This window comes from Oceanimonas pelagia (assembly GCF_030849025.1).
GTDB lineage: Bacteria > Pseudomonadota > Gammaproteobacteria > Enterobacterales > Aeromonadaceae > Oceanimonas > Oceanimonas pelagia.
The window spans coordinates 58485-115963 of sequence record NZ_CP118224.1 but is presented as its reverse complement, the minus strand read 5'-3'; the positions used below and the strand labels follow the sequence as shown (position 1 = coordinate 115963).

Genomic DNA, 57479 nt, shown 5'->3' with positions numbered 1-57479 from the left:
AGCCCCCGGTGACTGGCGGGTAAGGCGCATCTGCCGCTCCACCTCGCCGTACATCTCGGGCCGGGTAAAGCGCTTGAGCTGGGCCAGCACCCGGGCCAGGTGCTGCTCCACCTCGTGATCCGGATCCAGCTCCAGGCCGTCTAGGTTGGGGGCCAGCCGGGTAATGGTATCGCCGATCTCCCGGTCAAAGGCGTCGGCCAGGCTGTGGGCGGGGTCGGTGGATACCAGCAGGCAGCGCTTGCCCCGGCGGGCCGCCAGCAGCGCCAGCGACGACGACACAGTCGTCTTGCCCACGCCGCCCTTGCCCCCCACCAGCAGCACGCGCTTGTCGGTCAGTAACATGTAATCTCTCCAGACAGTAAGGCCGGCATTGAAGCCGGCCCCGGTGTGCGAAATGTTGGGATTCGCTTCGCTCATCACCAACCTACGCAGCACATCAAAAGACAACTCAATCAGCAGCAGCGGAAGTGATCCAGCGGCGAGTGCTCCATGCCCATGCGCTTGTGCCAATCGTGAAACCGCTCCAGCAGCAGGGGCTGCAGCTCCAGGGTGTAATAGGAGGCCGGGTTCGGCACCCCCATCATTTCCGAGAACACCAGCAGCATAAAGAGGTCATCCTCTTCGCGCCGGGCCCGGGCAATGGCCGCCCGGTAGGGCGCGTTATACACCTCTTCCGCATAACGGCTGGCCCGGTTTATCCAGGCCAGCACCCGCTTGATCTTCACGACTGGTCTCCGGCCTGCTCGGCCTTGCCGCTGCGCAGTTTGGTCAGGGTGGCGCCGCATTCCAGCGCTACCAGAATGGCCGCGCCCAGCACCACCAGATCCAGCGCAAACAGGAACCAGTTGGCCTGATCGTAAAAGCCCTTGAGCTGGATCAGCAGCGCCAGCACCGTCATCACCAGCAGGAACAGCAGGGGGATCAGGGTCACCAGCATGGGCCGGCCCAGACGCGCCAGCATCACGGTGATCACCAGCAGGGTCAGACCCGCCAGCAGCTGGTTGGTGGTGCCGAACAGCGGCCAGATCAGCAGGCCGCCGGAGCCGTCACCGCCGGAGCCAAAGGCCAGCAACAGGCATGAACCCACCGCCAGCAGGGTGGCCGGAGCCGCCTTCTGCATCCAGTTGATTTTGTAGATAACGCCCCATTCCTGAAAGATGTAGCGCTGCAGCCGCAGGCCGGTATCCATGGTGGTGCCGGCAAACAGCACCGCCATCACGGTGAGAATGGTCTGGGACAACTCAATATCAAAGCCCAGACCGTTGCTCAGAATATTGGCGCCGCCCTGCACAAAGGCGGCCACACCGCCCTGACCAAAGCCGCTGTAAATGGCCTGCCAGTCGGCCAGGGTCGCAAAGCCGGCGGTGGCGGCAATAATGGCGGCCAGCGCCAGACAGCCTTCACCTATGGCACCGAAATAGCCCACAAAGCGCAGATCGGTTTCCTTGTCGAGCTGCTTGGAAGTGGTGCCGGATGACACCAGACCGTGAAAGCCGGAGATGGCGCCACAGGCAATGGTGACAAACAGCAAGGGCACCAGCGAGGGCGTGCCTTCCGGCACATTGTCGTTAAAGGCCGGCGCCACCACATCCGGGGCCGAGAGCAGCACGGCGCCGTAGAGCAGGCCCAGACCCACAAACAGCTGCAGGCCATTGATGTAGTCCCGGGGCTGCAGCAGCATCCACACCGGCAGCAGCGAGGCTATGGCGGCGTAGACAAACAGCAAAATGATCCACTGGGCCTTGTCGGTCAGCCCCATAAACAGCTCGGGCAGTGCCAGCGGCATGGAAGGGCCGGCCCAGATCAGGGCGTAAAGGGCGATCACCCCCACCACGGACACGGTGAGCAGGCCAATCATCTTGCGGTAAATCAGCTGGCCGATGATCAGTGCCACCACAATGGCGCCCCACACCGGCACCACCGAGGTCTGGAACTGGGTGAGCAGGCCGGCGATCACCACGGCGAACACCGCGTTCACCATCAGCAGCACCAGGAAGATGACAATCATGAAAATGCTGCGGGCGCGCTTGCCCACCACATCGCCGGTGAGGGCCCCCACCGATTTGGCCTTGTTACGGTTACTGGCCCAGATGGCCCCTGCATCGTGCACACCAGCAAAGAAGATGGTGCCGAACACCACCCACAAAAAGGCCGGCACCCAGCCCCAGATCACCGCGATGGCCGGCCCCACTATGGGGGCGGCCCCGGCTACCGAGGTAAAGTGGTGACCCCAGAGCACAAACTTGTTGGTGGGCACATAATCCACCCCGTCTTCAAATTCATGAGCCGGTGTGCGAAAACCGGGGTCCAGCCGGAATATTTTTTCGGCCACGAATTTTGAATACACAAAATAGCCGAGCGCCATGGCACCCAGCCCGATCAGCATCAGGAATATGGCATTCATTTACCTGCTCTCCCGTAAAGAGTTGTTTTTATCATTGTTGGCATTTCCGGTATCGTCAAACCGGGGCCTGAACGGCCCCAATAAAAAGGAAAAGCCATGAAGAATCAATACGGTAACAACAAATTCAAATGACACTCAAAAGAGCTGAAATCATGAAAAACCGAGCCGACGCAATCACTCAACAATATTAACCACAGTGTGACGCGCCAGCAGTTAATGCCACTATAAAAAGAGCAAAAACAAGAGCAATGCACACCGCCACTAAATCGGTATTACTCTTCCCGGAAAATGGTGATCTGGCTGAAACCCAGCTTGCGGAAGTATTCCTCCCGAAATTCCTTCATGGTTTTTTTATCGTTGCGGCTGATATTGGCCAGCTGATCTTCCATGCAGCGAAACTCCGCCAGGTTCAGGCCCTCGGCGGCGGCAATGGCATCATAAATGCTGTGGTGCTTGTCGTTGGCGTAACCTATCTCTTTTTGCTGCTTGCGGTAGTGGTAACGAATGCGAAAGGCCATGAGGTGCTCCGTAAAAGGCGCCATTGTCGCTGCAAACCGTGCTCAGGCTCAAGAGTGCGGCCAACATCACGCCAATTCGGCTCCGCAAGGCGCATAATGCCGGCCATCATGAGCCAGAATACGCCGCCTTCCCTTACCCGCCTGCGCCGCCTTGCCCTGCCGCTGCTGCTGTTGCTCGGCACCCTGCTGGTGGCCGGCGGGTTATTCTGGCACGCGCGGGAGCAGGGGCTGGCGCAGATCCGTCAGGATGCCGAGGCCAGCCTGGGTCGCTATATCATCAACCTGCGCCACCAGCTGGCCCGGCACCGGGATCTGCCCCGTCTGCTGGCGGCCCAGCAACAGCTGAAAGCCCTGCTTACCGATCCCCACAATGCACGCAAGACCGACGCCGCCAACCGCTACCTGGCCTGGGTCAACGCCACCATGGGAGCCACCGACAGCTACCTGATCAACAGCAACGGCCTCACCCTGGCCGCCAGCAACTGGGATCACCCCCGGCCCTTTATTGGTAACGACTACAGCTTCCGGCCCTATTTTCAGCAGGCCATGGAAGGCGGCCAGGGCCGTTACTTTGCCCTGGGCAACACCTCAAGAGTACGGGGATATTTCTTTTCCGCCCCGGTGCGCGAGGCCGATCAGATCATCGGCGTCACCGTGGTCAAGGTGGACCTGGAAGACATTGAAGACAGCTGGAACGATGCCCTGCAGGACATTCTGGTAATGGACGAAGACGGCGTCATCTTTATCTCCACCCGCCATGACTGGCGCTTTCGCCTGCTGCCGCAAACCGGCGCCCTGACACCGGCTCCGCAATTGCTGGCACGCATTGAAGCCAGCCGTCGCTACGAAAATGCCGAGGTCAGGCCGCTGCCGCTGCAACACAGGGCCATGACTGCCAGAGGCAACCAGTTGCTGACGCTGGATGGCCAGGATGCCGCCGGCCACTACCTGCTGGTGAGTGAGCTGCTGCCGGAAGCGGGCATGCGGGTGGCGGTGCTGGCCAACCTGAGCCCGCTCAAGTCACGCATTGCCCGCACCCTGATCACGGGGCTGGGGGCCTTCTGGGCCAGCGTCGCCCTGCTGCTGTTTCTGCGCGCCCGCCACCGCATGAAGCTGCGCCACGAACGCGAGCTGCAACAGGCTCATGCCACTCTGGAGCGGCGGGTAGAACAACGCACCCAGCAGCTGACCGACAGCAACCGGCGGCTCAAGCAGGAGGTGGAGCAACACCGGCAAACCCAGAATCAGCTGGTGCAGGCCGCCAAGCTGGCGGTACTGGGTCAGTTGTCGGCGGGCATCAACCACGAGCTGAACCAGCCGCTCACCGCCATTCGCCAGTTCGCCGACAACGCACGCAAGCTGCTGGAACGGGGCCGCATCGAGGCAGCAGCGGGCAACCTGGAAGAAATTGGCGGCCTGGCGCAGCGCATGGCCGCCATTTTGCAGCCCCTCAGGGAATTCGCCCGCCAGCGCGATGCCGGCGGTGCGCAAACCCGGCTTGAACAGCTTCGCCGCGGCGTCATGGTGCTGATGGGCGGCGAGCTGGAAAAACGCCAGGCCGTGCTGCACTGGCCAACAACGCACGATGCGCTCGCGGTAACCGGTGATCCGGGCCGGCTGGAGCAGGTGCTGGTCAACCTGATCGGCAACGCCCTGCAGGCCATGGCCGGCGAGCCCGAGCCACGCATCGACATTAACGTGTCCACCAGCGCCGGACGCGTCATCATAGCGGTGCGCGATCACGGCCCCGGACTGAGCGAGCAGGTGCTGGCACATATCTTTGAGCCCTTCTTCACCACCAAGTCCACCGGACTGGGGCTGGGGCTGTCCATCTCTCACCGCATCGCGGAAAGCCTGGACGGCGAGCTCACCGCCGCCAACCACCCGCAGGGCGGCGCCGTCTTTACTCTTGTGTTAAACCGAGCCGACAAGGAGCCTGCATGACCTCGCCCCACATTTTGCTGATCGACGATGACGCCGCCATTCGGCGCTCCGCCGGCCAGACCCTGGAGCTGGAAGATTATGACGTCTGTGCCCTCGACAGCGCCGACAAGGCGCTGTCGCTGATAACCGAAGACTTTGCCGGCATCGTCATTACCGACATCAATATGCCGGGCACTTCCGGGCTGGAACTGCTGGAGCGGATCGGCGCCATCGACGCCGACATTCCGGTGATCCTGATCACCGGCTTTGGCGATATTTCCATGGCGGTAAGCGCCATCCGCAACGGTGCCTACGACTTTATTGAAAAGCCCTTTTCGTCGGATCTGCTGCTTGATGTCGTGCACCGGGCCCTGGAGAAACGCGCCCTCACCCTGGACAACCGCCGCCTGCGCCAGGAGTTACAGGCCCAGAGCGCTCCCGGACCACGCATTATCGGACGCTCAGCCGCAGTGCAGGAGCTGCGCCGGCTGGTGCAGACGGTAGCGTCCAGCCCGGCGGACATTCTGCTGATGGGAGAAACCGGCTCGGGCAAGGATCTGCTGGCCCGCTACATTCACGAACACAGTCCGCGCCGTGACCAGAACTTTGTGGCCATCAACTGCGGCGGCATGCCCGAAAGCCTGATCGAGTCGGAGCTGTTCGGCCATGAGAAGGGCGCCTTCACCGACGCCCGGGAAAAGCGCATCGGCAAGTTCGAGCATGCCCACGGCGGCACCCTGTTTCTCGACGAAATCGAAAGCATGCCCATGAGCCTGCAAATCAAGCTGCTGCGGGTACTGGAAGAGCGGGCCATCGAGCGGCTGGGCTCCAACCGCCTGATCCCGCTGGACATTCGCATTGTGGCCGCCACCAAGGCGGATCTGCGCGCCCTGGCCGATGCCGGCGAGTTCCGGGAAGACCTCTATTACCGGCTCAACGTGGTGCGCATCGACATTCCGCCCCTGCGTGCCCGCCCGGAAGACATTCCCCTGCTGTTTCAGCATTTTGCCCTGCTGGCCTCGGCCCTGTATGAACGGGAAATCCCCCCCCTGTCGGCGGAGCGGCTGCATATGCTGATGAGCCACAACTGGCCGGGCAATGTGCGCGAGCTGCGCAACCTGGCGGAGCGCTACGTGCTGCTGGGCGAGGCCTGCTCCTTTGATCTGGACAACCACCTCCAGCACGACAGCCCGGTCTTTGGCCAGGGGCTGGCGGCCCGGGTCGATCAGTTCGAGAAAACCCTGATCCAGACCGAGCTGGCCCGCCACGGCGGCTCCATCAAGCACACCCTGGAAAGCCTGCAACTGCCGCGCAAAACCCTGTACGACAAAATGAAAAAACACGGCCTCGACAAGAACGACTACAAGGGCTGAACCCGCTTGCTTTTTACTCTGGCGGCCTTAATATAAGAAAAAACTAAATTAGAGGTTGCCATGAACATAAAGCGCTACAGAGTAAACACCAAAATGACCGATGGCTGGCAGGTGCGGGCCGAAGTGGGCAAGCATCGAATGGTGATCGACCAGCCGGCCGCCGGCGATACCGGCCCCAACCCGCTGGATACCTTTCTGTTTGCCCTGGCCGGCTGTGTGTCCACCATCGCCAAAATGACCGCCCGGGAGCAGGGAGTTGAACTGCGCGGCATTGAGGTGGAGGTGACCGGCGAGATCAATCCGGCAGGGCTGGCCGGCAAGCCCAGCGACGACCCGGTGGGCTTCAGGCACATCGACATTCAGGCCGACATAGATGCCGATCTCGACGAGGCCGGGAAACAGGCCTTTCTTGACCTGGTGTGCGCCCGCTGCCCGGTACACGACAACCTGCTGCGCGCCACCCCGCTCCGCCACCAAAGCCATTAATCCCCCAATGGGTGGAATTCCACCCATTGGGTTCGGCGCTGCCGCGAAAGCGGCGGAATTTAATCCGTCATGCCCTCATAGGGAGGGTGTCCCGGGCACGCTGTACCTGTCCCCTGCGTTGTCTGCCGACCCACACAGGTCCCGTCTCCGCCTTCGCGGTGAATAACGCTCCTTCGCGGAGACGACGAGGGTGAGCGGCCCGTACCGTGAATGGGTGAAAACCCGCTCATGGCCCCTTGCAGATGGGGGGATTTCCACCCATTTTCACACTCCCCTGTGGCCATGCACCGCCATTGTTCCTTCCCAGTTCCCCTTTTGGTGCGGGATCCGCCGGCATGCACCAAAGTTGGCCTGCCTCTTGCTAACAACATGTTAATAAAAACGGCAGCCTGTTGGCGGCCAGTGAACAATGAGGTAAAGGAATGTCACAACAGCAACAACAGTCCCTTGATGGACTCAGCCCGGAAGAGCAGAAAAAGCTCAAGGAGCTGATGGAAAAGGACGCCAAAACCGAGCGCAAACTCACCGGGCCCTGGGCCTGGCTGGTAGCGGCGCTGGCCGCCGCCATGGTGGCCCTCTACTTTTATGGTGCCGGCGTGGCCGCACTCAGCACCCAGTATCACCTCGGCATTTATGTGCTGATCACCTTTGTGCTGGTGTTTCTGCTCTACCCCGCCGGCGGCCGCACCGCCCATGCCGGCCTGTCGCTGGTGAGCGCCGCCCTGCTGGCCCTGCTGGCGGGCTGCTTTGTCATCTACGACTCGCCCACCGCCCTTTACCAGCAATTCACCCTGTTCAAGGAGACCTGGGAATACGACGGCCTGAGCGTGGCGCTGGAACAGGATGCCGACCGGCTGCCCTATGTGCTGGCCCTCATCCTGCCCTTTGCCGCCCTGATGCTCCCGCTGGATCAGTGGCTGAGCCGGCGCAACGGTAACAGCCCCACCGCCAGCGACGTGGTGCTGGCGCTGATGGTGGCGGGCACCGTGCTCTACTGGATCAGCCAGTTCGAGGCGCTCAACTACCGGGCCGGCGCCGAGAACGAGGTGGACATGCTGGTGAGCGTGGTCGGCCTGCTGCTGTCCCTGGAGATCTGCCGCCGGGTGCTGGGCTGGTCCATCACCCTGATCGGCGTGGGCATGATCGCCTTTGCCCTGTTCGGCCCTTACCTGCCGGAGCTGTTTGCCCACCGGGGCTTTCGTTTCGAACGCCTGGCCACCGCCCTGTTCCTGACCACCAACGGCGTGTTCGGGGTCATGGCCAACGTGCTGGCCACCTATGTGATTTTGTTTATCTTTTTTGGTGCCTTTTTGCAGAAGTCCGGCGCCGGCAAGTTCTTTATCGATCTGCCGCTGGCCATGGCCGGCCGCTCCACCGGCGGTCCGGCCAAGGTGGCGGTGATCTCTTCCGCCCTGTTCGGATCCGTGTCCGGCTCCGCCATCGCCAACACGGTGTCGTCCGGCGCCTTCACCATTCCCATGATGAAGCGGGCCGGCTTCAAGCCCCACGTGGCCGGCGCCATCGAGCCCGCCGCCTCCATCGGCGGCATGTTCCTGCCCCCCATCATGGGCGCCGGCGGCTTTCTGATGGCCGAGCTCACCGGTACCCCCTATTCCACCATCATGATCCTGTCCATCGGGCCGGCCATTCTGTACTTCCTGGCGGTGTACTGCATGGTGCACTTCGAAGCCAAAAAACACGGGCTGGTGGGTGTACAGGGGGAAGAGATCCCCCACTGGAAAACCGTGTTCAAGAGCGGCTGGTACTATGCGTTGCCGCTGGTGATCATTACCGTGCTGCTGCTCACCGGCCGCTCCGCCGGCAACTCGGCGTTCTGGGCCACGCTGTCGTGCATTGCGGTGAGCTGGGTCAACAAGGACACCCGCATGGGGCCGAAAGAGATCTGGGAGGCCATTCAGGTGGGCGCGCGCAATACCCTGATCGTGGGCGCCACCATCGGCGTGATCGGCGTCATTGTGGGCACCATCTCGCTCACCGGCATGGGCCTCAAGTTCTCGGATCTGATCATCTCCATGGCCGGCGACAGTCTGTTCATGGCCCTGGTGCTGGTGGCCATCGCCTCGCTGGTGCTGGGCATGGGGGTGCCGGTGACCGCCGCCTACCTGATCGTGGCCGTGCTGGCGGTGCCGGCACTGGGCGAGTTCGGCGTGTCGGCCATCGCCGCCCACATGATCGTGTACTGGCTGTCCCAGGACTCCAACATTACCCCGCCGGTGTGCGTGGCCGCCTATGCCGGCGCCGCCATTGCCGGCTCGGATCCGTGGAAAACCGGCTGGACCTCGTTCAAGTTCGCCAAGATGCTGTACGTGATGCCGCTGCTGTTCGCCTATGTGCCGGCCATGCTGCTGGACGGCACTTGGCTTGAAATCATCACCGCCTTTGTTTCCGCCACCCTCGGCACCCTGGCCTTTGGCGCCTTTGCCATGGGCTACCTGCGCCGCCAGACCCGCGTGCACGAGTGGTTGCTGCTGGGCGCCGGCACCCTGCTGCTGTACTGGCCCACCTTTGTGTCGGATATCGCCGGCCTGGCGCTGGTGGCCCTGGTGTGGTGGCTGCAGCGCGAAGGCAGCGCCCGCTCCGCCGTTAACCACTCCAACGCTCATTAAGGAGAGCCCATGTCACGGATTACCCACATACTCTATGCCACCGACTTCTCCGAGGGCGCCGCCGGGGCGGCGTCCCTGGCGCGGGAGCTGGCCGAGGCTCATGGCGCGCGGCTGCATCTGCTGCATGTGATCACCGAGCTCGACAACCGCCACCGCCGCGGCATTCCCGCCAGCGTGATGGACGCCTTTACCAGGGAGGTGAAAACCCAGGCCATGAGCGATCTGCACGCCTTCAAGGAGCGTCATTTTCAGGGCCTGGCGAACGAGCTGACCACCGAGCTGCGTCTGGGCCACGGCGCGGACGAAATTCTGGCCGGTGCCGACGCGTACGGCGCCGATCTGATTGTGCTCGGCACGCAAGGCCGGCGCGGCATGGAAAAGTGGCTGCTCGGCTCCACCGCCGAGCGGGTGCTGCGCCAGTCTCGCATTCCGGTACTGACCGTGCCCGAGCGTGACTGACACCGATTCACCGGAAGACCATAAACACAACGACAATGAGGAAATGATCATGACCAAGCACAGCAAGTCCTTTCGTGTTCTGACCACCCTGGCCGTGGCCACCGTCGCCAGCCTGGGCACCACCGCCCCTCAGGCCCAGACCGAACGACTGGCCTTTTCCGGCGGCCCCGACGGCGGCACCTTTCAGTATTTCTCCAACGGCATTTCCACCCGCCTGTCCCGTACCCTGGACGGCGTGGAAGTGTCCAACATGGCCTCTGCCGGCTCGGTGGAAAACCTGCGCCGGGTGAATTCCAGGGACGCCGACTTCGGCATCGTCTATTCCGGCGACATGTTCCTGGGCCTGAACGGCAAGCTGACCAACGACACCCGCAAATACCGCAACGCCAAGGCGGTATCCTACCTCTACGGTGCACCCGCCCACCTGATCGTGCTCGATGGCTCCGGCATTACCGAGGTCTCCCAGCTGGAAGGCAAGAGCGTGGCCGTGGGCCCGGCCGGCTCCGGGGCCGCCGCCTCGGCCCAGCGCTTTTTTGAAAGCGTGGGCCTGTGGGACAAGATCACCCCGCAATACATCGGCTACAACCAGGGCGCCTCGGCCCTGGGAGATCGCCAGATTGACGCCCTCTGGGTGTTTGCCGGCTTCCCCAACGCGTCCGTGATCCAGGCCGCCTCCAGCAACGACATTCGCCTGCTGCAGGTGCACGAGGCCGCAAGCGCAGGCACCCTGTTCCAGGATCACCCCTACTACGCCGAAGTCACCATTCCCGCCGGCACCTACCCGGGGGTGGACTACGACGTGGTCACGGTACAGGATTCCGCCCTGTGGGTAGCCGGACGGCACCTGTCCGCCGAGCAGGTGGCCGACAGCCTGAAGCAAATCTACTCCGAAGAAGGCCTGACCTTTATGCGCTCCGTGTCCCAGGCCGCCTCCGCCATGAGCATTGACTCCGGCACCCTGGGCATAGTGACCCCGCTGCACGACGGCGCCAAGGCGTTCTGGACCGAGCAGGGTAAAACCCTGACCGAGCAGCAACAGTAAGCTGCCGGCGCATCGTGTTAATAACAACGGGCCCATGAGGGCCCGTTTTGTTTTGTCCCGCCTTCTATACTGAACAACAGTCTTTCAACCGGAGCGCACCATGACCCACCCAAGCGCCGAACGGGATGCCCTTCTCGACACCGCCCTGCACCTGGGCCTGCACCGGGGCTGGCACAGTTTCAGCCTGCGCGAGCTGGCCGAGGTCCGGGAGCTGCCCCTGGCGACGCTGAACCGGCACTTTCGCTCCCGGGATGACCTGGCCGAGGCCCTGTTTGACCGGGCCGACGACGCCCTGCTCGGCCTGCCGCTGGACCCGCAAGAGCCCATGCGTGAGCGGTTGCTCACCGGCATCATGGTCTGGCTCGACTACCTGGCGCCCTATCGCCCGCTGGTGAAGGAAATGCTCGGCTACAAGCTGGAGCCCGGCCACCTTCACCTGCAGGCTCACGGCATTACCCGCATCAGCCGCACCGTACAGTGGCTGCTGGAAGCCGCCGACTGGCAGGCCACCGGCTGGCGCCGCAGTGCCGCCGAAGTCACCCTCACCGGCATTTATCTCACCGCCGTGGCCAGCTTTGTGGTGGACACCAGCGACAACCTGCACACCACCCGCACCCTGGTGCACGGCCTGCTCGGGCGCAGCGGCCGGCTGCTGCAATAAACCCTTTAAAGGCCTTTCCGGCCGGCGTAGCATAATCACAACATGCTGGTTTAACTGGGAAAGCCATATTTCGTGATCACCGCTGAACGCAAGGACGGCCACACCCTCAGGCTCTCGCGCATTTTGCGGGAAGCCACCGAGCACCGGCTCGATCTCTATTTGTTCGTGCCCGGCGAGCTGGGGCTGAACAGCCATGTCATACCGGAAGAGAGCTTTTACCATCACGCCATTCACACCAGCCGCACCTACTTCAGCGACCGCCCTCTCCTGCCGCTGGTGCACAGCCGGCTGGCGGAGCGGGGCAAGCTCACGCCCGAACAATACCGGCTGAGCCTGAGCCTCTACGGCTACCAGTATGTGGTGGGGCTGGAGCAGTCCTGCCACGATCTGCGCCACCGCATGGAAGAGGTGGAGCTGGCCGAAGTGGAAGCCGTGGTGGCCCTGGCCCAGGACATTCTCGGCCGGCTGCGCCGTCGGGTGCCCAGTGACGATACGCTGCGCAAGTATTACGCCAATATCGACAATTATGTGTCCTGGTTTACCGAGCAGCGGCTGCTGTCGCTGGTGGCCCACCTGCCTCGCAACGGCGACTACCGGCACGTCAAGTCACTGCTGCTGGAGGTGTGCGCCGTTGAACGCCGGCACCGCATCGACAACCAGTACAACACCGCCCACAGCAGCGACTCGCTGTCGCGTATTTCCAACAAGATGCGGCTGCTGCGCCGGCTGATCGAATATCCGGTGACCCTCAAGGAAAAAACCCGGGAGCTGGGTGGCGGCGAGCAGAAGCTGCTCAAGGCGGCGGTCACCGCCGTGGTGATGACCACGGTGTCGCTGGCCGCCTACGAGGTGCGTGAAACCCTGGGCGGCATCTCCATGATGGTGATCTTCGCCCTGGCTCTGCTGTACGCCCTGCGCGAGCTGTTCAAGGACGATCTGCGCAACACCCTGTGGCGCTGGCTGCGCAAGGGCCGGCCCAAGTGGCGGCGGCAATACTTTGACGTGCACAGCGCGCAGCCGGTGGGGCGCCAGCTGGAATGGTTCGACTACCAGCGTCCGTCACGGGTGCCCGAGGAGGTGCGCGCCGTGCGCCGGGCCAACATCAGCCAGCGGGAAGAGGTAGTGATGCACTACGGCAGCCACTCGCGCATGCTGCCCACCCGTTTTCTCACCGGCTATGAACAGACCCGGGAGAGCCTGCAGCTGGATCTGGCCCTGCTGGCACGGCTGATGGAAAAGGGCTCCCATCATGTTTACCAGCTGAAGGACAATCAGGTTTCCCGTCAGCCGGTGGAAAAACGCTACCTGCTCAACCTGGTTACCCGGGAAGTGCAGGGCCAGAAGCCACCGGTGCTGCAACGCTGGAAGGTGGTGGTCAGCCGCTCCAAAATCGTGGAGGTGGAGGAAATTCCCCGCCCCACAAAAAACGAAAAATAGTTGTAAGAATCCCGCCGTGTCCTTCGACCAAGAAAACAGAAAGACGGTGATACGCCGCCTTTCTTTTATCACTTACAGAAGGATACTGATTATGAACAAGGTCAACACCGCCACCACCCTCGCCTTTGCCCTGAGCACCGCCCTGGCCGCTTCGGGCACCGCCTTGGCCGACAACCATGCCGGCGCCGAGCACGACATGGAAAAATGCTACGGCGTGGCCCTGGCCGGCCAGAATGACTGCGCCGCCGGCCCCGGTACCACCTGCGCCGGTACTTCAAAAACCGACTATCAGGGCAACGCCTGGAAGCTGGTACCCGCCGGCACCTGCCTGGAAACCGACTCGCCCACCTCGCCCACCGGCAAGGGCCAGCTGGACGCCTTTGAAGAGGTCAAGGCCTGAGGCTGAGGAGGCACCATGACCACTGCCCTGAACACGGCACCGGCGGGTGCCTCCCGGCTGCCGGCCATGGCCGGCCTCGGGCTCAAGCTGCAGCACGCCGAAGAGATACTGGCCACCCGCCCCGAGCTGGGGTTTGTGGAAATTCACGCCGAAAACTTTATGGTTGAGGGCGGCCCGCGCCATCACTGGCTGGGCCGTCTGCGTGAACGGTATGCCCTGTCGGTGCACGGCGTGGGCCTGTCGCTGGGGGGCATGGACCCCCTCGACGAGGATCATCTGACCCGGCTGGCCAGGCTGGTGGCCCGCTACCAGCCCGAGGCGGTGTCGGAGCACATCGCCTGGGCCGGCTTCGGTGGCCGCTATGCCAACGACTTGCTGCCTTTGCCCTACACCCCCGCCAGCCTGCAACGGCTGTGCGATCACGTGGACCGCGTGCAGCAGGTGCTGCACCGCCCCATTTTACTGGAAAATCCCGCCACCTATCTGCGTTTTGCCGAGTCCACAATGGAGGAGGCCGATTTTATTCACAAGGCGGTACGCCGCACCGGCTGCGGCCTGCTGCTGGATGTGAACAATGTGTATGTGTCGGCGGTTAATCATGACTTCGACGCGCACGACTACATAACGGCCCTGCCCCTGGATCGGGTGGGCGAGGTGCACCTGGCCGGCTTTGACGAGCAGGCCGATGACAGCGGCGCCCGGCTGCTGCTCGACAGCCACGGCAGCCCGGTGGCCGAGCCGGTATGGGCGCTGTACCGCGAAGTGCTGGCCCGCACCGGCCCGCTGCCCACCCTGCTGGAGCGGGACAACAATGTGCCCGCCCTCAGCGCGCTGCTGGCGGAAACCGGTCATATTCAACGATTGCTGGGCCAGGCCGGCCAGCGGGAGCGCCGCCATGCATAATGCCTTTCTTCACGCCCTGCTCGATCCGGCCCTGCCGGTGCCCGCCGGGGTCGCCGCTCACCCCGGCCAGCGGGCCCGCTTCAACGTGTATCGCAACAATGTACGGGTCTCGCTCACCGAGGCGCTGGCGGCACTGTTTCCGGTGTGCAAACAGCTGGTGGGCGACGACTTTTTTAACGCCATGGCCGGTATTTATATCGAACAGTCACCGCCGTCATCGCCGCTGCTGACCGGCTACGGCGACAGCCTGCCGGCGTTTATCGAGGGCTTTGCTCCCGCCAACCGCCTGCCCTGGCTGGCCGACATGGCCCGGCTGGAGCTGCTGGTGCAACGAGTGCAGCATGCCGCCGACACCGAGCCGGTCACCGCCGACCGGTTGCAGGCATTGCTGACCGATCCGGAGCGCCTGGCTCGCCAGGGTTTGCAGTTGACGCCTGCCTGCGCCCTGCTGCGTTCGGCCTTTGCGGTGGCTTCCATCTGGCTGGCACACCACGGCGAAGGTCGCCTGCAGGAAATTCGCACCGCCACACCGGAAAACGTGCTGGTACTGCGGATTGGGCTGTCGGTCAGGCTGCTGCGCCTCGCTGACGCCGACGCCACCTTTATTGAGTGCCTGCGGGCAGGCGCGCCCCTGGCAGCCGCCCTGGAGCACAGCCTGCAACAGCAGGCAGATTTCAATCCTGCGGCCATACTGCAGGGCCTGCTGGAATGGCGGGCCGTGACCGGATTTATTACGCAAGGAGACGCCTCATGACCTTTACCCAACGGTGCTGCCGGCTGCGGGCCTCGCTCAACCGCCTGCCCCATTCCCTGCTCGCCCTGCTGGGGCGGTTCTCCATCGCCGCCGTGTTCTGGCGCTCGGGCCAGACCAAGGTGAACAACTTCAGCCTCGATATCGTCAGCGGCGAGTTCAGCCTGGGGTGGCCCAGTCTGAATCCGTCGGCGGTGTTTCTGTTTCGGGAAGAATACCGGCTGCCGCTGCTCTCCCCCGAGCTGGGGGCGCTGCTGGCGGCCACCGCCGAGCATGTGTTTCCGCTGCTGCTGCTGCTGGGGCTGGCTACCCGGTTGTCGGCACTGGCGCTGCTGGGCATGACCCTGGTGATCCAGGTGTTGGTGTACCCGGGAGCCTGGCCGCTGCATGGCATCTGGGCCACGGTACTGCTGCTGCTGATCGCCCGCGGCCCCGGTGTAGTGTCATTGGATCATTGGCTAACTCGAGGACGTTGTGATTAACTTGCAGTCATACCCCCAGACTCAACAGACAAGGATTGTCATGGCTGAATCGTCGGCGTTTTCGCCCGAGCTGAACGAACAACTGCGGCTGCAAATGCTGAAATTCGCCACCCTGCAGCTGCGGGATCCCCACCTGGCGGAAGACGCGGTGCAGGAAGCCATGCTGGGCGCCTTTCGCTATGCCGACTCCTTTCACGGCCACTCCGCCTACAAGACCTGGGTGTTTGCCATTCTCAAGCACAAGATCGCCGACCAGATCCGCCGGCGCCAGCGCCTGACCAGCGTCAGCGAGCTGCACGACGACACCGATCAGCAGTTTGAAGACACCCTGTTCAACCAGGCCGGACGCTGGCACAAGGAAGAGCGTCCCATGCGCTGGAGCTCTCCCGATGACAGCCTGGAAGACGAGCGCTTCTGGCAAGTCTTCGAGGCCTGTCTCGAGGGCCTGCCCGCCCGTCAGGGCCGGGTATTCATGATGCGGGAATTCGTGGGGCTGGAAAGCCCGGAGATCTGCGCCGAGCTGGCGCTCACCGTCAGCAATCTCAATGTCATTCTGTACCGGGCACGACTACGGCTGCGCGAATGCCTGGAGAACCGCTGGCAACGGCAAGGAGACTGCTCATGCTGAAATGTCGTCAGGCCACCCGGCTGATGTCCGAAAGCCAGGAGCGGCCCCTTACCACCCGGGAAACACTGTCGCTGCGGCTGCACACCCTGATGTGCGACGCCTGCAGCAACTTTCAGCAGCAACTGCCGGTGCTGCGCCGGCTCTGCCGCACCTACGCCAAACGCAAGTAGGCATGGTGTCAGCCGGGCTGAGTGCCCCTTCACCGCCTCAGCCGCACCACCAGATCGTGCAGTTCGCCGGCCACCGACTGCAACTCGGCCATGCTGCCGGCGGCAGAGTCGGCCTGGGCCAGCCCCGAGTCCGACAGACTGGCCATGTGCACCGCCTGCCGGTTGATGTCTTCCGCCACCCGCGCCTGCTGCTCCACCGCCGTGGCCATTTGCATTGACATGTCGGCAATGCGCGACACCGCCGACGTAATGCCGCTCAGGCTCTTTTCCGTTTCCACCACACGGCCCAGCCCCGCCTCGGCACCAATCTTGCCCTGCTCGGCCACCGCCACCGACGAGCCGGCGCGATCGCTCAGCTCCGCCACAATACGGTGGATCTCGCCGGTGGACTCCCGGGTCCGCGCCGCCAGCCGGCGCACTTCGTCGGCCACCACCGCGAAGCCCCGGCCCTGCTCGCCGGCCCGGGCCGCCTCGATGGCGGCATTGAGCGCCAGCAGGTTGGTCTGCTCCGACAGGGTTTCAATCATGTCCGCAACCTGAGCAATGCCGGTGATCTGCTGCGCCAGCCGCTGCACCTCGGCACCGATATCGTCCACGGTATTTTTCAGCCCGGCAATGGCTTCCCGGGTGACACCGGCCATCTCCAGGCCCTGGTAAGCCATCTGGCTGGCCCTGTCGGCCTGCGTGGCGGTTTCCTGCACATGGGCGGTGACGTCGTTGATGCTGGCGCTCATCTCGTGCATGGCGGTGGCCACCTGCTCGGTTTCCTGACGCAGACCGGCCATGCCATTCCGGGCCTGGCGGGACCTTGCCTGGCCGCTGTCGGAGCTGCGGGTCACCTGGCCGGCGGCGTCTTCAATGCGGGTAATGGTGGCCGTCAGCCGGGCCTTTTCACTGCGAATGCCCGCCTTGAGCCGGCCCAGCATGCCCTGCTCCCGGCTGTGGGTATGCACGGCCAGCTCGTGGCGAAAGGCACCGCCCAGCAGTTCATCGAGCCGGATCAGGGTGTGCCGGTGCCAGTGGCTCACCCAGCCGCCAAAGGCGGCCAGCGACAGTAATTCGAGCATCACCGCGGCGTCGGTATTGCCACTGACCAGCAGGGCGGCAACCGGAAGCTGGGCGGCCCCCAGCCAGCACCAGGGCCGGGACAGTATGGAGGCGCGTGGCAGGGACGCCCCCGCCCGCAGCCGGGCGTAAAGCCGCTCGGCCCGGGCCACGTCTTCCCGGTCGGGGCAGGCGCGCACCGATTCAAACCCCACCACCTTGCCGCCCTCGGTAATGGGCGACACATAGGCATCCACCCAGTAGTGGTCGCCGTTCTTGCAGCGGTTTTTGACCAGGCCCATCCAGGGCTGTCCCGCCTTGAGATGCTCCCACATGACCTTAAAGGCGGCCGGTGGCATGTCCGGATGACGCACCAGATTGTGGGGCTGGCCAATCAGCTCCTCACGGGGATAGCCGCTGACGTTCACAAAGGCGTCGTTGCAGTGAAGAATATTGCCGTGAATATCGGTGGTCGAGACCAGCCGCTCACTGGCGTCGAAGGTGCGTTCCCGGTGGGTAACGGGAAGGTTCTCTCTCATAGTGCATCCTTACATAACAGCGGGTACCACATGTCCCGACGGACAAGCCCGGAGGGATTATAGGGAATAACGTCACCAACCGCTCTTTTCTTGATCCGGATCACACTACTTGATCGCCGGGTGCCGGGGATGCTGGCCGTATGAGTATTGGTTCAATCCGCTTGCCCCGCGACTATTTCTTGCTTATTTGAACTTGAACACTTAAGTCCGCGCGCCCAAGTGTCATACAATGGGCGCCGGAAATTCCGCGCAGCGGATTCAAGTCCAGCGCCAGTACCCAATATCCTCTGGTACCAGGCGCGGCCGCTGCTCCCCCAACATCAACCTGGGAAATAGGGAAATAATGACCACCAAACAATCGACCATCGTCTATACCCTGACCGACGAAGCCCCCGCTCTGGCCACCTACTCTCTGCTGCCCATTATTCGCACCTTCACCGACGCCGCCGGCATTGATGTTACCCTGAGCGACATCTCCCTGGCCGGCCGCGTACTGGCCGCCTTTCCCGAGCGCCTGACCGACGAGCAGCGCGTGGCCGACGGCCTGGCCGAGCTGGGTGAGCTGACCCAGGACCCGCACGCCAACATCATCAAGCTGCCCAACATCAGTGCTTCGGTGCCCCAGCTGCGCGCCTGCATCAAGGAGCTGCAGTCCCAGGGTTATAACGTGCCCGATTTCCCGGAAGAGCCGAAGACCGACGAAGAAAAAGCCATCCGCGAGGCCTACTCCAAGGTGCTGGGCAGCGCAGTAAACCCGGTGCTGCGCCAGGGTAACTCCGACCGTCGCGCCCCGGCCGCGGTCAAGGCCTTTGCCCGCAAATACCCCCATTCCATGGGAGCCTGGAGCAAGGCGTCCCGCTCCCACGCCGACTACATGACCGGCGGTGACTTCTTCTCCAGCGAGCAGTCCGTGACCATGGACAAGGCCCAGACCGTGCGCATCGAGTTCATCGGTCAGGACGGCAAGCCCCAGCTGAAAAAAGAGCTGGCGCTGCAGCAAGGTGAAGTGCTCGACAGCATGTTCATGAGCGCCAGGGCGCTGGAAAGCTTCTTTGAGCAGACCCTGCAGGACTGCAAGGAAACCGGCGTGATGTGGTCCCTGCACGTCAAGGCCACCATGATGAAGGTGTCTCACCCCATCGTGTTCGGCCACGCGGTCAAGGTGTTCTACAAGGAAGTGTTCGACAAGTACGGCAAGCTGTTTGACGAGCTGGGTGTAAACCCCAACAACGGCATGAGCAGCGTACTGGAGAAGATCAAGAGCCTGCCCCAGTCCACTCAGGAAGAAATCGAAGAAGCCATTCACGACTGCTACGAGCACCGTCCGGAGCTGGCCATGGTGGACTCGGTGAAAGGCATCACCAACCTGCACGTGCCGAGCGACGTGATCGTGGACGCCTCCATGCCCGCCATGATCCGCAACTCCGGTCAGATGTGGGGCCGCGACGGCAAGCTGAAGGACACCAAGGCGGTGATGCCCGAGTCCACCTATGCCCGCATCTATCAGGAAGTGATCAACTTCTGCAAGACCAACGGCGCCTTTGATCCGCGCACCATGGGCTCGGTGTCCAACGTGGGCCTGATGGCGATGAAGGCCGAGGAATACGGCTCGCACGACAAGACCTTTGAGCTGACCGAAAACGGCACCATGCGGGTGGTCAACGAGGCCGGCGAGGTGCTGATGCAGCACGACGTGGAAAAAGGCGACATCTGGCGTGCCTGCCAGACCAAGGACGCCGCCATTCGCGACTGGGTCAAACTGGCGGTGAACCGCGCCCGCAACTCCGACACCCCGGCGGTGTTCTGGCTGGACGACGAACGCGCCCACGACAACGAGCTGCGCAAGAAGGTGGAAGCCTACCTGCAGGAGCATGACCTGTCCGGCCTGGACATTCGCATCATGGCCTACAACGAGGCCATTCGCTTCTCCATGGAGCGCATGAAGCGCGGCAAGGACACCATTTCCGTGACCGGCAACGTGCTGCGTGACTACCTGACCGATCTGTTCCCCATCATGGAACTGGGCACCTCCGCCAAGATGCTGTCCATCGTGCCCATGCTGGCCGGCGGCGGCATGTACGAGACCGGTGCCGGCGGCTCCGCGCCCAAGCACGTGCAGCAGCTGATGGAAGAAAACCACCTGCGCTGGGATTCCCTGGGTGAGTTCCTGGCCCTGGCAGTGTCGCTGGAGGAGCTGGGCATCAAGGAAGGCAACGACCGCGCCAAGCTGCTGGCCAGGTGTCTGGACAAGGCCACCGAGCTGCTGCTGGACAACGGCAAGTCACCGTCCCGTCGCGCCGGCGAGCTGGACAACCGCGGCAGCCACTTCTATCTGGCCCTGTACTGGGCTCAGCAGCTGGCCACCCAGACCGAGGACGCCGAACTGGCCGCCCACTTCGCGCCCCTGGCCAAGGCCCTGGCCGACAACGAAGACCAGATCGTCAGCGAACTGAACGCCGTGCAGGGCCAGCCCGCCGGCGTTCAGGGCTACTACCATGCCGATCCGGCCGTTCTGGAAAAGGTGATGCGCCCCAGCACCACCCTGAACCAGGCCCTGGCCCAGCTGAACGGCTAAGCCGGCCTCCGACAGCAACAACATGCAAACCCGGCCACGGCCGGGTTTTTTATTGGCCGGTATTCACCTTCACCCAATCTGGGCGCTCACAACGGTGACGGCGAGGATCATCATGCTAGACTTGGCCTTACCGGTTAGTTAAGGATGCAAACGGAGCCGCCGGTAACCCGCCTGACCGGCAACGCCAGGGAGCGGCGAACATTCCATCTTCAATCCTCAGGAGCACAGCCACCCTCATGAACCGATCCATTGTCTGTTCCCTTGCCGCCCTGTCACTGCTGGCCGCACCGGCCATGGCCCAGTCCTGGAGCGGCAGCGTTGGTCTTTCCGCCACCCAGGCCCCCGATTACCTGGGCAGCGATGACTACGAGACCAGAGTGCTGCCGGACGCCAACCTCAAATACGGTGAGCTGTTTTACCTCAACTGGCGCGATGGTCTGGGCTGGAACCTGTATCAGCAACAGGACTGGAGCCTGTCGCCCTTTGTCGGCTACACCCCGGGGCGGGATAACGACGGTGACCTGCACCGTTTTGCGCGCGTGGACGGCGGCCTGACCGGCGGCCTGCGCCTGAGCTACCAGCCCGGCTTCTGGCGCTTCAGCCTGCAGGGCCAAACGCCGCTGACCGGTGATGTGGACGGCTACCAGCTGACCCTGCGCGCCGGCTGGCGGGATCAAATTGCACCGGGCTGGACCGCCGGCTTTGGCCCCAGCCTGACCTACAGCAGCAAGGAGTGGACCCAAAGCCTGTTTCGCGTGTCCGCCGGCGATGCCGCCCGCAGTGGCTTCAGCCGTTATGAGCCCGGCGAGGGTTACTGGCGTCTGGGCCTGAGCGGCAACATCAATTACCGTGTTGCCGCAAACTGGTCGGTCACCGGCCTGGCCGGCATCACTCAACTCACCGGCGATGCCGAAGACAGCCCCATCGTCAAACGGGCCGGCGAGGCCACCCAGGCCCTGGCCGGTATGGTGCTGAGCTACCACTTCTGAGCCTTTGGCCGAGGAGCATGTCGGCCAGACTCCGCAATGCGAAGCAGCAGCAGGCTTGCCTCCACCGGCACGCGACAAGTACTTCCATGTGCCGGTCGGCTACGGCAATCCCTGCTACTGCTTCATGTCATACCGGCGCCGCCGGTGTGAGGGGTTCAGGCAACCCGGCTTGCCTGTTTTGCGTTTCGTCGTCTACGCTGATGTTTCAGTCTGAGCGGTCAACTTGCTTACCACTGTAATCTTTCGCCCCCTATCATCCCACTCATGTTCCCGCACTTGCAAAAGCCAACAAAGTCACCCAAAAACCGCCAAAAAATCATAACAACGCAAGCATAATAACCAAAACACATCAGAATCCTTTCTTTCCACCTCTTAAAAACGTATTTGAACGAGCCCCTTTTCTTGCGTCTTGTTGCTTATTTTGCCAGTCTATAAACGCAATTAAAGTTAGAGCACGAAACCATAACGGAGCACCAAATGGATATGCAAAAGGGATTCAAGCTCAAGCAACTGGCCGGTGTGTCGGCCCTGGCCCTGTTCGCCTGTGGCGCCGCCCAGGCCGATACCTGGCGTTACGCCCATGAGGAATACGAAGGCGACGTGCAGGATGTGTTCGCCCACAAGTTCAAGGAATACATCGAGGACAACTCGGCGCACCAGCTGCAGATCTACCGCTTTGGCGAGCTGGGCGAGTCGGACGACATCATGGAGCAGACCCAGGCGGGCATTCTGAATTTCGTGAATCAGTCCCCCGGCTTTACCGGTGCTCTGATCCCCGAAGCGCAGATCTTTTTTATTCCCTACCTGATGCCCACCGACATGAAGGACGTGGTGAGCTTCTTTCGGGAAAGTGACGCCATCAACGAGAAATTTCCGAAACTCTACGCGGAAAAAGGCCTGAAGCTGCTGAAAATGTACCCGGAAGGGGAGTTTGTGGTCACGCTGGACGAGCCCATCACCACCCCCGAAGAGCTGAAGAACAAGAAGGTACGGGTGATGACCAACCCGCTGCTGTCGGAAACCTACTCCGCCTTTGGCGCCACCCCCACCCCCCTGCCCTGGGGCGAAGTGTACGGCGCACTGCAGACCAACATGATTCAGGGCCAGGAAAACCCCATTTTCTGGATCGAGTCCGGCGGCCTGTATGAGGTGTCGCCCAACCTTATCTTCACCGGCCACGGTTGGTTCACCACCGCCATGATGGCCAACCAGGACTTCTACAACGGCCTGTCGGACCAGGACAAGCAACTGGTGCAAAAGGCCTCCGACTACGCCTTTGAACAGACCATAGAACATATCGACGGCCTGGCCGAGCGCGCGCTGGAAAAGATCACCAGCAGCAGCGACGAGGTGACTGTTACCCGCCTGAACGAAGAGCAGATTGCCGCCTTCCGTGCCCGCGCCCCCCAGGTGGAAGCCAAGTTCATTGAAATGACCGGTGAGCGTGGCCAGGAACTGCTCAACACCTTTAAAGAAGATCTCGAAAAAGTGACCAACTAACCGATAACGGGGCGCTTTGCGCCCCTTCTCTTTTACCCTGGCCGGCTCTTTTAACCGGTCAAGGAGCACGGTATGAACAACAACAACCAGGACATCGTCGAGGACGACACCGCCAGTTATCATTCCGGCCTGCCCGGGGTACTGGGCTGGCTGGACGAATGGATTGCCCGCATCGAGGCGGTCATGCTGGCCGCCGGCGTGCTGCTGATGGCCATCAACACCTGCGCCAACGTCATTGCCCGCTTTGTGTTTGGTGAGGGTTTTTTCTTCTCCGGCGAAATCAACCGCATTCTGATTATTCTGATCACCTTTGCCGGCCTGGGCTACGCCGCCCGTCACGGCCGCCATATTCGCATGTCGGCCCTGTACGACTCGCTCTCCGTTCGGTTGCGCAAGGTGCTGATGGTGCTGATCGCGCTGTTTACCTCGGCCGTCATGTTTTTTCTCTGTTATCACGCCTACGGCTATATCGAGACCCTGTACAGCCGCGGTCGCATTCTGCCGGCACTGGGCTTTGAGATCTGGTGGATTTACCTGTGGGTGCCGGTGGGTTTTGCCATAACCGGCATTCAGTATTTGCTGACCGCCGTCAAAAACCTCACCAGCCGGGGGGTATTTCTTTCCACCGGTGTGCCGGACGGCTATGGCGACACCGAAACCGAAGTGTAAAAGGTGAACTCCATGGCAACACTGTTAATGTCGATCATGATTGGCCTGCTGCTGCTGGGCTTTCCCATGATGATTCCGCTGATCACCGCCGCCGTGGTGGGCTTTGTGATGATGTTCGACGGCTTTGGTCAGATGGGCACCTTTATTCAGCAGATGATGGGCGGCATTCGCCCGGCCTCGCTGATTGCCGTGCCCATGTTTATTCTGGCCGCCGACATCATGACCCGGGGCCATTCCGCCGACCGGCTGATCAACATGGTGATGGCCTTTATCGGTCACATCAAGGGGGGGCTTGCCATCAGCACCGCCACCTCCTGCACCCTGTTCGGCGCCGTGTCCGGCTCCACCCAGGCCACCGTGGTGGCGGTGGGCTCGCCGCTGCGGCCCAAAATGCTGCGCGCCGGTTATTCCGACCCCTTCACCCTGGCACTGATCATCAATGCCAGCGATATCGCCTTTCTGATCCCGCCGAGCATCGGCATGATCATCTACGGGGTGATTTCGGAAACCTCCATTGCCGAGCTGTTTATCGCCGGCATTGGCCCGGGGCTGCTGATCCTGGTGATGTTCTCGCTCTACTGCCTGTATTACGCCCACAAGAACGAAGTGCCCACCGAGCCCAGGGCCAGCTGGCGCGAGCGCGGCGTGGCCGTGCGCCAGGCGCTGTGGCCGCTGTTCTTTCCGGTGATTATCGTGGGCGGCATTTACGGCGGTATATTCAGCCCCACCGAAGCCGCCGCCGTGTGCGTGCTTTATGCCTTTTTGCTGGAGTTCGTGGTATTCCGCTCGCTGAAGCTGCCCGATATCTACCGCATCGCCAAGTCCACCGGACTGATTACCGCCGTGGTGTTTATTCTGGTGGCGGTGGGCAACGGCTTTTCCTGGATATTGTCATTCGCCCAGGTGCCGCAGACCATTCTGGAGTCGGTGGGCGTGAACGAGGCCGGCCCGGTGGGTGTGCTTATCGCCATTTGCGTGGCCTTTTTTATCGCCTGCATGTTTGTGGACCCCATTGTGGTGATCCTGGTGCTGACGCCCATTTTCGCCCCGGCCATTCAGTCTACCGGGCTGGATCCGGTGCTGGTGGGGGTGCTGATCACCCTGCAGGTGGCCATCGGCTCGGCCACGCCGCCCTTTGGCTGTGACATTTTCACCGCCATCGCCATTTTCAAGCGACCCTATATGGAAGTGATCCGCGGCACCCCGCCCTTTATCTTTATGCTGGTGGCCGCCGCCGGGCTGATTATCGCCTTTCCCGACATTGCGCTGTATTTCCGGGATCTGGCCTTTGCGGACTGACAGGAGGCTGAGTGTTTAAACGAATCGTGGTGGCCGTGGACGGCTCCGACAGCGCCCTGCGGGCGGTAGACAAGGCGGTGCGGCTGCAACAGCTGCTGCCCGAGGCCGAGATTTTGCTGATTTGCGTGTACAAGCACCACAGCCTGTTCGAAGCCAGCCTGTCCATCGGCCGGCCGGCAGAGATGGACATACCCGACAAGGTGCTGTCGGAATACGCCCGGGAGGTGGTCAACCACGCCAAAACCCATGCTCAGGCGCAGGGCGCCACCCATTTGCGCGGCTTTGTGCGCGGCGGCCGGCCTTCCAAAGTGATAGTGCAGTTCGCCAGAGAAAAGGACGCAGATCTGATTGTGGTGGGCACCCGCGGCACCCACAGCGACAAGGAAGGCATGCTGCTCGGCAGCGTGTCCCACCGGGTGACCAGCGCCGCCAGATGCCCGGTGCTGGTGGTGTGAGTACGGCTGACTGCTCGCCTTGTTCGGGAGTGGCTCCGGCTCTGGTAAGCTTCGCACCATACTGAACGCCGGATACTCAGCAGCAAGGGCCTGCCCCATGAAACTTTCCCAGCTCAATGCCTTCAAGGCCATTGTGGAATGCCAGACCGTTACCGCCGCCGCGGAGCGGCTCAACCTCAGCCAGCCGGCGGTGAGCCGGTTGCTGGCGGCGCTGGAGCAGCGGCTGGGATTTCAGCTGTTTGTGCGCAAGGGCAACCGCCTGCAACTCAGCGACGACGGCGAGGCCTTTTATCTGGAAGTGGCCCGGGCCTTTGAAGCGTTCTCCGGCCTGGATCAGGCCGCCGCTTCCATTCGCGAGCATCGTTTTGGCCGCCTCAATATGGCCGCCATGCCGCTGCTGTCCGGTGCTTTTCTGCCCCGCACCCTGGCGCGGTTTTTACGCCAGGCGCCGCAAATGAAGGTGTCCCTCAAGACTTTCCGCTCGGAAGAGGTAATGCACAGGGTACAGAGTCAGACCTTGGATATCGGTTTTGCCTTTGTCGATGCGCCCCTGGCCGGCGTGAATGCCCGCCGGGTGAAATGCGAGTCGGTCTGTCTGTTACCCGCCTCTTCACCCCTGGCGGAAAAAACCTGTATAGATGTATCCGATCTCGCCGAATCGCCACTGATCCGCCACGAAAAGGACATCAGCCAGCGCAAGATAGACGCCCTGCTGCGCCGCTACCAGCTCAGCCTGAGCGAACATATTGAGGTCTCTCTGGCCACCTCGGCGGCGGCGCTGGTGCGCGAAGGGCTGGGCGTGGCCATTACCGATCCCTTTACCGCCCGCATGGCCAGCGAGCAGCAAGCCGTGCTGACCCGGCCGCTGGCCTTCTCCCTGCCCTTTGAGTTCGACATTCTGTTTCCGGCGCTGCGCCCGGCCAGCCGCCATGCGGATCGCTTTGTGGAAGCCTTTGCCGGCCTCGCCGCCGAGATGAACATTGAGCTGCGTATCGATCCCAGGCGATCCCTGCAGGAGCAAGTGTGATAAATATCACGCTTTTTGCGCCATGCCTCGGCGCCGCATCATTCAATTAACAACTTAATCATCAGTTAATTACATCACTCCTTCGGTCCGACCATGCATTTTTGTAATACTTGGAAACGGGCCGGGCATTATTCCGCGCTCATGGTTTTTTCTAGTCTGGCGGCATTCGTCATACACAGAGGTAACCACCATGAGCTTGCGTGTTTCCGTTATCGGCTCCGGCAATGCCGGCCTGACCGCCGCCTACCATTTTTCCCTGCTGGGCGCGAATGTGTGCCTCTATGGCGCTCCCGGCTTTGATCAGCCCCTTGCCGACATCGCCGAACGCGGCGGCATTGAAGCCTTGGCCGAATTCAACGGCGTGCCACTGGAATTTGCCGGCGTTCAGCCCATTCACACCCTGAGCCGGGATCTGGCCGAGACGGTGGCCTTTGCCGATGTGCTGGTGCTGCCGGTGCCGTCCTTTGCCCAGGAGCCGCTGTTCCGGGCCATGCTGCCGCACCTGAAAAATGGCCAGACCCTGATGCTGATGCCGGGCAACTACGGCTCCTTGGTGTTTGATCGCCTGCGCCGGGAGCAGGGCTATGACACCCTCGACGTGACCCTGGTAGACGCCATTTCCATACCCTGGGCCACCCGCATCGTGGGCCCGGCTCAACTGGCCATTCTGGGCATGAAGGAGCAGCTGCCGGTGGCCGCCCTGCCCGCCAGCCGCACCCAACAGGCCATTGAACAGCTGCAGCCGCTGATGCCCCTGCCGCTCACCGCCCTCGACAACGTGATTGCCGCCGGCCTGGAAAATATCAATTTTGGTGGTCATCCCCTGCTCACCACCCTCAACATGGGCCTGCTGGAGAACTTCAACGGCCAGTACAACTACTACAAGGACTGCTGTTCACCGGCCACCGCCCGGGCCGCGGCGGTGATGGAGCAAGAACGGCTGGCGGTGGGCCGGGCCCTTGGGTTGTCGCTGAAAACCGAGCTGGAGGCCATGAACAGCCTCTATGGCCTGAACGCCGGCAGCGTGTATGAGCTTAACCGCACTTCGGAAACCCACGGCAAGCTCAACAGCGCGCCCAAATCCTCCCAGGATCGCTACATCACCGAAGACGCCGCCTTTCTGCTGGTGCCCTGCTTTGAGCTGGGACGGCTGGCCGGGGTGCGCACGCCCCTGGTGGAGTCCTGTCTGCATATCGATAACGCCTATAACAATACCGACTATTTCAGCAACGGACGCACCCTGGAAAAAATGGGCCTGACCGGTAAATCGGTTCAGGAAATCATGGCTATCGTGGCCTGATCCCGCGCGGCGAAAACCCGGTTTTCGCCGCCGGTCACCACCCCTCAATAAGGACATTACCATGACCAAAATAAAGTTCCCTTCTGCCTGCACCATACTGTTCTTTCTGACCATCATCATGGCCGTGCTCACCTGGGTGGTGCCCGCCGGCCAGTACCAGATGACCAAGAACGAAGAGCTGGGCCGCATGGTGCCCAAGGTGGGCACCTATGAAGCGACAGACGCCAACCCACAGGGCATTTTTGAAGTGCTGATGGCTCCGGTGCAGGGCTTTTACGATCCGGCCAGCTACGTGGCCCGGGCTGCGGATGTGGCGCTGTTTGTGCTGGTGATCGGCGGTTTTCTCGGTGTCATGACCCGCACCGGCGCCATTGACGCCGGCATCAATGCCAGCATGACCCGGCTCAAGGGCCGGGAAAAATGGATGATTCCCCTGCTGATGGGCCTGTTTGCTCTTGGAGGCACCGTGTATGGCGCCGCCGAGGAAACCCTGCCCTTTTATGCCCTGTTAATCCCGGTGATGATCGCCGCCGGCTACGACAGCGTGGTGGGCGTGGCCGTTATCATGATCGGCGCCGGCATCGGCTGTCTGGGCTCCACCATCAATCCCTTTGCCACCGTGATCGCTTCCAACGCCGCCGAGATCAGTTTTATGGACGGCATCGGTCTGCGCCTGGCCATTCTGCTGCTGGGCTGGCTGGCCTGTGTGATCTACGTAATGCGTTATGCCGAAAAGGTAAAACAGGATCCGTCCCGCTCCGTGGTAGCCCACCAGAAGGAAGAAAACGAATATCACTTTTTGGGAGATAAAAACCATGAAGTGCCGGCCCTGACCGGCAGGCACAAGCTCATTCTCGCCATTTTCGCGGTATCGTTCGGCATCATGATCTGGGGTGTATCGGCGGGCGGCTGGTGGATGGCCGAGCTGTCGGCGCTGTTTATCGGTGCCAGCATCGTAGTGGGCCTGGTGGGGCGGCTGTCGGAAGCCGATATGACCGGCAGCTTTATCGACGGCGCCCGGGATCTGGTGGGCGTGGCGCTGATCATCGCCATTGCCCGCGGTCTGGTGGTGGTGATGGACAACGGCAATATCACCCACACCATTCTTCACTACGCCGAAGGCATGCTGGCGGATCTGCATCAGGTGGCCTTTATCAACGCCATTTACTGGATAGAAGCCTTTATGAGCCTGATTGTGCCTTCGTCGTCCGGCCTGGCGGTGTTGTCCATGCCCATACTGGCGCCCCTGGCCGACTTCTCCGGCGTCAGCCGCGAGCTGGTGGTGACCGCCTATCAGTCCGCTTCCGGCCTGCCCAACCTGATCATGCCCACCTCCGGCATCGTGATGGGCGCCCTGGCCATTGGCCGGGTCTCTTTCGGCGCCTGGCTGAAGTTCATCGGCCCACTGCTGCTCATGCTCAGCGCCATGGTGATGGCCCTGCTCAGCCTGGGTGTGATGATCGCCTGAGGCTGAAATCAGGCAACAAAAAAGGCCGGTGAGTTTACGCTCACCGGCCTTTTTATTTACATGAGGGCGGGTTACTTTGCTTTTTGCTCATCGGCCATGCAGGCCGCGGCGGTAAACAGCACGTCGGTGGAGCTGTTCAGGCCGGTTTCGGCAGAGTCCTGCAGCACACCGATAATAAAGCCCACGGCCACTACCTGCATGGCAACCTCGTTGGGAATGCCGAACAGGCTGCAGGCCAGAGGGATCAGCAGCAGTGAGCCGCCGGCCACACCGGAAGCTCCACAGGCGGAGACCGAGGCCACCACACTCAGCAGCAGGGCGGTCATCAGATCCACCTCAATGCCCAGCGTATGCACCGCAGCCAGAGTGAGCACGGTAATGGTAATGGCGGCGCCGCCCATGTTGATGGTGGCCCCGAGCGGAATGGACACCGAGTAGGTGTCTTCATGCAGCCTGAGCTTTTTGCACAGCTCCATGTTCACCGGAATGTTGGCGGCGGAGCTGCGGGTAAAGAAGGCGGTCACGCCGCTTTCACGCAGGCATTGCAGCACCAACGGATAAGGGTTGCGGCCGATTTTCAGGTACACCAGCACCGGGTTGACCACCAGGGCGATGATCAGCATGGCGCCCAGCAGCACCGCCAGCAATTGCGCATAACCCCAGAGGGCATCAAAGCCGGTGCTGGCAATGGTGTTGGCCACCAGGCCAAAAATACCCACCGGCGCCAGCCGGATCACGAATTTGACGATGGCCGACACGCCCATGGACAGATCGCCCAGCAGGGTTTTGGTGCTGTCACCGGCATGGTGAAACGCCAGCCCCAGCCCCACGGCCCAGGCCAGCACACCGATAAAGTTGCCGGTCAGCAGGGCGTTCACCGGGTTGTCGACAATATTGAACACCAGGGTCTGCAGCACTTCGCCAATGCCCTCCGGCGGTGAGGCGTCGCCGCCGTGACCGACCAGCACCAGCTCGGTGGGAAAGGCAAAGCTCAGCAGCACGGCGGTAAGCGCGGCGGCAAAGGTGCCCAGCAGATAGAGATAGAGAATAGGCTTGATGCTGGTCTGCTCGCCTTTCTTGTGATTGGCGATGGACGACATCACCAGCACAAACACCAGCACCGGGGCGACGGCCTTGAGCGCGCCCACAAACAGGCTGCCAAGCAGGCCGGCCGACTCGGCGGCAGCAGGGGCCAGCATCGCCAGCAGGGCGCCGGCCACAATGCCGATCAGAATTCGGGTTACCAGGCTGCCGCCATAGACCATGCGCAGCATAAGGGGTTGGGTTTGGTTCATAGTCATCCTTTGATGGTGAAAAATCCATCTCTTACACTAAAGACAGAACGACTTTATAGCAGATATGGCTAACAAAAAACCACAATGGCAGTTTTTTGCAGCGCCATACGCAGTTTTTTAACCACAAGACACCACAATAATTTTCGTTTGGCTCCTTTTATTGTCACGCCTGCTAGGCTTTACAGATCCGGTCGCCCCCGCGGCCGCACCATTAAAGGAACCCTATGCACCTGCTGCCTTTATTGCTCTCGCTGTTTGCGCTGCCGGTGGCGGCCCAGACCGCTTCTGCACTCCATGTGCCCGACTCTCTTCAGCCCTGGCAGGAATGGGTGCTGCACGGCGAAACGCAGGCCCGCTGTCCGCTGCTGTACCGGCAAAATACCGAGCGCCGCTGCGCCTGGCCGGGCCGGCTGATGCTGGATTTAACCGACGACGACGGCCGCTTTGAGCAAAACTGGCAGCTGTATGCTGACGCCGATATTCCCCTGCCCGGCAGCCGGGAACACTGGCCTCTGAACGTAACGGTCAACGGCAAGCCCGCCATCCTGACCGAGCGCGAAGGCCGGCCGCTACTCAGCCTGCCCGCCGGTGAATACCGGGTGGCAGGACGCTGGCAATGGGCCCGGCTGCCGGTGAGCCTGCAGCTGGATGCCGGCACCGGCCTGCTGGCGCTCAGCCTCAATGGTCAGGCCGTGGCCAGCCCCGAGCTGGATAAACAGGGCCGGCTGTGGCCGGGCCGGCGCCCCCAAGCTCAGGCTCCCTCCAGCAATCGCCTGGATATCAACGTCTATCGCCATATCGCCGACGACATTCCGCTGCGGGTGAACACCCGCATTGAGCTGAACGTGGCCGGCGAGCCCAGAGCGCTGCTGCTGGGTCCGGCCCTGCTACAGGATCATATTCCACTGGCGCTCAACAGCCCCCTGCCGGCCCGGCTGGAGCCGGACGGCCGCCTGCGCATTCAGGCGCGGCCGGGCCGCTGGCAACTCAACCTGAGCAGCCGTCACCCCGCCGAGGTGCACTCGCTGACCCTGCCCGCCATTCCCGCGCCCTGGCCTGAACAAGAAGTCTGGGTGGTGCAGGCCTATCCCCAGCTGCGACTGACGGAAATTTCCGGCCCTGTGACGGTGGATGCGGGCCAGAGTGGCCTGCCGCCCCGGTGGCAGTCACTGCCCGCCTTTCTGATGACGCCGGGAACCACCATGGCCTTCAAGGTGCTGCGCCGGGGCAATCCGGCCCCCGAGCCCGGTCAGCTGGCCCTGCGCCGGGAGCTGTGGCTGGACTTTGACGGCGGCGGTTACACCCTGAAGGACGTCTTTACCGGCACCCTTGAGCACAGCATGCGGCTGAATACTTCCCTGGCCCTGGGCCGGGTGGCGGTCAATGGCGAGCCCCGGCTGGTGACCGAGCTTGAAGCCGGCCAGCCCGGCGTGGAACTGCGACCCGGAGCGCTGAGCCTGGTGGCCGACAGCCGGTGGGAAGGCAACACCGGCACCCTGCCGGCGGTGGGCTGGACGCTCACGGTAAAGGAGTTAAGCAGCCGGCTGCACCTGCCGCCGGGCTGGAGCCTGCTGGCCGCCTTTGGCATGGACAACACCCCGCACACCTGGCTGCAACGCTGGACCCTGCTGGATTTGTTTCTGGTGCTGATCGCCGCCGTGGCGGCATACCGGCTGTGGGGCTGGCACTGGGGCCTGCTCACCCTGATCACTCTGGGGCTTATCTGGCATCAGCCTTCCGGAGTGGGACCGCCACGCTGGATCTGGCTGCATCTGCTGGCGGCCTGCGCCCTGCTGAAGGCGCTGCCCGCCGGCAGACTGCACCACTGGGTGTCGGGCTACCGGCTGCTGGCGTTGTTGGTGCTCACTCTCATTGCCATTCCCTTTATGGTGGACGAGCTGCGCACCGCCCTCTATCCGCAGCTGGCGCGGCCGGGTGCGGTGGCCCCCGCCGCCGTGGCCGGCAGCCCGCATCAGGCCAGAACCGAACTGGAAGCCAAGGCAGAAGCCATGGGAGATGAAGTCATGACATTATCGGGGGCTCCCTCACGGGAGCCCAGGCCTCTGCCCCGGCTGGATCCAAATGCCCTGGTGCAAACCGGCCCCGGTCTGCCGGACTGGCAGTGGCGCAGTGTGGAGCTCGGCTGGAACGGTCCGGTCACGCCAGCGCAACCGCTGCGGCTGGTGCTGCTCTCGCCCACGGTCAATACCCTGCTTAACCTGCTGAGGGTGGCGCTGCTGTGCCTGCTGGTGCTGCGCATGGCGGGCATGAGTGTCAGCCGGAGCAAGGGTCTGCATTTGCAACAAACACTGTGGAGCTGGCTGCCCGCCCTGCTGGTGCTGCCGCTGCTCACCGTTGCCCCCGGGGCCCGGGCCGAGTTCCCTTCACCCGAGCTGCTGAATGAGCTTAAAACCCGGCTGACCGCACCGCCCGAGTGCCTGCCCGAGTGTGCGCTTACTTCCAGCATGCAGCTGGACGCCACAAGGGAGCAACTGACGCTCACGCTGACTATTCATACTCACACCGGCCTGGCCGTGCCCCTGCCGGCCCAGCATCATGCCTGGCTGCCAGAGCGGGTATGGCTGAACGGCGCTCCCGCAGACGGGCTGTGGCGCAATGACCGGGGAATACTGCATTTGCCCCTGCCGGTCGGCATTCACAACATAGAGCTCGCCGGCCCGTTGCCGGCGCAGGACCGGCTGCAGCTGCCCCTGCCGCTGCCGCCCAAACGGGTGGAGGCCCGGCTTGAGGGCTGGCGGCTGCAGGGGGTAAACGAAAACGGTGTGCCCGAAGGCCGGCTGCAGCTCACGCGGCTGGCCGCCGACGGCAAGCCGGAAAACGCCGGCCTGAAGCCCGGCGTGCTGCCGGACTTTGCGCAACTGACCCGCACCCTGCAGCTGGGGCTGGACTGGCGGGTGGACAACCAGCTGGTGCGCCAGAACGACACCGAACGGGCTCTGCGCCTTGAAGTGCCGCTGCTTCCCGGTGAGTCGGTGCTTACCGACGGCATCAGGGTGGAAAACGGCAAGGCCCTGATCAGCCTGGCCGCCGGCCAGCGCCAGCTGAGCTGGCAGTCGGCGCTGGCGCGGGTTGACTCACTCACCCTTGAGGCACCGCAAACTCAAGGCTGGACCGAAACCTGGCGGCTGAATGCCAGCCCCATCTGGCATGTGAACAGCACCGGGCTGGCCCCGGTGCACCCTCAGGGAAGCGCCTTGCCCGAATGGCGGCCCTGGCCCGGCGAGCAGCTCACCCTTGCCATTGCCCGGCCAGCCGCCGTGCCCGGAAGCACGCTCACTCTGGATGCCAGCACCCTTGAAGTGCAGCCCGGCAAGCATGCCACCGATGCTCACCTGGAACTGACCCTGCGCAGCAGCCAGGGCGGCCAGCACAGCCTGCAACTGCCCGAGGGCGCCGAGCTGCAGTCGGTGGCCATCAACGGCCGCACCCTGCCCCTGCGCCTGAACGAGCAGACACTGACCCTGCCGTTAACTCCCGGCAGCCAGACCGTGCGCATTCACTGGCGGCAGACGCCGGGCATCGGCACTGTGTTCACCACACCCGGGGTCAGTCTCAACAACGACAGCGTCAACCATCGTATTGCACTGACTCTGGGCCAGGATCGCTGGGTGCTGTTTGCCGGCGGCCCCCGGCTGGGGCCGGCGGTACTGTTCTGGAGCCTGGTGGCCATAACCGTGCTGCTGGCAGCGGGACTGGCGCGGCTGCCACTGACTCCGCTGCGCTTTCATCACTGGCTGCTGCTGGGACTGGGCCTGACTCAGGTGCCGCTGTGGATGGCCGCCACCGTGGTGCTCTGGCTGCTGGCCCTGGGGCTGCGTGAACGCTGGCAGCACCAGCAGGCCGGGGGCTGGTTCAACCTGGCGCAAATTGGCCTGGTGCTGCTCACCCTGTTGGCGCTGGGCTATTTGTTCCATGCCATTCAGCAGGGCCTGCTGGGTCTGCCCGATATGCAGATAGCCGGCAACGGCTCCTGGGGGAACCGGCTGAACTGGTATCAGGATCGCACCGAAGCCACCTTGCCCACCGGCTGGGTACTGTCGGTGCCGCTGCTGATTTACCGGCTGCTGATGCTGGTGTGGGCGCTGTGGCTGGCCTTTGCCCTGCTGGGCTGGCTGCGCTGGGGCTGGCTAAGCTTTACCCGCGATGGACTGTGGCGACCGCTACAGTTACTGAAGCGGAGCGACAAGGCGCCCTGGAAAACGCCAAAAGCCCCGGAATAGGGTTCAGATGAGATCTGCCATGGGGTACCCTTAATCCTGTATTCAATAAAGGTGCCCCCATTTCGCCGAATAAGGAATAACGTCATGAAAAAGCTGCTGGCTTCGGCCATGTTTACCCTTTCTGCCGCCCTTGCCCTGCCGGCCATGGCGGCGGACCCCATTGTGGTATCGTCCAAAATCGACACCGAAGGCGGCCTGCTCGGCAACCTGATCTATCAGGCCCTGAACAACGCCGGACTGGAGGTGGAAAACCGCAGCCAGCTGGGCGGCACGCCCATCGTGCGCAAGGCCATTATCGCCGGTGAAATCGATATCTACCCGGAGTACACCGGCAACGCCGCCTTTTTTCATCAGAAAGAAGACAGCGACGCCTGGAAGCACTTTGACAATGGCTATGCCCTGGCCAGGCAGCTGGATTACGACGCCCATCAACTGGTGTGGCTGACCCCGGCCAACGCCAACAACACCTGGGCCATTGCCGTGCGCCAGGAAATTGCCGGCCCCAATAACCTGGCCACCATGTCGGATTTTGGCCGCTATGTGAGCGCAGGCGGCGACATCAAGCTGGCGGCCTCGGCGGAGTTTGTGTCCAGCCCCGCCGTGCTGCCCGCCTTTCAGCAGACCTACGGCTTTGAGCTGAGCGACGACCAGCTGCTGGTGCTCTCCGGCGGCAACACCGCCGCCACCATCAAGGCCGCCGCCCTGCAAACCGACAATACCAACGCCGCCATGGTCTATGGTACCGACGGCGCCATCGCCTCCGTGGGTCTGGTAGTGATGGACGACGACAAGGGCGTGCAGCCGGTCTACGCCCCCGCTCCCATAGTGCGGGAAAGCGTGCTCAAGGCGCACCCGGAGATCGCCGGCATTCTGGAGCCGGTGTTTCAGTCGCTGGATGTGAAAACCCTGCAAACCCTTAACAGCCGCATCGCCATCGGCGGTGAAAGCGCCGAGGCCGTGGCCGCCGATTATCTGGCGGGCCTGACTCAGGACTGATGAACCTGTAGGCCCCCATTTATTGGGGCAAACCATGCGACATACGGCACTGCCGCCCGGTTAAAACCGGGCCTACGGCATACGCAGGCCGGCAATGAAGAACGCAAAAATTTATCTCGGGGAGTCACCCATTCTTTTGTCATTAAAACCCGACAAGGTCGGCGGCCTGCTGGCGGCGGCGCTGGTGGCCAGCCTGCTGGCACTGCCCTTTGTCGGCCTGCAACCCAACCGTCTTTTTCCCGGCGAGGCCCTGAGTCTGCTGAATTCAGCAGGTATCACCGGCTTATGGCCGCTGCTGTTGCTGCCCCTGTGCCTGACTAACCGTGCCCTGCCCCTGCGGCTGTTGCTCACCACCGCCGCTCTGCCGCTGCTGCTTTATACCGCCGGTCACACCGCCACCGCCCTGCTGGAAAATGCCGGCCCCCTGGCCCGGGTCTCGCTGGGTGCCGGTTTCTGGCTGGCCTTGTTCTGGCTGTGCCTGCTGATCACCGACACCGCCCTGCGGCTGAAGCTCGGGCCATTGTCCCGGCTGGCGCTGGTAACCGTCCTTACCGGTGCCGTTATCGCCCTGCTGGCCGCAGGCCGCTGTGACGATCTTTCGTTACTGAAGGAGTTTCACAACCGCAGCGACTTCTGGCGGCAGGGCCTGCGCCATCTGCAGCTGGCCCTGGGCAGCATGGTGCCGGCGGTGCTGGCAGGCATTCCGCTGGGGGTGGCCTGCCATCGCTCGCCGGGACTACGGGCGGCGCTGTTTCCGGTGCTCAATATTTTGCAGACAGTGCCCAGCCTGGCCATGTTTGGCCTGCTGATGGTGCCGCTCAGCCTGCTGGCCACCGCATACCCCTGGCTGGGTGAGCTGGGCATTCGCGGCATCGGCGCGGCGCCGGCGGTAATCGCCCTGTTTCTGTATTCGCTGCTGCCGATCGTCAGCAACACGGCACTGGGTTTTGACCGGGTGGATGCCAGCATACGCGAGGCGGCCACCGCCATGGGCATGAGCCGCCGCCAGCGGCTGTGGCAGGTGGAATTTCCCCTGGCCATGCCGGTGATCCTGAGCGGCCTGCGGGTGGTGGTGACCCTCAATATCGGTCTGGTGGCGGTGGCGGCCCTGGTGGGCGGCGGTGGCTACGGCACCTACATCTTTCAGGGGCTGGGTCAGACCGCCACCGATCTGGTGATCCTCGGTGCCCTGCCCACTCTGCTGCTGGCGTTTCTGGCCGCCATGCTTATCGACACCCTGATCGCCCTGCAACAAGGCACTCGCGAATGATTGAAGTAAGAAACCTGAGCAAACAATTCGGCGGGCAGACTGCGGTAAAGGATCTGTCGTTCAAGGTGGACAGCGGCCGAGTCTGCGCCCTGGTGGGCACCTCCGGCTGCGGCAAGTCCACCACCCTGCGCATGCTCAACCGGCTGATTGAACCCAGTTCGGGCGAGATTTTCATTCAGGGGCAAAACGTCACCACCCTTCCCGCCGAGCAGCTGCGCCGGCGCATTGGTTACGCCATTCAGGGAGTGGGGCTGTTTCCGCATCAGACCATTGCCCGCAACATTGCCACCGTGCCGCGCCTGCTGGGCTGGAGCAAAACCGACATCGACGCCCGGGTGAGCGAGCTGCTGAGCCTGTTCCGGCTCGATCCCGCCACCTTTGCCGGCAAATATCCGCACCAGTTGTCCGGCGGCGAGCAACAGCGGGTGGGCGTGGCACGGGCGCTGGCGGCTCACCCTGAGCTGCTGCTGATGGACGAGCCCTTTGGTGCCCTGGATCCGCTCACCCGGGAACACCTGCAGGACGAGCTGCTGCATATACAGCAGCTGCTGGGCATCACCATCATCATGGTGACCCACGATCTGGAAGAGGCCATTAAAATGGCCGACGTGATTGCGGTGATGGACAAGGGCGAAATACTGCAGATGGACAGCCCCGACGTCCTGCTGCGCCACCCCAGGCCCGGCTTTGTGCAAAGCCTGGTGGGCGGCCAGGACAGATCCCTGCGGCTGCTGGCCACTCAGACCCTGGCGAAGATAATGACCCCGGTTACTCAGCCCTGTGATCCTGCCATGAGCGCCGGCACCAGCCTGCGTGACGCCCTGGCCGGGCTTATCTGGCAGGGCGCCGACCGGCTGACCGTGGTCAATGACGCCGGCCAACCGGTGGGCGAAGTGACCCTGAACGAACTGCTGAAACGGGGAGCCGGCGCATGACCCGCACGCTGGGCTGGCTGATCCCCGGGCTGTTGCTGGCCCTGCTTACCCTGAACATGGAGGCGCTGGCCCCGCTGTTTCGCCCCCTGGTCAACACCCCCGCGCCGGCCATTTACGCCCGCGACAGCTTTGCCAACCTGCTGGGCTGGCACGCGCTGGCGGTGTTTGCCGCCATTGCCGCCGCCACCCTGCTGGCGCTGGGCGCCGCCATCGCCGTGACCCGGCCTTCGGGCAAGGCCTTCTTTCCGCTGGCCCGGGCCGTGGCCAACCTGGGCCAGACCTTTCCGCCGGTGGCGGTGCTGGCGCTGGCGGTGCCGGCGCTGGGGTTTGGGCTGACCCCCACCCTGGTGGCGTTACTGCTGTACGGCATGCTGCCGATTTTTGAGAATGCGGTCACCGGCCTGCAGCAAATTCCCGCCAGCGTGCGCGAGGCCGCCAGGGGCATGGGCATGACGCCCTGGCAGCAGTTATGGCGGGTAGAACTGCCCCTGGCACTGCCCACCCTGGTGGCGGGTATTCGTATTTCGCTGATCATCAGCATCGGCACCGCCACCATTGGCTCCACGGTGGCGGCCAAGGGCTTTGGCGAAGTGATCATTGCCGGGCTGCTTACCGACAACCTGGCCTTTGTGCTGCAGGGCGGCATTATGGTGGCGCTGATGGCCATGGTGCTTGACGCCCTGCTCCGCCGCCTGGAGCAACGGCTGACGCCGCCGGGCGGGTGAAAATGCGGGGATTGGGGAAAATGTAGGCCCGAATTTATTCGGGCAAATGCGTTCACCTGCAACACTGCTGCCCCGATAAATCGGGGCCTACAAGATCACGGTTTAACCAAACCCAAGTGCTCCCGCAAGGTACTGCCTTCATACTCGGTGCGGAACAGGCCGCGGCGTTGCAGCTCGGGCACCACCTGATCCACAAAGTCCTCGATGCCGGCGGGCAGTGAGGGCGGCATCAGGTTGAAGCCGTCGGCACCTTCATTGCGGAACCACTGCTCCATGCGATCGGCTATCGACTCGGGCGTGCCCACCATGGTGCAGTGGCCGCCGCCGGCAGCAAGCCGGCCCAGCAGCTGGCGCACCGTGGGCTGCTCGGTCTCGATAATCCGCAGTATGGTGGCGTAGCGGCCCTTGGGGCCGGTGAAGGCGTCCAGCGACGGCAATGCCGGCACCGGGGCGTCCAGCTCCCAGCCGGAGCAGTCCTGTCCCACATAGGTGCCGAGCTGGCGTAGCGAGGCATCGGCGGGCAGCAGCTCGTCCAGCTCCCGCTGCTTGGCCCTGGCCTCGGCCTCGGTGGAGGCCACATAGGTCACCAGCCCGGGCATGATGGGCACGTCCACGTTGCGGCCGGCGTCCTTTACCCGGCGCTTGATGTCACGGTAGTAGTCCTGGGCCGCCGGCAAATCGTAGGCCACGGCGTAGATGGCCTCGGCGCATTTGGCCGCCAGCGCCCGGCCCTGCTCCGACGCACCGGCCTGAAACAGCACCGGATGCCCCTGGGGCGGGCGCGGCACATTGAGCGGGCCGTCCACCAGAAAGAACTCGCCCTGGTGGTTGATGGGGGTCACCTTGTCCGGGTCGGCATAGTGGCCGGCGCGATCCATCACCAGGGCCCCTTCCTGCCAGGAATCCCACAACTTGATCACCGCATTTACAAATTCCTCGGCCCGGCGATAACGCTCGGCGTGGGCCGGCATGGTCTCGTAGCCGTGGTTACGGGCTTCCACGTCAAACATGGAGGTCACCACGTTCCAGCCCATGCGGCCGTTGGAGATATGATCCAGCGAGGCCATCATGCGCGCCGCGTGAAAGGGGGTGAAAAAGGTGCTGGAGACGGTACTGATAAAGCCGATGCGATCCGTGGCCCGGCTCATGGCCGCCATGGCGGTGAGCGGCTCCAGAAACCAGTAGCTGCCGTCCGCCACATTGCCGGTAGACTGGCCGTCGGCAAAGAACACCGCATCCAGTTTGCCGCGCTCGGCGGTTTGCGCCAGCCGCTCGTAATAGCGAATGTCGCCCAACTGCTCCACCGCCGAGTTGGGATGACGCCAGGCCGCCCTGTGGTGACCGCACCCGAACAGAAACAGGTTCAGGTGCATCATGCGTTCATTCATGCTCATCAGTTTTTCACCAGACCGCCGTCCACCACCAGGTTCTGGCCGGTGACCGAGCGGGACCAGGGCGAGGCGAAGAACAGGGTGGCGTCGGCAAACTCCGCCGGCGTGGTTACCCGGCGCAGCGGCGTGCTGGCGGCGATATAGTCAAACACCGCTTCCGGCGTCGCCGCAGAGGCATCCGTGGTGCGCAGCAGACCGCCGGACACCATGTTAACGGTAATGCCGTCCGGGCCCAGATCCTGGGACAGGGTGCGGGTCAGCGACAGCAGCGCCGCCTTGGCGGCGGTGTAGTCGTGGTAGGGCACCACCGGGTTCTGGAACAGGTTGGTGCCCACGTTGACGATGCGGCCAAAGCCCTGCTTGCGCATGCCGCCCAGCGCCGCTTGAGTGGTGTGGAGGGCACCGCCCACCACGCCTTCCAGCTGCTGGTTGAGGTGCTCCCAGGCCAGCGCATCGGCATGGGTGCGGGCGTCGCCGTTAAAGGAAAACGCCGGCAGGGCGTTGTTGATTACCGTGGTCACCGGGCAGCCGAAATGGGCCTCGGCCTGCTCGAACATGGCCTGCACGGCGGCGGCGTCACGCACGTCGGCCTGCACCGCCAGCGCCCGCTCCGGAGCCTCGGCCACCAGTTTCTGCGCCGCCTCGGCGCTGTTCAGGTAGTTGATCACCACTTTCGCGCCTTCGCGCAGAAAGGCGCGCACCAGATGTTCACCCAGGCCGCGGGCACCGCCGGTGACCAGCACCAGTTGTTCGTTCAGCTTGATGGAAGTTTGCATTTTCTACCTCAACGGTGAGGCGAAGGCATGATGAGGCAGCAATGGCACCGGGCCGGCAGGCTGACATCCCTTCGCCAGTATGAACTGGATCAGGTTCTACGGGTGTTATCTCAGCCCTGCATCGCAGGACACCCCGTGTCTCGGCTCGAACCATAACATACCCCTGCGCTCAAGGGCGAGAGGCGTGAGGAGGGAAGGAGTGAGGGTGTAAAACTGCCTGCCAGGCCGCCTGCTTTCCCCTCCCCCTTCACGCCTCACATGTTCAGAAGTTTGGTGAAAAAGGCCCGGAGGTGGATAATGAAGGCATCGAAAGCCATGGATAACGCCGAGCCGACAATGACCACAACTACGACCACACTGACCATTACCCGCCCCGACGACTGGCACCTGCACCTGCGCGACGGAGAGCAACTGCAAGACACGGTACGCGACGCCAGCCGCTATCTGGGCCGCGCCCTCGTCATGCCCAACCTGGTGCCCCCCGTCACCACCACCGAGCTGGCGCTGGAATACCGCGACCGCATTCTGGCGGTGCGCCCCGAGGGCAGCCGGTTTGAGCCGGTGATGAGCCTGTATCTCACCGACAACACCCAGCCCGAGGAAATCCGCAAGGCCAGGGCCACCGGCAAGATTGCCGCCTGCAAACTCTATCCGGCCGGTGCTACCACCAACTCCGACTCCGGCGTGACCGATGTGAAAAACATCTACCCGGTGCTGGAAGCCATGCAGGAAACCGGCACCCTGCTGCTGGTGCACGGTGAAGTCACTGATTCCCGCATCGACATCTTCGACCGGGAAAAAGTGTTTCTGGAAACCGTGCTGCCCGACGTGGTGCGCGACTTTCCCGATCTGAAAATCGTGCTCGAGCACATCACCACCGAGCATGCGGTTAAATTCGTGGAGCAGGCCGGTGACAACGTGGCCGCCACCATCACCGCCCACCACCTGCTGTTCAACCGCAACCACATGCTGGTGGGCGGCATTCGTCCGCACTACTACTGCCTGCCCATTCTCAAGCGCAACACCCATCAGCAGGCGCTGGTGCGCGCCGCCACCAGCGGCAGCAAAAAGTTCTTTCTGGGCACCGACTCGGCGCCGCACTTCCAGCACCGCAAGGAAGCCGCCTGCGGCTGCGCCGGTGCCTACACCTCTCACGCCGCCATTGAGCTGTATGCCGAAGCCTTTGAAGAAGCCGGGGCGCTGGACAAGCTGGAAGCCTTTGCCAGCCACCACGGCCCCGACTTCTACGGCCTGCCCCGCAACCAGGATACCATCACCCTGGTGAAACAAGCCTGGACCGTGGGTGAAACCCTGCCCCTGGGCGGCGATAAACTGGTGCCGATTCGCGCCGGCGAAGAGATCAGCTGGCAGGTAAAATAAGCCATTTGCTTTTGAACAACGCGGCTCAGGCCGCGTTTTTTTATGCATGCAGGAAGCTACCAGAGGCTAAACACCATCCCCCGCACCTTCCACTGCTGCCCCCCCACACTACACCGCATTGACAATAAATCGCCCGCCCCTTACTCTCGGCGCACTATTCCTGGGGGAGCCCACACGGGCTGAGACTCCGCCACACCGGCGGTAACCCTTAGAACCTGATCCGGGTAATGCCGGCGAAGGGAAGGAAACGAACGATCCCGCACCATCCCGATCCGCCCTCTTCCTCTTCGCCCACACATCCCGGCCACTTAGCGCTCACTGGGGCAAAGGGAGAACACATGCTGGACACCACCACCGCCATTTTATGGCTCTGTTTATTTGCGGCGGTCTTCGCCATACCCGGGCTGCTTTACGCCCGCCGGCAAAACGATCAGCCGGAAGACTTTATTGTGGCCCGCAACAGCCAGAGCGGCACCGCCACCACCCTGACCCTGCTGGCCACCACCATGGGCACCTGGATTTTGTTCGGCCCGGCCCAGGCCGCCACCTGGGGCGGCATTGGTGCCATTACCGGTTATGCCCTGGGGGTGCTGGCGCCCCGGCTGGTGATGATTCCGCTCGGCAAACGCATTCGCGAGCTGATGCCCGCCGGCCACACCCTCACCGAATTTGTCATGGGCCGCTATGGCCGCGGCATGTTCGGCTTTGTGCTGGTGATCATGCTGTTTTACATGTTTATTTCGCTCACCGCCGGCCTCACCGCCATCGCCCAGATGGTGGCGCTGCTGGCGCCGGTGCCGCTGTGGGCCACCGCCGGCATCGTAATGGTGGCCACTCTGCTCTACACCCTGTATGGCGGACTGAAAGTCACCATTTTCACCGACCGGGTGCAGATGCTGGTGATACTGCCGTTTCTGCTCACCCTGATCGTGCTCGGCTGGCAGGCCACCGGCGGTCTGGCCCCGGCCCTGGCCGGCCTGCAGGAAAACGCCCCGCACCTGCTTGACCCGCTCGACACCACCGGGCTGAAGTCGGGCCTGACCTTCTTCCTCGCCGTGGTGCTGACCGGCCTGTTCTACCAGGGTACCTGGCAGCGGGTGTTTGCCGCCCGGGACAACAAGGTGATCCGCAACGGCTTTATTCTGAGCGGTGTGCTCAGCTTTCCCGTCATCTTCATCATGGGGCTGTTTGGCCTGGCCTTTGTGGGCCTGGGTTCGAACGGTGACGGCTCGGTGGCGCTGTTCAGCGTGCTCATGCCCAACATGCCGCTGTGGTTTGCCATTGGCCTGCTGCCCTTTGGCCTGGCACTGATCATGAGCAGCGCCGACTCCACCATCAGCGGCCTGACCAGTATGCTGGTGGTGGACCTGCGCCGGCTGCTGCCGCAAACCAGCGTGCATACCCTGCTGGGGCTGTCGCGCTGGCTGATTGTGCTGACGTCTGTTCCGGTGCTGTATGTGGCCTCTCAGGGCTTCAGCGTGCTCTATCTGTTTTTGCTGGCCGATCTGCTGTGCTGCGCCGCCGCCTTTCCGGTGTTTTTCGGCTTCTACAACGCCCGCTACCAGGGCTGGAATGCCATGCTCAGCACCCTCGGCGGCCTGGTGGCCGGCCTGATGCTGTTCCCGGCACCGGGGCAGGCCGCCACTCATTTGCTGGAGTCGTTCCTGCTGGCCACCTTTGTGCCGGTGGCGATCTCCGCCCTGCTGCTGCTGGTGCCCAGCCGCCAGCCCTTTGACTTTGCTGCTCTCGCCGGCAAGGTGCGCAGCCTGGAAAGCTGAGTTCGTTTCGTTGCAAAAAGGACCGGCATGCCGCCAGGCCACCGGTTTTTTTGCAAACAAAAGGTGCCAATTGATGCTGTTGCTCAGAGGCATGTGAGCATACACTGGATCCGTTTAAATACGGGATAACGGTCACCAATGAAGGGATGTCGGGTTATTCTGGTGCTATTGCTGGCATTGTGGAGCAGCGCACTGACGGCGGCATCAGCGGTGTTAACGGAGCAAGCAACCACCTCGCTGGCGGAAGCGCACCTGTGGCACGCCCTGCCTCAGGGCAACACCATCACACGTTTCAGCCAGCTGCGCGCCGCCCTCAATCACGCAGAGACAGTGGCCACCACCCTCGGAGGGGAAGGCACCTTTGGCCTGCGCCTGAACATAACGGCCCGGGCCGACCAGTCCGGCACCTGGTTTGTGCGCCTGCCCGCCAACTACCTCGACCGTGGCCTGGCCTACTGGCAACCCCGTGATGGCCGGCTGCGACCGCTGCCCGGGTTTGGCCAGGGTGCCAGCCGAAGTGCACGCCTGCTGCACCAGCAGGCACTGCCGCTCACACTTGCCCCCGGTGAAGCCGGCGTGCTGTGGTTGCTGATAGAGGCCAAAAAGTTTCCGACTCCGGTCCAACCCCATTTTGTGCCTGAGGCCGAGTTTTACCGACAGCAATTTGCAACCAACAGCACGACCCTGCTGGGCATTGCCGTCATGCTCACTTTGGGGCTGATAGCCCTGTTTGCCTATATCCGCACAAAGGCGCCGGTTACCCTGGCCTGTGCCGGCTATGTGGGTCTGCACGGCATTGGCTGGTTTGCCGCCTCCGGCGCCTGGGGGTTTCTTCTGGGAGTGGGCGACAGCAACCCGGCCTACTGGGGCATGATGCTGTTTCCCTTCGCCATTGCCTGCGCCAGCCAGTTTACCCGGTTGCTGTTTGACTGCCGCTCCCTGCACCCCCGGCTGAACCGGTTTTTCAACGTTCTGTCCGTGCTGTGCCTGGGGCTGGGCCTGCTGATGCCCTGGCTGCCCTTTGTGCTCGGCTATCAAATCTCCCACGCCATTGCCCTGCTGTGGGTGCCCACCGCCATTGCCACCGGAGCGGGCATGCTGGGCAAAAAGGACTTTCGTGCCAAATATTACCTGGCCGGCAACCTGCTGTATGGCGCGGCACTGCTGGTCTACATGCTGCTGCACATTGGCCGGCTCGATCTTGCCGGCTCCGCCGAGGTCATGGTGGTGCTGGCCCTGGCACTGGACTGTTTTTGCATTCTGCTGTCGCTGGCCGAATGGCTGCAGATGCAACAACAGGAGTACCGGCGCAGCTATCAGCTGTCTCGGCTGGATATCCTTACCGGCATAGGCAACCGCCATGCCTTTCACGAGCACATTGACCAGCTTGGCAACCGGCCCTACTGCCTGGTGTTTATCGACGTTGACGGCTTCAAGGCCATTAACGACACCCATGGCCATGACGAGGGCGATCGCTTTCTGGTGTTTGTCGCCCGGCAAATGCAGATGCAACTGGACAAGCTGGGCAGTGTGTATCGCACCGGCGGCGACGAATTTCTGTGGCTGGTGCCGATCACGCAACCCGACCGGTTTATGGCATTGCAACAGCAACTGCAGCAACGTTTGCACGCATCCGAAACCGCCCTGCGCCAGGCCGGCTGGCACAGCACCGGCCTGAGCCACGGCATGGCCACCAGCCTGGAAAGCAATGGCCTGTCCCAGTGTCTGGCGTTGGCAGATGAGCGCATGTATCAACACAAACACGGCAAAGTCAAGGCGGCCACTGGCCGCTTTGCCTGAGCCTCGCTCACTTCATCCCCAGCCTCTTCGCCAGTTTATGCAGGTTGCTGGGGTCCACGTCCAGCAGGCGGGCGGCGGCGGCCCAGTTGTGGTCGGTGGCGGCCAGGGCGTGTGCTATGGCCTGTTGCTGGGCCTGCTGGGTCACCTGTTGCAGGCTGGCCAGCGGGGGCGGCGATGCCACCGGTGCGGGCTTGCTTTCCGCCTGGGCAGGTTTGGTTAATGGCATGTCGCCGGCCAGATCCAGCAGTTCCGGCTCCAGGGTGATGATGTCGGCGCGGTCGGCGCCCCGACTCAGGGCCTTGATGGCGGCGCGGCTGATCACATGCTCCAGCTCACGCACATTGCCGGGCCAGGCATAGGCGCACAGGGCTTGTTCGGCGGCGGGCGACAGCCGCAGGCTGCGCAGCCCCAGCCGGCCCCGGTTCAGCTCCAGAAAATGGCCGGCCAGCACCAGCACGTCGTTTTCCCGCTCCCGCAGCGGCGGAATGGGCACCGGATACACCGACAGCCGGTGATAGAGATCGGCGCGAAAGTGGCCGTCGCGCACGCTGTCGTGCAGCTGGCGGTTGGTGGCGGCAATCACCCGCACGTTCACTTTGCGCGGCGCGTCTTCCCCCAGCCGCTGAATTTCGCCGTTTTGCAGCGCCCGCAGCAGCTTGGCCTGAATGCCGAGGGGCAGCTCCCCCACCTCATCCAGAAACAGGGTGCCGCCGTCGGCGGCCTCAAAGCGGCCGGGCCTGGCGTTGCCGGCGCCGGAAAAGGCGCCCTTTACATGACCGAACAGCTCGCTTTCGGCCAGGGATTCCGGCAAGGCGGCGCAGTTTACCTGCACCAGCGGCCGATCCCGCCGGGGCGAGCGCTGGTGCAGACGGCGGGCGAACAAGTCCTTGCCCACCCCGGTTTCACCGGTGAGCAACACCGGCAGATCCGAGTCGGCCACCACATCCAGCTCGTGCAGCAGCCGCTTGAGCACTGTGCTCTGTCCCAGAATTTCCCCTTCCGGGTGATCGCCCGGCAAGGCCGGCGCGTCCTGCCGGGCCAGCCGCAGGGCGCGCATGTCCCGCTCCAGCCGGGTCATGCGCACCGCGGCGGCCACGGTGAGCGCCAGCCGCTGCAGCGAGTCGCGGGCATCCTGATCAAAGGTGCCGGCGGTGAGCGCGTCCAGGGTCAGGGCGCCCCATTGCTCACCATTCACATACAGGCTGATGCCCATGCAGTCGTGCACCGGCAGCGCCTCACCCACATGGTGCTCCAACAGGCCATCGTAAGGATCGGGCAGGGGTGAGTCGGGCGCAAAGGCCACTGTGCTGCGGCTGGCCAGAATGGCCGCCAGCCGCGGGTGCTGGGCCACCACAAAGCGACGCCCCAGCGCCTCACGCACCAGGCCGTCGGTGGCCACCGGGCTGAGTACACCGTCCTGCAACCGCAGCAGGCACACGGCGCCGCAGCCAAAATGCTCGCGCACCATGCGCACCAGACTCTGCAGCCGCACGGCGCTGGGCAGCTCGGTGGCCAGATCCGCCAGCAGGAGTTCGTAAATCATGGTTATTTTTACCATTAAAGGGTTTTATACACCCTATTCCAGCAGGGTAAAAAACACCACAAAAAATTAATAACAACTTAAATCAATAACTTAGAAAGTGGCACATAACTTGCCACTTATTGAGCAAGGGTAACATGTACAAGGAGCCATCTCATGAGCCTGCTCAATCACTCCCTGGCCGCACTGGCCCGGGACCTTCCGGGGGCCACCCGGGTATTTCATCATTACCGGCTGGATTATTGCTGCGGCGGCCATGCCCTGCTGAGCGAGGCGCTGGCGGAGCGCGGCCTCGACAGCGCCGAGGTGCTCGCCCGGCTGGAAGCCCTGCCGGCCCGTAACGAAAGCGACATCAACTGGGCCGAGGCCGGCACCAATGAGCTGATTGATCATATTCTGGCCCGTTATCATCAGGTGCACCGCCAGCAGCTACCCGAGCTGGTGCAACTGGCCCGGCGGGTGGAAGCGGTGCACGAAGACAACCCCCTCTGCCCCAAAGGACTGGCGGAGCACCTGGAGGCCATGCGCCAGGAGCTGGAAAGCCATATGCAGAAGGAGGAGCAGATTTTGTTCCCCATGCTGCGCCGTGGCCTGTTTGCCCCTGCCCAGGGGCCGATCAGCGTGATGCGCATGGAGCACGACGACCACGGCGAGGCGCTGGCCCGGCTGGCCCGGCTTACCCACGACTTTTCCCTGCCTGCCGGTGCCTGCGCCAGCTGGCAGGCACTGTATACCGGCATTAACGAGCTGCAAACCGATCTGATGCAGCACATTCATCTGGAAAACAACATTCTGTTCAACTCTGCTCAGCGCCAGGAGGTGCAGCATGGCTAATTATCGTCGCCTGTGGATCCTGCTAATCGTGATCCTCGGCATTACCTTTTCCGTTCTTGGCTATTTTGGCCGCGAAGTGTACCGGGTGGCTCCCCCCATTCCCGCTCAGGTGGTCACCGAAAACGGCACCCTGCTCACCACCCACGACGGCATTCTCGACGGTCAGACCGCCTGGCAGTCGGTAGGTGGCATGCAACTGGGCTCAATCTGGGGGCACGGTGCCTATCAGGCACCGGACTGGACCGCCGACTGGCTGCACCGGGAGCTGATGGCCTGGCTGGAGCTGGCCGCGCAGGAGGAATTCGGCACCGGCTATGGCAACCTCGACGGCGAGCAGCAGGCGGTGCTGCAACACCGGCTGAAGCAGGAATACCGCCGCAACGGCTATGACGCCGAAACCGATGTACTGGTGTTGTCGGAACGTCGTGCTCAGGCCATGGCCGATACCGCCGCCTATTACGACAAGCTGTTCGGCGACGACCCGACACTCAGAGGCACCCGCCAGAGCTTTGCCATGAAGGAGAATACCCTGCCCAGCGCCGAGCGCCGGGCGGATATGACCAACTTCTTCTTCTGGACCGCCTGGGCCGCCTCTACCGAGCGCCCGGACAGCACCGCCACCTACACCAACAACTGGCCCCATGAGCCGCTGATCGGCAACAAGCCCACCGCCGAGAACATTGTCTGGTCCATCGTCAGCGTGGTACTGCTGATCGCCGGCGTGGGCGGCCTGGTGTGGGCCTGGTCGTTCCTGCGCAAGGAAGAGGAAGCCGAGCCCAAAGCCCCGGCGAAAGATCCGCTCACCAGCTTTAAACTGACTCCGTCGCAAAAGGCCCTGGGCAAGTATGTATTCCTGGTGGTGGCGCTGTTTACCTTTCAGGTGCTGCTGGGGGGCGCCACTGCTCACTACACGGTGGAAGGCCAGCATTTCTACGGCATTGAGCTGTCGAAGTGGTTCCCCTATTCGCTGCTGCGCACCTGGCACATTCAGAGCGCCCTGTTCTGGATTGCCACCGGCTTTCTCGCCGCCGGCCTGTTCCTCGCGCCCATCATCAACGGCGGCAAGGATCCCAAATATCAGGCGCTGGGGGTCAACGTGCTGTTCTGGGCGCTGGTGGCCGTGGTGGTGGGCAGCTTTGCCGGCAACTATCTGGCCATTGCGCAAATCATGCCCGCCAACCTTAACTTCTGGCTGGGTCATCAGGGCTATGAATATGTGGATCTGGGCCGGCTGTGGCAGATTGGCAAGTTCACCGGCATCGTGCTGTGGCTGGTGCTGATGCTGCGCGGCGTGGTACCGGCGCTGCGCCAGCCCGGCGACCGCAACCTGCTGGCCCTGCTCACCGCTTCCTGCGCCGCCATCGGCCTGTTTTACGGTGCCGGCTTCTTCTACGGCGAACGCACCCATATCTCGGTCATGGAATACTGGCGCTGGTGGATTGTGCACCTGTGGGTGGAAGGCTTCTTTGAGGTGTTCGCCACCACCGCCCTGGCCTTTATCTTCTGCAGCATGGGGCTGGTGTCCCGCCGCGCCGCCACCACCGCCAGCCTGGCCTCGGCCTCACTGTTTATGCTGGGCGGCATTCCCGGTACCTTCCACCACCTGTATTTCTCCGGCACCACCACCCCGGTGATGGCGGTGGGCGCCACCTTCAGCGCCCTGGAAGTAGTGCCCCTGATAGTGCTGGGTTACGAAGCCTGGGAAAACTGGCGCCTGAAGAACAGCGCCCCCTGGATGGAAAATGTGAAATGGCCGCTGATGTTCTTTGTGGCGGTGGCGTTCTGGAACATGCTGGGCGCCGGTGTGCTGGGCTTTATGATCAACCCCCCGGTGGCGCTCTATTACATTCAGGGTCTGAACACCACGGCCACTCACGCTCATGCGGCCCTGTTCGGTGTGTATGGCTTCCTGGCCCTGGGCTTTGCCCTGCTGGTGCTGCGCTACATTCGCCCCAACATGGTGTTTAACGAGTCGCTGATGAAAACCGCTTTCTGGTGGATGAACGGCGGCCTGGTGCTGATGCTGTTTACCAGCGTGCTGCCGGTGGGGATCATTCAGTTTGTGGCCAGCGCCAGCGAAGGCCTCTGGTATGCCCGCAGCGAGAGCTTTATGCAGCAGGGCCTGCTGCAAACCCTGCGCTGGGTGCGCACCTTTGGCGACGTGGTGTTTATCGTCGGTGCCCTGGCGGTAACCTGGCAGGTGATTATTGGCCTGCGCCAGCCCACCGGCCATGCCCTGCCCCACGCCATCGCGCCTCAGGAGTGCGATGTGCCCGAGCTGATGAGCAAATGATTTCTCGGTAGTCTGGTTGTAAGTCTGGTTTGGCCCCGCATGGCGGGGCCTTTTTTGTGCCCGCCGCTTTGTCGCTATGCTGAACAAGGAAGCCATTACTGCATCAAGGAGCCATAATGAGCCCGTTCGAACGACTGCCCGCCCGTCACTCCAGGGTGGGCGGCATTCCGGTGACCCGCCTGCTGCCGGTACGCCAGCGCCGGCTGATCGGTGCCTGGTGTTTTCTCGATCATGCCGGCCCCTCACACTTTGCCGCCGGCGAGCCGGGCCTGCGGGTGGGGCCCCATCCCCACATCGGTCTGCAAACCTTTACCTGGATGATCAGGGGACGGGTGCTGCACAGAGACAGCCTGGGCCACGAGCAGATCATTCAGCCCGGCCAGGTCAACCTGATGACCGCCGGCCGGGGCATTGCCCACAGCGAGGAGTCGGTGGCCGGCGAGCGTGAACTGCACGCGGCCCAGTTGTGGATTGCCCTGCCCTACGCCGACCGGCACACGCCGCCCCGCTTTGATCATTACCCCCGGCTGCCCATGTGGTCGCAACGGGGCGTATGTTTTACCCTGCTGGCGGGCGAATACGCCGGCCACAGGGCGCCGACGCTGTTGTTTTCCCCTCTGGTGGGGCTGGATTTGCACGCCCGTCAGCCCACCACCCTGACCCTGGCGCTACGGCCGGAGTTTGAATACGGCCTGCTGGTGCTGGAAGGCGGTATGGAGCTGGACGGTGAGTGGACCGGCCCCAATGAGCTGGTCTATGTGCGGACGGCGCAAGACCGCCTTGAGCTAAGCCTGGAAGAAAGCGCCCGGGTGCTGTTGCTCGGGGGCGAGCCGCTCGAAGAGCGCATTTATATCTGGTGGAATCTGGTGGGCCACAGCGAGGCCGAGATTGCCGAGGCCCTGGCCGACTGGCAGGCGGGCAGCCCCCGGTTTGGCAAGGTTAAGGGCTATGACGGCGAGGCCATGGCGGCACCGCCGCTGCCGGCCGGACAAAAATAGCCGGAGTCAGCCGGCGTGACGCTGACGCTCGCTCCCTGCCAGATGCCCGGCAACCGGCCCGGTGTTAAAGGCCATGCCGCGCTTGCCGGCGCGTTTCACCTGATACATGGCGGCGTCGGCCCGGGCCATGACATCGGCGAAGTCGTCGGGCTCGCGCACCCCTTCCACCCCCATGCTCATGCCCACCTGTCCCTCGCCGTTGTCCAGCTCGAAGGGCTCGTCCAGGCAGTCGATGCAGGCCTGGGCCAGTTGCCGGGTGTGCGGCCGGTGCACTGGCCAGGGCAGCAGCAGCACAAACTCGTCGCCCCCCAGCCGGCCCAGCACCACTTCCGGCGGGCACAGCCGGCGCAGCCGCTCGGTGAGCTGCACCAGCAGCCTGTCGCCGGCGCGGTGGCCAAGGGTGTCGTTAACGCGTTTGAAATCGTCGAGATCGATAAAGCACAGGGTCAGCTCGCCCTCACGCCTGAGCGTTCTGAAACGTTCAATCAGGCCACTGCGGTTAAGCAGGCCGGTAAGCGGATCCTTGTGGGCCAGGCGCGACAGGGCCTGCTCGTATTCCTTTTCCTGGGTGATGTCGATATGGGTGCCCATCACGCGCAGCGGCCGGCCCCGTGTATCCCACTCCACCACCCTGCCTCTGTCCTGCACCCAGGTAATGGCACCGTTCTTGGCTACCATGCGGTGCTGCACCTCGTAAAAGGGGCTGCGCCCGTGCAGGTGATCAAAAAAGTGCCTGAGCACCTCTTCCCGGTCTTCCGGGTGCAGGTGGGCTTTCCATACCTCAAAGCTGGCTTCCAGCTCCTTGGGCTGAAACCCCAGCATGGAGCCCCAGCGCCGGTTGAAAATAATCAGCTTGCCGCTGGGCACATGCAGTTGCCACACGCACAGGCCGGTGCCGTCCATGGCCGCTTCCAGCTTTTCCCGGGCGTCGGCGGCAATGCGCTTTAACCGTTCATTTTCCGCCTGCAGCCTGAGCAGTTCCCGTGAGTACATTCCATCCATGGTCGTCTTCCAGCTGCCGGTTCAGTGCCATCCTCTGATCTGGCCGGGACCGGACAGCGCTTCCAGCATGGGGCGGGCAAACAGGTAGCCCTGCAGATAGCGCACCCCGGCCCCGACCAGGTAGTCCCGCTCGTCCACGGTTTCTATGCCTTCGGCCAGCACCAGCGCGCCCAGCTCGGCACACACCCGCTGCGCCTCGGCCAGCCGCTGCTGTCTGACCGGATCCTGGTGAATATCGCGCACCATGTCCATGTCGAGCTTGACGATGGCGGGCTTGAGGCTGTGCAGCCATTCCGGGCTGGTAAAGCCGGCGCCGTAATCGTCGATGGCGGTATAAAAACCGTAACGGGCGTAAGACTCGAAAATTCGTTTGAGCTTTTGCTGGCTGACAATGCGCTCGCCTTCGCTGACTTCGAAAATAATCTTTTTCAGATCAAAGCCATACTGCTCAGAGGCTTCGATGGTGGCACGAATGCAGGTATCGGGATTGTAAATGGCATTGGGCAGAAAATTGATGCTGAGCAGCCGGTCGCAGCCCAGACGGGCGGCGGTTTCAATGGCCCTGACCCGGCACATCTGATCAAAATAGTACTTGTTGTCGTCGTTGACGCGCTCAAACACCCAGCCGGCCCCCTGCCCCTGTGGGCCCCGCACCAGTGCCTCGTAGGCAAAAATATCCTGCTGCTGCCAGTCGATAATGGGCTGAAACGCCATTTTAATATCAAACCCCAGGGAATGGCCGCTCAGGCAGTCCATGCAGGTTTGCCGCTTGATCCGTGTCGGTATGTCCATGTTCACCCTGTTCTGGCCATCGCAAAGCCTTCATTGTAATGCCGTCTGCGGTGAAAAACGCGGCGCCGGCGCGAAAAAATACTGAAAGCAAAGTGGACCTGTTTTGGTCCTAACAAACCATGACCTTATTCGTTTCACTACACACCATACCTGCACACAAGGACAAAAATGAAACCCAACATCGCCATTATCGGCGCCGGCCTGGCAGGCCTCACCCTGGCCCGGGAGCTGAGCGGGCATGCTCACATCACCCTGTTTGAAAAGGCCCGGGGTCTGGGCGGACGCATGTCTACCCGCCGCCGCGACCGGCACCGCTGGGATCACGGCGCCCAGTTTTTTACCGCCCGCTCCCGCGCCTTCAGAGCCCTGCTCAAGCCGTTTATCGCAGAGGGCGCCGTGGTGGAATGGCAGCCCAACATCACCACGCTATCCCCCAGTCAGGCACCGTACAAACGGCCCTGGTTCGAGCCCCACTACGTGGCCACCCCGGGTATGAACGGCCTGCTCAAGGCCATGAGCCCGGGCCTCAACATCGTCCTGCAAACCCGGGTGGAAACCCTGGCGCAGCAGGCCGGAAAGTGGCGGCTGCTTGATGACCGGGCAGAAGAGCTGGGCGAGTTCGACTGGGTCATCAGCTCGGCGCCGTTGCCGCAAACGCAGGTCCTGCTGCCCTTTGCCGCCGACACCTGGTCCGGCTTTGGCATGCAGCCCTGCTACGCCCTGATGCTGAAGGTGCATGACGAAGACTTGCCGGTGTGGGATGCCGCCCAGGTGAACAGCTCGCCCCTGCGCTGGATTGCCTTTAACCACCGTCTGCCCGGACGCGACCGCCATCTGGGGGCCGTGGTAGCCCACAGCAGCGCCGACTGGGCCGCCGCCCACCTCGAAGACGATCAGGACTCGGTGCGGGAGCGGCTCACCGCCGAATTCTGCGCCCTGACCGGCGTAACAGCGCCAGCGGTGCAGGAAGCGCACCTGCACCGCTGGCGCTACGCCCTGGCCACAGACGTGGACAATGATCCCCCGGGCTATGTGCTGAGTGCCACGCACCGACTGGCCGCCTGCGGTGACTGGTGCCTGGGCGGCCGGGTGGAGGCGGCCTTTACCAGCGCCCACCGGCTGGCGGCACAGTTAAGGCGGCTCGGCCTCTGACTCAGGACGCAAAATATGACAGCGACATGACAGCAGCGTTGACATGCGAAAGTCCGTATATAAGATGAGCGCATTCTTCTGGAAACGGGCTATGTCATGACTTCCGTGCTTTTTGTCTGCCACAGCAATGGTGTGTGCTCGCCCATCGCCGAGGCGCTGCTCAAACACCTGGCAGCCGACCGCTACCGGGTAATGAGCGCCGGCGTGGAGCCCACACAAACGGACGCCAACGCCCTGGCTGCGCTGCACAAACTGGGGGTAAGCACCGAAGGCCTGGTCTGCAAGGGGCTTGATGCGGTGGAAGGTGAATATTTCGATATCGTCATCAGCCTGTGCGAGCAGGCCGAGGCCGCCGCCCAGGCGGTGCCGGCGGCACGCCACATGGCCTGGCACTTTGAAGATGCCCCCTGCTGCAGCCAGGCCAACGCCACCAAGATTACCCAGGAAATTTACGAGCGCATCAAGCTGCTGGTGCTGGTTCAGGACCGGCAGGAGAAAACCCTGTGGTAAGCTCGCCCCTGCCGCTGTTCAAAGCCCTGGCCGACGATACCCGGTTGCAGCTGGTGCTGCTGATCATGGCCGAAGGAGAGGTGTGCGTCTGTGAAATGACCCACGCCCTGAACCTGAGCCAGCCCAAAATCTCCCGCCACCTGGCCCTGCTGCGCCAGAGCGGCCTGCTGGCCGACCGCCGCGAGGGCCAATGGGTCTATTACCGGCTGTCGCCGGCGCTGGACGCCGGCGCCCAGGCCATACTGCAACACACCCATCACTATTATCACTCCCAGGTGACGGTCGCCCTGGAGCGGCTGCAGCAAATGGGGAACCGCCCCGAACGCCAGCGGTTGTGCTGCTAGGCCTCGCTGCCGTGCTGGCCTCGCCATTCATCAGGCAAGGCACGCCTCAAATGCGCCAGCGGCTGTGCTGTTAACCTTCGCCGTCGTGCCGGCCACGCCATTCATCGGGTAAGGCTCGTCGCAGATGGGCCAGCAAGGCGGTGCTCTTTTTGGGCTGCCGCCCAAAGGAATACAACAAACCCACCGGTAACGGCCGCAGCCGCCATTCGGGCAGGCAGGCCAGCAACCGGCCCGGATGGGCGGCCTGATATCCCTCGGCAAAGCGCACCGGCAAAACACCAATCCCGAGGCCGCGAACAATGGCATCCAGCTGCAGCATGTGGTTGTCCACGATCAGCCGGGACGGCGGCGGCTGCAAGGTGTAGTCCCCTTCATCATGGTGACGTAGCGTCAGGCCTTCCCCGGTTTCCCCCAGCCAGTCCACCCAGGCGTGCGCCGACAGCTCGCGCGGATGGCCCGGCGGCTCCCTGCCGGCCAGGTAATCGGGGCTGGCGTACAGGCGGCAGGGCCAGTAACAGAGGGTCTCGTGGCGCAGGCCACACTCCGGATCCGGCCCCACCCACAACCAGATGTCTCCCTGGCCCTCACCGGCCTTGGGCGGCCGCGTTTCCGTGTGCAGGGAAATGCGCGCGCCGGGGTAGTCAGCCAGAAACTGCTCCAGGGCCTGGGGAAACCAGCCGCGCAGACAACTGCTGTGCATCCGCACCACCAGCTCGCCGCTGACCTCTTCGCGCAAGTCGTCCATGGCCTGACGGCCCTGCTCGGCCAGCCGCAGCATCTGCCGGCTGTAGCGCTCGAACAGCAACCCCGCCTCCGTGGCCTGCAGCCGGTTGCCCCTGCGGTGCAGCAAGGGCTGACCCAACCGGGCTTCCAGCTGGCTCAGTCGCCGGCTCAGGGTGGACTTGGGCAAGCCCAGCCGCTGCGCGGCTTCGGTCAGGCTGCCGCAGGCCATGACGGCGGTAAACCCCTCCAGCTCCTGTAAATCCTGCATGCATACCTCCACCCGACAATTGAATCAATCACCGCGCCAGTCTGACTCAGGCAGAAACGGCGCGGATTAATGGAAATGAGAACCGCTTCACTTTAACCGGTGTGAGCGCCCTATTAAACGAAGCGACCGGCAAACCGCCGACCGCTTCCAACCTCATCACTCGACGCGCTCACGGGCGCGGTACGCCTCAGAAGTTAATGCTGATGCCCAGGTTGACCCGGCGACCGTCCAGCACGGCGCCATAGGTCTCGTTGGTAACTTCCTTGTCGGCAATGTTGTAAATACCGGCGGTCAGATCCGTGGTCGGCGTCAGCCCATAGACCAGGCCCGCATCAAAGAAGGTATAACTCGGCGTGCCCTCGTCCATGCTGGTGCGGCTGAGAAAATCGCTGGTTTCGCCCCGGTAGTTGGCCTGAGTCCACAGGTTGAGCCGGTCGTTGCTTTGCCAGTCGAGGCTGACATTGGCCATGTGCTCCGGCACCTTGTTGAGGGGCTCGCCCGCAAACTCGCCGCTTTTCTGCTCCGACTCTGTGTAGGTGTAGCTGGAGCTCAGGTGCAGGTCCCGGGTCAGGTCGTAGTCCAGGCTCAGCTCAAGGCCCTGCATCACGGCCTCGTCGATGTTCTTGCGGGTACTGAGGAACAGGTAGTTGTTGCCCTCAAACGCGCACTGCCAGGTGCCGGGATCATTACGATCGCCGCCGGGCTCGCAGAACCTGTCTTCCGCTATCTTGTCCTTGAACTCGGTGCGGAACACCATCAGGCTGGTGTTCAGCCCCAGCTGCTGGCTCTGGTAGACAAAACCGGCCTCATAGCTGGTGCTCTTCTCCGGCTGCAGATCCGGGTTGCCGATGATCAGGGCCCGCGGGTGAGGCGCAGGTGAACCGCCGCCGCCGGTGCCGCGGCCAAAGCCCTCGGTGGCCTCGGCCAGCCCGGGTTGCTTGTAGCCGGTGGACACACCGCCCTTCAGGGTCCACTCCGGAGTCAGGTGATAGGTGGTATAGACCCGGGGCGACAGGTGACCACCAAACAGCTCGTCATCGTCGTAGCGCAGGCCCGTGGTCAGGTTGAGCCTGTCGGTCAGCGCCCACTCTGCCTCGGCATAGAGGGCCGCAATCCAGCGATCTACCTGGGCCACGGCGCCGGGCACCCCGCTGGTCAGCAGGCCGTTGGTTTCATCGGTAAAGTCTTCAAACTTGTACTGGCCGCCCAGGGTCAGCACATGGTCACGCCAGAAATAGCTGCCCTGGGTGTTGAAAATGGTGACTTCTTCCCGCTTGGTCAGATCCTGTATCCGCTCCGACACATCG

At 63.0% G+C, this 57479-nt stretch carries 49 protein-coding genes, 1 pseudogene and 2 riboswitches (2 of these 52 cut by a window edge); of the genes and pseudogenes, 37 read left to right on the top strand and 13 right to left on the bottom strand.

The window, feature by feature from the left end; all coding sequences use genetic code 11:
• The 4 genes from PU634_RS00540 to PU634_RS00525 form a co-directional block, all read right to left on the bottom strand.
• On the bottom strand, positions 1–342 hold the 5' portion of the coding sequence (locus PU634_RS00540; RefSeq protein WP_306762142.1) for an ArsA family ATPase. The gene continues 657 nt to the left of window position 1, outside the view; 342 of the gene's 999 nt are visible here — the first part of the coding sequence; the start codon lies at positions 340–342; its stop codon lies off the left edge, out of view.
• 110 nt (positions 343–452) lie between these two features.
• The gene (locus PU634_RS00535) at positions 453–725 is read right to left on the bottom strand and encodes a cory-CC-star protein (RefSeq protein WP_107852307.1); all 273 of its coding nucleotides are present in this window, start codon (positions 723–725) and stop codon (positions 453–455) included.
• Positions 722–2404, bottom strand: coding sequence for a carbon starvation CstA family protein (locus tag PU634_RS00530; protein ID WP_306762141.1), 1683 nt, complete (start codon positions 2402–2404; stop codon positions 722–724). Before PU634_RS00530 ends, PU634_RS00535 begins: the two co-directional genes overlap by 4 nt.
• 272 nt (positions 2405–2676) lie before the next feature.
• Positions 2677–2922, bottom strand: a complete 246-nt coding sequence (locus PU634_RS00525) for a DUF2960 domain-containing protein (RefSeq protein WP_306762140.1) — start codon at positions 2920–2922, stop codon at positions 2677–2679.
• Between the two features lie 96 nt (positions 2923–3018).
• Between PU634_RS00525 and PU634_RS00520 the strand changes: the two genes are divergently transcribed.
• From PU634_RS00520 to PU634_RS00455, 14 genes and pseudogenes are all read left to right on the top strand, one after another.
• Positions 3019–4866: a sensor histidine kinase gene (locus tag PU634_RS00520; protein WP_306762139.1), complete on the top strand. Its 1848-nt coding sequence runs from the start codon at positions 3019–3021 to the stop codon at positions 4864–4866.
• On the top strand, positions 4863–6218 hold the full coding sequence (locus PU634_RS00515) for a sigma-54-dependent transcriptional regulator (protein WP_306762138.1): 1356 nt from the start codon (positions 4863–4865) through the stop codon (positions 6216–6218). Before PU634_RS00520 ends, PU634_RS00515 begins: the two co-directional genes overlap by 4 nt.
• Positions 6219–6278: 60 nt before the next feature.
• Positions 6279–6704 carry an OsmC family protein gene (locus tag PU634_RS00510; RefSeq protein WP_306762137.1) on the top strand — a complete coding sequence of 142 codons (426 nt, stop codon included), beginning with the start codon at positions 6279–6281 and terminating at the stop codon, positions 6702–6704.
• Positions 6705–7126: 422 nt separating this feature from the next.
• Entirely contained in the window at positions 7127–9331 is a 2205-nt protein-coding gene (locus tag PU634_RS00505; RefSeq protein ID WP_306762136.1) for a TRAP transporter permease, read from the top strand.
• A 9-nt stretch (positions 9332–9340) separates the two neighbouring features.
• On the top strand, positions 9341–9790 hold the full coding sequence (locus PU634_RS00500) for a universal stress protein (RefSeq protein ID WP_306762135.1): 450 nt from the start codon (positions 9341–9343) through the stop codon (positions 9788–9790).
• Between the two features lie 49 nt (positions 9791–9839).
• A complete protein-coding gene (locus PU634_RS00495; protein ID WP_306762134.1) occupies positions 9840–10832 on the top strand; it encodes a TAXI family TRAP transporter solute-binding subunit in 993 nt (330 codons plus the stop codon).
• A 100-nt stretch (positions 10833–10932) separates the two neighbouring features.
• Positions 10933–11493, top strand: coding sequence for a TetR/AcrR family transcriptional regulator (locus tag PU634_RS00490; protein WP_306762133.1), 561 nt, complete (start codon positions 10933–10935; stop codon positions 11491–11493).
• A gap of 72 nt (positions 11494–11565) precedes the next feature.
• Positions 11566–12930, top strand: a complete 1365-nt coding sequence (locus PU634_RS00485; RefSeq protein ID WP_306762132.1) for a hypothetical protein — start codon at positions 11566–11568, stop codon at positions 12928–12930.
• Positions 12931–13021: 91 nt separating this feature from the next.
• Positions 13022–13330 (top strand): BufA1 family periplasmic bufferin-type metallophore, encoded by a 309-nt coding sequence (locus PU634_RS00480; RefSeq protein ID WP_306762131.1) that lies wholly within the window; start codon positions 13022–13024, stop codon positions 13328–13330.
• Positions 13331–13345: 15 nt separating this feature from the next.
• Positions 13346–14134 (top strand): annotated as a pseudogene (gene bufB / locus PU634_RS00475) (MNIO family bufferin maturase); the annotation flags it as partial.
• A gap of 91 nt (positions 14135–14225) precedes the next feature.
• Positions 14226–14987 carry an HvfC/BufC N-terminal domain-containing protein gene (locus PU634_RS00470; protein ID WP_306762129.1) on the top strand — a complete coding sequence of 254 codons (762 nt, stop codon included), beginning with the start codon at positions 14226–14228 and terminating at the stop codon, positions 14985–14987.
• Positions 14984–15466 (top strand): DoxX family protein, encoded by a 483-nt coding sequence (locus PU634_RS00465; RefSeq protein ID WP_306762128.1) that lies wholly within the window; start codon positions 14984–14986, stop codon positions 15464–15466. Before PU634_RS00470 ends, PU634_RS00465 begins: the two co-directional genes overlap by 4 nt.
• 40 nt (positions 15467–15506) lie before the next feature.
• Entirely contained in the window at positions 15507–16094 is a 588-nt protein-coding gene (locus tag PU634_RS00460) for a sigma-70 family RNA polymerase sigma factor (RefSeq protein ID WP_306762127.1), read from the top strand.
• Positions 16088–16264: an anti-sigma factor family protein gene (locus PU634_RS00455; protein WP_306762126.1), complete on the top strand. Its 177-nt coding sequence runs from the start codon at positions 16088–16090 to the stop codon at positions 16262–16264. The genes PU634_RS00460 and PU634_RS00455 overlap by 7 nt, the downstream gene beginning before the upstream one ends.
• A 29-nt stretch (positions 16265–16293) precedes the next feature.
• Here PU634_RS00455 and PU634_RS00450 read toward each other — a convergent pair whose 3' ends face one another.
• The gene (locus PU634_RS00450) at positions 16294–17847 is read right to left on the bottom strand and encodes a methyl-accepting chemotaxis protein (RefSeq protein WP_306762125.1); all 1554 of its coding nucleotides are present in this window, start codon (positions 17845–17847) and stop codon (positions 16294–16296) included.
• 343 nt (positions 17848–18190) lie between these two features.
• Here PU634_RS00450 and PU634_RS00445 point away from each other — a divergent pair, with 343 nt between their 5' ends.
• From PU634_RS00445 to PU634_RS00405, 9 genes are all read left to right on the top strand, one after another.
• The gene (locus tag PU634_RS00445) at positions 18191–20422 is read left to right on the top strand and encodes an NADP-dependent isocitrate dehydrogenase (RefSeq protein WP_306762124.1); all 2232 of its coding nucleotides are present in this window, start codon (positions 18191–18193) and stop codon (positions 20420–20422) included.
• 236 nt (positions 20423–20658) lie between these two features.
• Complete coding sequence (locus tag PU634_RS00440; RefSeq protein ID WP_306762123.1) at positions 20659–21411, top strand: MipA/OmpV family protein; 753 nt, start codon at positions 20659–20661, stop codon at positions 21409–21411.
• Positions 21412–21888: 477 nt separating this feature from the next.
• Positions 21889–22911: a TRAP transporter substrate-binding protein gene (locus PU634_RS00435; RefSeq protein WP_306762122.1), complete on the top strand. Its 1023-nt coding sequence runs from the start codon at positions 21889–21891 to the stop codon at positions 22909–22911.
• Between the two features lie 72 nt (positions 22912–22983).
• Positions 22984–23580, top strand: coding sequence for a TRAP transporter small permease (locus tag PU634_RS00430; protein WP_306762121.1), 597 nt, complete (start codon positions 22984–22986; stop codon positions 23578–23580).
• Positions 23581–23592: 12 nt separating this feature from the next.
• The gene (locus PU634_RS00425; RefSeq protein ID WP_306762120.1) at positions 23593–24879 is read left to right on the top strand and encodes a TRAP transporter large permease; all 1287 of its coding nucleotides are present in this window, start codon (positions 23593–23595) and stop codon (positions 24877–24879) included.
• An 11-nt stretch (positions 24880–24890) separates the two neighbouring features.
• Positions 24891–25334 (top strand): universal stress protein, encoded by a 444-nt coding sequence (locus tag PU634_RS00420; protein ID WP_306762119.1) that lies wholly within the window; start codon positions 24891–24893, stop codon positions 25332–25334.
• A 97-nt stretch (positions 25335–25431) separates the two neighbouring features.
• Entirely contained in the window at positions 25432–26361 is a 930-nt protein-coding gene (locus tag PU634_RS00415) for a LysR substrate-binding domain-containing protein (RefSeq protein ID WP_306762118.1), read from the top strand.
• A 190-nt stretch (positions 26362–26551) separates the two neighbouring features.
• The gene (locus PU634_RS00410) at positions 26552–27661 is read left to right on the top strand and encodes an NAD/NADP-dependent octopine/nopaline dehydrogenase family protein (RefSeq protein WP_306762117.1); all 1110 of its coding nucleotides are present in this window, start codon (positions 26552–26554) and stop codon (positions 27659–27661) included.
• A 61-nt stretch (positions 27662–27722) separates the two neighbouring features.
• Positions 27723–29129: a YfcC family protein gene (locus PU634_RS00405; RefSeq protein WP_306762116.1), complete on the top strand. Its 1407-nt coding sequence runs from the start codon at positions 27723–27725 to the stop codon at positions 29127–29129.
• Between the two features lie 71 nt (positions 29130–29200).
• Here PU634_RS00405 and sstT read toward each other — a convergent pair whose 3' ends face one another.
• Complete coding sequence (gene sstT, locus PU634_RS00400; protein WP_306762115.1) at positions 29201–30424, bottom strand: serine/threonine transporter SstT; 1224 nt, start codon at positions 30422–30424, stop codon at positions 29201–29203.
• Between the two features lie 224 nt (positions 30425–30648).
• Here sstT and PU634_RS00395 point away from each other — a divergent pair, with 224 nt between their 5' ends.
• The 5 genes from PU634_RS00395 (at position 30649) to PU634_RS00375 (ending at position 38591) form a co-directional block, all read left to right on the top strand.
• Positions 30649–34665, top strand: a complete 4017-nt coding sequence (locus tag PU634_RS00395; RefSeq protein WP_306762114.1) for a hypothetical protein — start codon at positions 30649–30651, stop codon at positions 34663–34665.
• Positions 34666–34749: 84 nt separating this feature from the next.
• Positions 34750–35661 (top strand): glycine betaine ABC transporter substrate-binding protein OsmF, encoded by a 912-nt coding sequence (gene osmF / locus PU634_RS00390; RefSeq protein ID WP_306762113.1) that lies wholly within the window; start codon positions 34750–34752, stop codon positions 35659–35661.
• 94 nt (positions 35662–35755) lie between these two features.
• Positions 35756–36931, top strand: a complete 1176-nt coding sequence (locus tag PU634_RS00385) for an ABC transporter permease (RefSeq protein ID WP_306762112.1) — start codon at positions 35756–35758, stop codon at positions 36929–36931.
• On the top strand, positions 36928–37866 hold the full coding sequence (locus PU634_RS00380; protein WP_306762111.1) for an ABC transporter ATP-binding protein: 939 nt from the start codon (positions 36928–36930) through the stop codon (positions 37864–37866). Before PU634_RS00385 ends, PU634_RS00380 begins: the two co-directional genes overlap by 4 nt.
• Entirely contained in the window at positions 37863–38591 is a 729-nt protein-coding gene (locus tag PU634_RS00375) for an ABC transporter permease (RefSeq protein WP_306762110.1), read from the top strand. Before PU634_RS00380 ends, PU634_RS00375 begins: the two co-directional genes overlap by 4 nt.
• A 95-nt stretch (positions 38592–38686) precedes the next feature.
• On the opposite strand, the gene PU634_RS00370 is transcribed toward PU634_RS00375, so the two are convergent.
• Positions 38687–39985: an LLM class flavin-dependent oxidoreductase gene (locus tag PU634_RS00370; protein ID WP_306762109.1), complete on the bottom strand. Its 1299-nt coding sequence runs from the start codon at positions 39983–39985 to the stop codon at positions 38687–38689.
• Positions 39985–40758: a 3-oxoacyl-ACP reductase gene (locus PU634_RS00365; protein ID WP_306762108.1), complete on the bottom strand. Its 774-nt coding sequence runs from the start codon at positions 40756–40758 to the stop codon at positions 39985–39987. The genes PU634_RS00370 and PU634_RS00365 overlap by 1 nt, the downstream gene beginning before the upstream one ends.
• Positions 40759–40807: 49 nt before the next feature.
• Positions 40808–40904, bottom strand: a riboswitch (TPP riboswitch).
• A 190-nt stretch (positions 40905–41094) separates the two neighbouring features.
• Between PU634_RS00365 and pyrC the strand changes: the two genes are divergently transcribed.
• From pyrC to PU634_RS00350, 3 genes are all read left to right on the top strand, one after another.
• The gene (gene pyrC / locus PU634_RS00360) at positions 41095–42138 is read left to right on the top strand and encodes a dihydroorotase (RefSeq protein ID WP_306762107.1); all 1044 of its coding nucleotides are present in this window, start codon (positions 41095–41097) and stop codon (positions 42136–42138) included.
• 152 nt (positions 42139–42290) lie between these two features.
• Positions 42291–42397: riboswitch (TPP riboswitch) on the top strand.
• A gap of 79 nt (positions 42398–42476) precedes the next feature.
• Entirely contained in the window at positions 42477–43916 is a 1440-nt protein-coding gene (locus PU634_RS00355; protein WP_306762106.1) for a sodium:solute symporter family transporter, read from the top strand.
• A gap of 210 nt (positions 43917–44126) precedes the next feature.
• Positions 44127–45716, top strand: a complete 1590-nt coding sequence (locus PU634_RS00350) for a GGDEF domain-containing protein (protein ID WP_306762105.1) — start codon at positions 44127–44129, stop codon at positions 45714–45716.
• Between the two features lie 7 nt (positions 45717–45723).
• On the opposite strand, the gene norR is transcribed toward PU634_RS00350, so the two are convergent.
• Positions 45724–47259, bottom strand: a complete 1536-nt coding sequence (gene norR / locus PU634_RS00345) for a nitric oxide reductase transcriptional regulator NorR (RefSeq protein ID WP_306762104.1) — start codon at positions 47257–47259, stop codon at positions 45724–45726.
• A gap of 153 nt (positions 47260–47412) precedes the next feature.
• Here norR and ytfE point away from each other — a divergent pair, with 153 nt between their 5' ends.
• The 3 genes from ytfE (at position 47413) to PU634_RS00330 (ending at position 51381) form a co-directional block, all read left to right on the top strand.
• Positions 47413–48090, top strand: a complete 678-nt coding sequence (gene ytfE, locus PU634_RS00340) for an iron-sulfur cluster repair protein YtfE (protein WP_306762103.1) — start codon at positions 47413–47415, stop codon at positions 48088–48090.
• Positions 48083–50383, top strand: a complete 2301-nt coding sequence (locus PU634_RS00335; protein WP_306762102.1) for a nitric-oxide reductase large subunit — start codon at positions 48083–48085, stop codon at positions 50381–50383. Before ytfE ends, PU634_RS00335 begins: the two co-directional genes overlap by 8 nt.
• Positions 50384–50499: 116 nt before the next feature.
• Positions 50500–51381: a pirin family protein gene (locus PU634_RS00330; RefSeq protein ID WP_306762101.1), complete on the top strand. Its 882-nt coding sequence runs from the start codon at positions 50500–50502 to the stop codon at positions 51379–51381.
• A 6-nt stretch (positions 51382–51387) separates the two neighbouring features.
• On the opposite strand, the gene PU634_RS00325 is transcribed toward PU634_RS00330, so the two are convergent.
• Both PU634_RS00325 and PU634_RS00320 read right to left on the bottom strand, forming a co-directional pair.
• Entirely contained in the window at positions 51388–52383 is a 996-nt protein-coding gene (locus PU634_RS00325; protein ID WP_371319613.1) for a diguanylate cyclase domain-containing protein, read from the bottom strand.
• 21 nt (positions 52384–52404) lie between these two features.
• On the bottom strand, positions 52405–53175 hold the full coding sequence (locus PU634_RS00320; RefSeq protein WP_306762100.1) for an EAL domain-containing protein: 771 nt from the start codon (positions 53173–53175) through the stop codon (positions 52405–52407).
• Between the two features lie 168 nt (positions 53176–53343).
• Between PU634_RS00320 and PU634_RS00315 the strand changes: the two genes are divergently transcribed.
• The 3 genes from PU634_RS00315 (at position 53344) to PU634_RS00305 (ending at position 55181) form a co-directional block, all read left to right on the top strand.
• The gene (locus PU634_RS00315; RefSeq protein WP_306762099.1) at positions 53344–54327 is read left to right on the top strand and encodes an NAD(P)/FAD-dependent oxidoreductase; all 984 of its coding nucleotides are present in this window, start codon (positions 53344–53346) and stop codon (positions 54325–54327) included.
• 96 nt (positions 54328–54423) lie between these two features.
• Entirely contained in the window at positions 54424–54837 is a 414-nt protein-coding gene (locus tag PU634_RS00310; protein WP_306762098.1) for an arsenate-mycothiol transferase ArsC, read from the top strand.
• Complete coding sequence (locus tag PU634_RS00305) at positions 54831–55181, top strand: metalloregulator ArsR/SmtB family transcription factor (protein ID WP_306762097.1); 351 nt, start codon at positions 54831–54833, stop codon at positions 55179–55181. The genes PU634_RS00310 and PU634_RS00305 overlap by 7 nt, the downstream gene beginning before the upstream one ends.
• A gap of 70 nt (positions 55182–55251) precedes the next feature.
• On the opposite strand, the gene PU634_RS00300 is transcribed toward PU634_RS00305, so the two are convergent.
• Positions 55252–56172 (bottom strand): LysR family transcriptional regulator, encoded by a 921-nt coding sequence (locus PU634_RS00300; protein ID WP_306762096.1) that lies wholly within the window; start codon positions 56170–56172, stop codon positions 55252–55254.
• A 187-nt stretch (positions 56173–56359) separates the two neighbouring features.
• Positions 56360–57479, bottom strand: the 3' portion of a protein-coding gene (locus tag PU634_RS00295) for a TonB-dependent receptor domain-containing protein (protein WP_306762095.1). The gene runs 929 nt beyond the window's last position; the window shows 1120 of its 2049 coding nt (coding positions 930–2049); its start codon lies beyond the right edge, outside the window — the gene reads right to left on this strand; it ends in the stop codon at positions 56360–56362.

Excerpts from the sequence above, each read along its gene's own strand:
- ytfE (WP_306762103.1), top strand. The coding sequence starts at position 47,413 with ATGAGCCTGCTCAATCACTCCCTGGCCGCACTGGCCCGGGACCTTCCG.
- PU634_RS00525 (WP_306762140.1), bottom strand. The coding sequence starts at position 2,922 with ATGGCCTTTCGCATTCGTTACCACTACCGCAAGCAGCAAAAAGAGATA.
- PU634_RS00510 (WP_306762137.1), top strand. The coding sequence starts at position 6,279 with ATGAACATAAAGCGCTACAGAGTAAACACCAAAATGACCGATGGCTGG.
- PU634_RS00380 (WP_306762111.1), top strand. The coding sequence starts at position 36,928 with ATGATTGAAGTAAGAAACCTGAGCAAACAATTCGGCGGGCAGACTGCG.
- PU634_RS00365 (WP_306762108.1), bottom strand. The coding sequence starts at position 40,758 with ATGCAAACTTCCATCAAGCTGAACGAACAACTGGTGCTGGTCACCGGC.
- PU634_RS00410 (WP_306762117.1), top strand. The coding sequence starts at position 26,552 with ATGAGCTTGCGTGTTTCCGTTATCGGCTCCGGCAATGCCGGCCTGACC.
- sstT (WP_306762115.1), bottom strand. The coding sequence starts at position 30,424 with ATGAACCAAACCCAACCCCTTATGCTGCGCATGGTCTATGGCGGCAGC.
- pyrC (WP_306762107.1), top strand. The coding sequence starts at position 41,095 with ATGACCACAACTACGACCACACTGACCATTACCCGCCCCGACGACTGG.
- PU634_RS00315 (WP_306762099.1), top strand. The coding sequence starts at position 53,344 with ATGAAACCCAACATCGCCATTATCGGCGCCGGCCTGGCAGGCCTCACC.
- PU634_RS00375 (WP_306762110.1), top strand. The coding sequence starts at position 37,863 with ATGACCCGCACGCTGGGCTGGCTGATCCCCGGGCTGTTGCTGGCCCTG.
- PU634_RS00355 (WP_306762106.1), top strand. The coding sequence starts at position 42,477 with ATGCTGGACACCACCACCGCCATTTTATGGCTCTGTTTATTTGCGGCG.
- PU634_RS00440 (WP_306762123.1), top strand. The coding sequence starts at position 20,659 with ATGAACCGATCCATTGTCTGTTCCCTTGCCGCCCTGTCACTGCTGGCC.
- norR (WP_306762104.1), bottom strand. The coding sequence starts at position 47,259 with ATGATTTACGAACTCCTGCTGGCGGATCTGGCCACCGAGCTGCCCAGC.
- osmF (WP_306762113.1), top strand. The coding sequence starts at position 34,750 with ATGAAAAAGCTGCTGGCTTCGGCCATGTTTACCCTTTCTGCCGCCCTT.
- PU634_RS00385 (WP_306762112.1), top strand. The coding sequence starts at position 35,756 with ATGAAGAACGCAAAAATTTATCTCGGGGAGTCACCCATTCTTTTGTCA.
- PU634_RS00415 (WP_306762118.1), top strand. The coding sequence starts at position 25,432 with ATGAAACTTTCCCAGCTCAATGCCTTCAAGGCCATTGTGGAATGCCAG.
- PU634_RS00490 (WP_306762133.1), top strand. The coding sequence starts at position 10,933 with ATGACCCACCCAAGCGCCGAACGGGATGCCCTTCTCGACACCGCCCTG.
- PU634_RS00425 (WP_306762120.1), top strand. The coding sequence starts at position 23,593 with ATGGCAACACTGTTAATGTCGATCATGATTGGCCTGCTGCTGCTGGGC.
- PU634_RS00495 (WP_306762134.1), top strand. The coding sequence starts at position 9,840 with ATGACCAAGCACAGCAAGTCCTTTCGTGTTCTGACCACCCTGGCCGTG.
- PU634_RS00405 (WP_306762116.1), top strand. The coding sequence starts at position 27,723 with ATGACCAAAATAAAGTTCCCTTCTGCCTGCACCATACTGTTCTTTCTG.
- PU634_RS00500 (WP_306762135.1), top strand. The coding sequence starts at position 9,341 with ATGTCACGGATTACCCACATACTCTATGCCACCGACTTCTCCGAGGGC.
- PU634_RS00325 (WP_371319613.1), bottom strand. The coding sequence starts at position 52,383 with ATGGATGGAATGTACTCACGGGAACTGCTCAGGCTGCAGGCGGAAAAT.
- PU634_RS00330 (WP_306762101.1), top strand. The coding sequence starts at position 50,500 with ATGAGCCCGTTCGAACGACTGCCCGCCCGTCACTCCAGGGTGGGCGGC.
- PU634_RS00455 (WP_306762126.1), top strand. The coding sequence starts at position 16,088 with ATGCTGAAATGTCGTCAGGCCACCCGGCTGATGTCCGAAAGCCAGGAG.
- PU634_RS00370 (WP_306762109.1), bottom strand. The coding sequence starts at position 39,985 with ATGAGCATGAATGAACGCATGATGCACCTGAACCTGTTTCTGTTCGGG.
- PU634_RS00335 (WP_306762102.1), top strand. The coding sequence starts at position 48,083 with ATGGCTAATTATCGTCGCCTGTGGATCCTGCTAATCGTGATCCTCGGC.
- PU634_RS00450 (WP_306762125.1), bottom strand. The coding sequence starts at position 17,847 with ATGAGAGAGAACCTTCCCGTTACCCACCGGGAACGCACCTTCGACGCC.
- PU634_RS00465 (WP_306762128.1), top strand. The coding sequence starts at position 14,984 with ATGACCTTTACCCAACGGTGCTGCCGGCTGCGGGCCTCGCTCAACCGC.
- PU634_RS00310 (WP_306762098.1), top strand. The coding sequence starts at position 54,424 with ATGACTTCCGTGCTTTTTGTCTGCCACAGCAATGGTGTGTGCTCGCCC.
- PU634_RS00435 (WP_306762122.1), top strand. The coding sequence starts at position 21,889 with ATGGATATGCAAAAGGGATTCAAGCTCAAGCAACTGGCCGGTGTGTCG.
- PU634_RS00515 (WP_306762138.1), top strand. The coding sequence starts at position 4,863 with ATGACCTCGCCCCACATTTTGCTGATCGACGATGACGCCGCCATTCGG.
- PU634_RS00470 (WP_306762129.1), top strand. The coding sequence starts at position 14,226 with ATGCATAATGCCTTTCTTCACGCCCTGCTCGATCCGGCCCTGCCGGTG.
- PU634_RS00395 (WP_306762114.1), top strand. The coding sequence starts at position 30,649 with ATGCACCTGCTGCCTTTATTGCTCTCGCTGTTTGCGCTGCCGGTGGCG.
- PU634_RS00430 (WP_306762121.1), top strand. The coding sequence starts at position 22,984 with ATGAACAACAACAACCAGGACATCGTCGAGGACGACACCGCCAGTTAT.
- PU634_RS00445 (WP_306762124.1), top strand. The coding sequence starts at position 18,191 with ATGACCACCAAACAATCGACCATCGTCTATACCCTGACCGACGAAGCC.
- PU634_RS00320 (WP_306762100.1), bottom strand. The coding sequence starts at position 53,175 with ATGGACATACCGACACGGATCAAGCGGCAAACCTGCATGGACTGCCTG.
- PU634_RS00300 (WP_306762096.1), bottom strand. The coding sequence starts at position 56,172 with ATGCAGGATTTACAGGAGCTGGAGGGGTTTACCGCCGTCATGGCCTGC.
- PU634_RS00520 (WP_306762139.1), top strand. The coding sequence starts at position 3,019 with ATGCCGGCCATCATGAGCCAGAATACGCCGCCTTCCCTTACCCGCCTG.
- PU634_RS00505 (WP_306762136.1), top strand. The coding sequence starts at position 7,127 with ATGTCACAACAGCAACAACAGTCCCTTGATGGACTCAGCCCGGAAGAG.
- PU634_RS00530 (WP_306762141.1), bottom strand. The coding sequence starts at position 2,404 with ATGAATGCCATATTCCTGATGCTGATCGGGCTGGGTGCCATGGCGCTC.
- PU634_RS00480 (WP_306762131.1), top strand. The coding sequence starts at position 13,022 with ATGAACAAGGTCAACACCGCCACCACCCTCGCCTTTGCCCTGAGCACC.
- PU634_RS00460 (WP_306762127.1), top strand. The coding sequence starts at position 15,507 with ATGGCTGAATCGTCGGCGTTTTCGCCCGAGCTGAACGAACAACTGCGG.